Annotated in this window: 47 protein-coding genes; 19 read left to right on the top strand and 28 right to left on the bottom strand. The window is 34.7% G+C overall.

The features are described from left to right. The first annotated feature begins 451 nt into the window (after nucleotides 1-451). The gene (locus ACQKMI_RS24465; RefSeq protein WP_427493124.1) at nucleotides 452-1,051 is read left to right on the top strand and encodes a hypothetical protein; all 600 of its coding nucleotides are present in this window, start codon (nucleotides 452-454) and stop codon (nucleotides 1,049-1,051) included. Nucleotides 1,052-1,659: 608 nt separating this feature from the next. On the opposite strand, the gene ACQKMI_RS24460 is transcribed toward ACQKMI_RS24465, so the two are convergent. The 17 genes from ACQKMI_RS24460 to ACQKMI_RS24380 all read right to left on the bottom strand — a co-directional run bounded on the left by ACQKMI_RS24460 (nucleotide 1,660) and on the right by ACQKMI_RS24380 (nucleotide 24,138). Further along, the gene (locus ACQKMI_RS24460; RefSeq protein WP_427493122.1) at nucleotides 1,660-7,761 is read right to left on the bottom strand and encodes a PKD domain-containing protein; all 6,102 of its coding nucleotides are present in this window, start codon (nucleotides 7,759-7,761) and stop codon (nucleotides 1,660-1,662) included. Nucleotides 7,762-7,782: 21 nt separating this feature from the next. Continuing rightward, on the bottom strand, nucleotides 7,783-9,015 hold the full coding sequence (locus ACQKMI_RS24455) for an S-layer homology domain-containing protein (protein ID WP_427493120.1): 1,233 nt from the start codon (nucleotides 9,013-9,015) through the stop codon (nucleotides 7,783-7,785). Nucleotides 9,016-9,070: 55 nt separating this feature from the next. Next, the gene (locus tag ACQKMI_RS24450) at nucleotides 9,071-9,604 is read right to left on the bottom strand and encodes a hypothetical protein (RefSeq protein WP_427493118.1); all 534 of its coding nucleotides are present in this window, start codon (nucleotides 9,602-9,604) and stop codon (nucleotides 9,071-9,073) included. Then, nucleotides 9,605-10,021: a hypothetical protein gene (locus ACQKMI_RS24445; protein ID WP_427493116.1), complete on the bottom strand. Its 417-nt coding sequence runs from the start codon at nucleotides 10,019-10,021 to the stop codon at nucleotides 9,605-9,607. It abuts the gene before it with no gap. Between the two features lie 90 nt (nucleotides 10,022-10,111). After that, nucleotides 10,112-10,282 (bottom strand): hypothetical protein, encoded by a 171-nt coding sequence (locus ACQKMI_RS24440; protein WP_323650379.1) that lies wholly within the window; start codon nucleotides 10,280-10,282, stop codon nucleotides 10,112-10,114. Between the two features lie 35 nt (nucleotides 10,283-10,317). Continuing rightward, nucleotides 10,318-10,467 (bottom strand): hypothetical protein, encoded by a 150-nt coding sequence (locus ACQKMI_RS24435; protein ID WP_323650378.1) that lies wholly within the window; start codon nucleotides 10,465-10,467, stop codon nucleotides 10,318-10,320. Nucleotides 10,468-10,500: 33 nt separating this feature from the next. Next, entirely contained in the window at nucleotides 10,501-11,367 is an 867-nt protein-coding gene (locus ACQKMI_RS24430) for a hypothetical protein (RefSeq protein WP_427493114.1), read from the bottom strand. 18 nt (nucleotides 11,368-11,385) lie between these two features. Further along, nucleotides 11,386-12,345: a hypothetical protein gene (locus ACQKMI_RS24425; protein WP_427493112.1), complete on the bottom strand. Its 960-nt coding sequence runs from the start codon at nucleotides 12,343-12,345 to the stop codon at nucleotides 11,386-11,388. A gap of 5 nt (nucleotides 12,346-12,350) precedes the next feature. Continuing rightward, nucleotides 12,351-13,823, bottom strand: a complete 1,473-nt coding sequence (locus tag ACQKMI_RS24420) for a hypothetical protein (protein WP_427493110.1) — start codon at nucleotides 13,821-13,823, stop codon at nucleotides 12,351-12,353. Beyond that, nucleotides 13,816-14,955, bottom strand: coding sequence for a hypothetical protein (locus tag ACQKMI_RS24415; RefSeq protein WP_427493108.1), 1,140 nt, complete (start codon nucleotides 14,953-14,955; stop codon nucleotides 13,816-13,818). The genes ACQKMI_RS24420 and ACQKMI_RS24415 overlap by 8 nt, the downstream gene beginning before the upstream one ends. A gap of 11 nt (nucleotides 14,956-14,966) precedes the next feature. Then, nucleotides 14,967-15,725: a hypothetical protein gene (locus ACQKMI_RS24410; protein ID WP_427493106.1), complete on the bottom strand. Its 759-nt coding sequence runs from the start codon at nucleotides 15,723-15,725 to the stop codon at nucleotides 14,967-14,969. Between the two features lie 171 nt (nucleotides 15,726-15,896). Further along, a complete protein-coding gene (locus ACQKMI_RS24405; protein ID WP_427493104.1) occupies nucleotides 15,897-17,390 on the bottom strand; it encodes a hypothetical protein in 1,494 nt (497 codons plus the stop codon). Between the two features lie 4 nt (nucleotides 17,391-17,394). Next, nucleotides 17,395-17,667, bottom strand: a complete 273-nt coding sequence (locus ACQKMI_RS24400) for a hypothetical protein (protein WP_323650358.1) — start codon at nucleotides 17,665-17,667, stop codon at nucleotides 17,395-17,397. 261 nt (nucleotides 17,668-17,928) lie between these two features. Further along, entirely contained in the window at nucleotides 17,929-18,933 is a 1,005-nt protein-coding gene (locus ACQKMI_RS24395) for a hypothetical protein (RefSeq protein ID WP_427493101.1), read from the bottom strand. Beyond that, complete coding sequence (locus tag ACQKMI_RS24390; protein ID WP_323650353.1) at nucleotides 18,920-19,804, bottom strand: hypothetical protein; 885 nt, start codon at nucleotides 19,802-19,804, stop codon at nucleotides 18,920-18,922. Before ACQKMI_RS24390 ends, ACQKMI_RS24395 begins: the two co-directional genes overlap by 14 nt. A gap of 240 nt (nucleotides 19,805-20,044) precedes the next feature. Then, nucleotides 20,045-22,519, bottom strand: a complete 2,475-nt coding sequence (locus ACQKMI_RS24385; protein WP_427493099.1) for a type IV secretory system conjugative DNA transfer family protein — start codon at nucleotides 22,517-22,519, stop codon at nucleotides 20,045-20,047. A gap of 257 nt (nucleotides 22,520-22,776) precedes the next feature. Continuing rightward, a complete protein-coding gene (locus ACQKMI_RS24380; RefSeq protein ID WP_427493097.1) occupies nucleotides 22,777-24,138 on the bottom strand; it encodes a replication-relaxation family protein in 1,362 nt (453 codons plus the stop codon). A 1,350-nt stretch (nucleotides 24,139-25,488) separates the two neighbouring features. Between ACQKMI_RS24380 and ACQKMI_RS24375 the strand changes: the two genes are divergently transcribed. From ACQKMI_RS24375 to ACQKMI_RS24345, 7 genes are all read left to right on the top strand, one after another. Next, nucleotides 25,489-25,809 (top strand): hypothetical protein, encoded by a 321-nt coding sequence (locus ACQKMI_RS24375; RefSeq protein WP_427493095.1) that lies wholly within the window; start codon nucleotides 25,489-25,491, stop codon nucleotides 25,807-25,809. A 33-nt stretch (nucleotides 25,810-25,842) separates the two neighbouring features. Next, the gene (locus tag ACQKMI_RS24370) at nucleotides 25,843-27,138 is read left to right on the top strand and encodes a plasmid replication protein (RefSeq protein ID WP_427493093.1); all 1,296 of its coding nucleotides are present in this window, start codon (nucleotides 25,843-25,845) and stop codon (nucleotides 27,136-27,138) included. A 378-nt stretch (nucleotides 27,139-27,516) separates the two neighbouring features. Then, nucleotides 27,517-28,701 carry a hypothetical protein gene (locus tag ACQKMI_RS24365; protein ID WP_427493091.1) on the top strand — a complete coding sequence of 395 codons (1,185 nt, stop codon included), beginning with the start codon at nucleotides 27,517-27,519 and terminating at the stop codon, nucleotides 28,699-28,701. Nucleotides 28,702-28,830: 129 nt separating this feature from the next. Then, the gene (locus ACQKMI_RS24360) at nucleotides 28,831-29,712 is read left to right on the top strand and encodes a hypothetical protein (protein ID WP_427493089.1); all 882 of its coding nucleotides are present in this window, start codon (nucleotides 28,831-28,833) and stop codon (nucleotides 29,710-29,712) included. A 130-nt stretch (nucleotides 29,713-29,842) separates the two neighbouring features. Next, nucleotides 29,843-30,466 carry a hypothetical protein gene (locus tag ACQKMI_RS24355; RefSeq protein WP_323650342.1) on the top strand — a complete coding sequence of 208 codons (624 nt, stop codon included), beginning with the start codon at nucleotides 29,843-29,845 and terminating at the stop codon, nucleotides 30,464-30,466. Further along, complete coding sequence (locus ACQKMI_RS24350; protein WP_427493087.1) at nucleotides 30,459-31,160, top strand: hypothetical protein; 702 nt, start codon at nucleotides 30,459-30,461, stop codon at nucleotides 31,158-31,160. Before ACQKMI_RS24355 ends, ACQKMI_RS24350 begins: the two co-directional genes overlap by 8 nt. Continuing rightward, nucleotides 31,132-31,980 (top strand): hypothetical protein, encoded by an 849-nt coding sequence (locus ACQKMI_RS24345; RefSeq protein WP_427493085.1) that lies wholly within the window; start codon nucleotides 31,132-31,134, stop codon nucleotides 31,978-31,980. Before ACQKMI_RS24350 ends, ACQKMI_RS24345 begins: the two co-directional genes overlap by 29 nt. Nucleotides 31,981-32,095: 115 nt before the next feature. Here the strand turns inward: ACQKMI_RS24345 and ACQKMI_RS24340 are convergent, their stop codons facing one another. The 8 genes from ACQKMI_RS24340 to ACQKMI_RS24305 all read right to left on the bottom strand — a co-directional run bounded on the left by ACQKMI_RS24340 (nucleotide 32,096) and on the right by ACQKMI_RS24305 (nucleotide 38,067). Continuing rightward, nucleotides 32,096-32,920 (bottom strand): ThiF family adenylyltransferase, encoded by an 825-nt coding sequence (locus ACQKMI_RS24340; RefSeq protein ID WP_427493084.1) that lies wholly within the window; start codon nucleotides 32,918-32,920, stop codon nucleotides 32,096-32,098. Between the two features lies 1 nt (nucleotide 32,921). Further along, nucleotides 32,922-33,989 (bottom strand): hypothetical protein, encoded by a 1,068-nt coding sequence (locus ACQKMI_RS24335; RefSeq protein ID WP_427493082.1) that lies wholly within the window; start codon nucleotides 33,987-33,989, stop codon nucleotides 32,922-32,924. A 28-nt stretch (nucleotides 33,990-34,017) separates the two neighbouring features. After that, nucleotides 34,018-34,707, bottom strand: a complete 690-nt coding sequence (locus ACQKMI_RS24330) for a hypothetical protein (protein WP_427493080.1) — start codon at nucleotides 34,705-34,707, stop codon at nucleotides 34,018-34,020. Beyond that, nucleotides 34,707-35,228 carry a hypothetical protein gene (locus tag ACQKMI_RS24325; protein WP_427493078.1) on the bottom strand — a complete coding sequence of 174 codons (522 nt, stop codon included), beginning with the start codon at nucleotides 35,226-35,228 and terminating at the stop codon, nucleotides 34,707-34,709. The genes ACQKMI_RS24330 and ACQKMI_RS24325 overlap by 1 nt, the downstream gene beginning before the upstream one ends. Continuing rightward, entirely contained in the window at nucleotides 35,215-35,490 is a 276-nt protein-coding gene (locus tag ACQKMI_RS24320) for a hypothetical protein (RefSeq protein WP_427493076.1), read from the bottom strand. Before ACQKMI_RS24320 ends, ACQKMI_RS24325 begins: the two co-directional genes overlap by 14 nt. 92 nt (nucleotides 35,491-35,582) lie before the next feature. Continuing rightward, entirely contained in the window at nucleotides 35,583-35,918 is a 336-nt protein-coding gene (locus tag ACQKMI_RS24315) for a hypothetical protein (RefSeq protein ID WP_427493074.1), read from the bottom strand. 62 nt (nucleotides 35,919-35,980) lie between these two features. Then, nucleotides 35,981-37,075 carry a DNA polymerase III subunit beta gene (gene dnaN, locus ACQKMI_RS24310; RefSeq protein WP_427493072.1) on the bottom strand — a complete coding sequence of 365 codons (1,095 nt, stop codon included), beginning with the start codon at nucleotides 37,073-37,075 and terminating at the stop codon, nucleotides 35,981-35,983. A gap of 68 nt (nucleotides 37,076-37,143) precedes the next feature. After that, the gene (locus ACQKMI_RS24305; protein ID WP_427493070.1) at nucleotides 37,144-38,067 is read right to left on the bottom strand and encodes a Rad52/Rad22 family DNA repair protein; all 924 of its coding nucleotides are present in this window, start codon (nucleotides 38,065-38,067) and stop codon (nucleotides 37,144-37,146) included. 249 nt (nucleotides 38,068-38,316) lie between these two features. Between ACQKMI_RS24305 and ACQKMI_RS24300 the strand changes: the two genes are divergently transcribed. The 10 genes from ACQKMI_RS24300 (at nucleotide 38,317) to ACQKMI_RS24255 (ending at nucleotide 54,614) form a co-directional block, all read left to right on the top strand. Then, nucleotides 38,317-39,681: a hypothetical protein gene (locus ACQKMI_RS24300; RefSeq protein ID WP_427493068.1), complete on the top strand. Its 1,365-nt coding sequence runs from the start codon at nucleotides 38,317-38,319 to the stop codon at nucleotides 39,679-39,681. 172 nt (nucleotides 39,682-39,853) lie between these two features. Next, complete coding sequence (locus tag ACQKMI_RS24295; RefSeq protein WP_427493066.1) at nucleotides 39,854-41,092, top strand: DUF3854 domain-containing protein; 1,239 nt, start codon at nucleotides 39,854-39,856, stop codon at nucleotides 41,090-41,092. 91 nt (nucleotides 41,093-41,183) lie between these two features. After that, nucleotides 41,184-42,500, top strand: a complete 1,317-nt coding sequence (locus ACQKMI_RS24290) for a serine/threonine-protein kinase (protein WP_427493064.1) — start codon at nucleotides 41,184-41,186, stop codon at nucleotides 42,498-42,500. A gap of 260 nt (nucleotides 42,501-42,760) precedes the next feature. Then, nucleotides 42,761-43,162 carry a hypothetical protein gene (locus ACQKMI_RS24285; protein ID WP_427493062.1) on the top strand — a complete coding sequence of 134 codons (402 nt, stop codon included), beginning with the start codon at nucleotides 42,761-42,763 and terminating at the stop codon, nucleotides 43,160-43,162. Between the two features lie 414 nt (nucleotides 43,163-43,576). Continuing rightward, complete coding sequence (locus ACQKMI_RS24280; protein WP_427493060.1) at nucleotides 43,577-44,473, top strand: hypothetical protein; 897 nt, start codon at nucleotides 43,577-43,579, stop codon at nucleotides 44,471-44,473. After that, nucleotides 44,439-46,541, top strand: coding sequence for a VirB4 family type IV secretion system protein (locus tag ACQKMI_RS24275; protein WP_427493058.1), 2,103 nt, complete (start codon nucleotides 44,439-44,441; stop codon nucleotides 46,539-46,541). The genes ACQKMI_RS24280 and ACQKMI_RS24275 overlap by 35 nt, the downstream gene beginning before the upstream one ends. Before the next feature lie 15 nt (nucleotides 46,542-46,556). Next, complete coding sequence (locus tag ACQKMI_RS24270) at nucleotides 46,557-51,038, top strand: hypothetical protein (RefSeq protein WP_427493056.1); 4,482 nt, start codon at nucleotides 46,557-46,559, stop codon at nucleotides 51,036-51,038. A gap of 11 nt (nucleotides 51,039-51,049) precedes the next feature. Next, complete coding sequence (locus ACQKMI_RS24265) at nucleotides 51,050-52,921, top strand: peptidoglycan DD-metalloendopeptidase family protein (protein WP_427493054.1); 1,872 nt, start codon at nucleotides 51,050-51,052, stop codon at nucleotides 52,919-52,921. Between the two features lie 11 nt (nucleotides 52,922-52,932). Next, nucleotides 52,933-53,544, top strand: coding sequence for a hypothetical protein (locus ACQKMI_RS24260; RefSeq protein WP_427493052.1), 612 nt, complete (start codon nucleotides 52,933-52,935; stop codon nucleotides 53,542-53,544). Between the two features lie 584 nt (nucleotides 53,545-54,128). Continuing rightward, entirely contained in the window at nucleotides 54,129-54,614 is a 486-nt protein-coding gene (locus tag ACQKMI_RS24255; RefSeq protein WP_427493050.1) for a hypothetical protein, read from the top strand. A 406-nt stretch (nucleotides 54,615-55,020) separates the two neighbouring features. On the opposite strand, the gene ACQKMI_RS24250 is transcribed toward ACQKMI_RS24255, so the two are convergent. The 3 genes from ACQKMI_RS24250 to ACQKMI_RS24240 are packed head-to-tail and all read right to left on the bottom strand — an operon-like array spanning nucleotide 55,021 to nucleotide 56,963. Next, nucleotides 55,021-55,362, bottom strand: a complete 342-nt coding sequence (locus tag ACQKMI_RS24250; protein WP_427493048.1) for an aconitate hydratase — start codon at nucleotides 55,360-55,362, stop codon at nucleotides 55,021-55,023. Then, entirely contained in the window at nucleotides 55,355-55,693 is a 339-nt protein-coding gene (locus ACQKMI_RS24245; RefSeq protein WP_427493047.1) for a YolD-like family protein, read from the bottom strand. Before ACQKMI_RS24245 ends, ACQKMI_RS24250 begins: the two co-directional genes overlap by 8 nt. Before the next feature lie 10 nt (nucleotides 55,694-55,703). After that, nucleotides 55,704-56,963, bottom strand: coding sequence for a DNA polymerase thumb domain-containing protein (locus ACQKMI_RS24240; RefSeq protein WP_427493045.1), 1,260 nt, complete (start codon nucleotides 56,961-56,963; stop codon nucleotides 55,704-55,706). A gap of 327 nt (nucleotides 56,964-57,290) precedes the next feature. Between ACQKMI_RS24240 and ACQKMI_RS24235 the strand changes: the two genes are divergently transcribed. Then, nucleotides 57,291-57,482 (top strand): hypothetical protein, encoded by a 192-nt coding sequence (locus tag ACQKMI_RS24235; protein WP_427493043.1) that lies wholly within the window; start codon nucleotides 57,291-57,293, stop codon nucleotides 57,480-57,482. Nucleotides 57,483-57,671 lie beyond the last annotated feature (189 nt).

Genomic DNA, 57,671 nt, shown 5'->3' with positions numbered 1-57,671 from the left:
CCTATGGACCTGTAATATTCGTATCGTACTTTTGGTGTGTTCATAGTTCTCCCCAACTTCATATGGATTAATCGATGGCATTTAGTATCAATTTTATCATAAGTAATACTGAACAATTTTTAAATAGAAAAAGAAAAATTCCCACAAAAAAAGTGGGAATTATTTCTTGAAATCATGTAAAAATGGTCTATTTCTTGATATCAGACAAATTGCACAGTGTTTTTCCAATTTCTTTATGTATTTCATTTAATAATTAAATCAAGAATTCAACGTTTTATATATTTTTTGAATTAATTCTAATTGACTTTTTCCCATTATAGCATAACAATCGTTATTACTATCTTTCCTTATATTTACATATAGCTCTTTCAGTTAAGTTATTTTTCTCTAGTTCTCATAATATAAACTTATATCGTGTTTAATGTAAATTATGTTATGGAGGAATGATTTGATGGGGAAAGGGAGAAAACGAACACCATTCACAATTAGAGAAGGAATAGAAGGTAAAGATTGTACAGGCATTCTTTGCAAGGAGAAGGAGGACCCGTGGAAACCACTTACTGAATTTAGATACAGCCAAACACAAAAAACCTTAAAAAATTGTTGTAAACAGTGTGCTACTAAATACAATCAACAACTAAAAGACTCTAAACCCTTCAAAAGAGTGGCTGACAAGATTATGGAAAGGAAAAATAAAGTCGTCGATAGAAGCATCGATTGGGAAAAGGAGATAAAAGAACTATACCGAATTCAAGATGGTAAATGTGCTGCGACAGGATTGATATTAACTCTTCAACAAAATGATCCTTTTGTCCTTTCGGCTGACCGAATCGATAATAATCAGGGTTACATAAAGAATAATGTTCGTCTTACTTGCTGGTGGGTCAATAGATCACGTGGAAAAAGAAATGTTGAAGACTTTGATAGGGAGATTCAAGGAATCCTCGAAGAAGTAAAAAAACAATGGATTCAAGAATTTAAGGATAACGAAGTTAAAGGAACTTGCAGTTGCAAATTGACGGATGACAAAGCTGAGAGAGTGGATTCTTAAAGTAATGTAAATCCTCTTTCATAATCTATATTTCAGACAACAAAAAGTATCATAAAACCTTGATATATATGGGTTTGTCTTTATTTCACTTAACAAAAATGGTATAATAATGGAGTAACTAGATAGAGGTTTCATGGGCGGTTGGCAATCAAGTTTTCACCTATTTTCTTCAAGCGATTGAAGAGGAAGGAGTTGATGCCATGACTGTTTATGAAGGTATGATGATCGCAATAAGCTTGTCCACGCTTATTGTATCTGTACTTGCATTGTCATTTACTTTTACACAAAAAAAGTAAACCGCCTCTGCTGCCTCGCAAGCATGTGAGATGGTTTACTTTATCACTTTGCAATCGCCTTTGAAGCGATTCGTCTTGTTACAAGACCATTTGGTGTGACAGCACTAAATGGTCTTAATTATTTTATATACAACTTATAACTGTATTATACCATCATATAATGATTTTCTCAATTTCGAAATAAAGGTACTGTTAATCGCTGAAGCGGTTTGTTTCGGCCTTATAGCTATTAATATCTAATGTATTTAACAGACTTGTCATTCTTAATATATTGAAAGAGAAACTCCCACTAAATAAGTGAGAGTTTCTTCTTTAATATCTTGTATGCTGTTTCCAATATTGCTCATTACGTATTTTCACACGAACTTCTACAGTATCTACCCAACCATTTTTAAATGTTCCTACAAATTTAAATGTCAATTCCTCGCCATCCGTTAAATCTGATAGCATTTTTTCATTCCATAGTTGCCCTTTCCAATTTCCATCAGCGTTATCTTTATTTAGTTCAGTTTTACCATAACGCTTAATGTAAATGTTTCCTTTTTCTGTAGAGTCCGCTATCATAACTTCAATTTTTGAAACACGATTTTTTAGAGTTTCATCAATAGAATTAAGCATGAATTTTTCACCTGGTATAAATTCAACCAATCCATTTGAAGGATCTAAGTTTATTGCTTTAGATGGATATTTGGCATTGAAAAGTTGTATATTTTCTAGCCATTTATCCGTGTGCTGAACCTGACCTTGAATTGTCTGGTCAATAACAACGGTTTGCGCGATTGCGGTTGCTGTATCTTTTCCATCTGAAACTGTTAATGCAAATGTCCACGTTCCCAAATCTTGAGGGTACGTTTTCGCATCAATATGAATATTTCCATCCTTATCAATAGCGGGATTTCCTTCTTCATATACAGTAATGTCACCTGAAGGAGTTTCGACAATGTAGCTATACACTAACACATCGTCCTTATCTTTATCAGTGGAGCAATTTTCCGCTAAAATTGTATCACCAATAAAATGCGCCGGTGCTAATTTAAGGCAAGCAACAGGCGGTTCATTATTATTTATAACAGTAACAATTCTTTCAGCCGAATCTTTACCTACACCATCAGATACTGTTAGCTTTATGCGATATTTTCCTGCTTCTTTAAAAGAAATCTCAGGGTTCCAATTATTATTAGCTATTCCATTCGTATATTGAGCATTTGGGGCAAACTCTACGCAGTCCCCTGTATTTTGCATATTTTCATCTAGTTTGTAATAACACCATGTTCCTGTCATATCATCTCCGTTAGGATCATATGACTTATTAAGCATCTTTGTAGATTCCCCTACCATTATTTCGTTAGGAATCGGATCAAAATCAGCGATTGGCGGCTTATTAATGCCTGTAGCATCCATTAATTTAATGACGAATGCAGTTGCTCCTTGGAAGTCCTCAACGGTCTGTTTTACTTCATAGACCTTTCTTTGAAGTGGATTAGGTGGTAAGTCGTTATTCCATTCTAATTGGCCTTTTTCTCTCCACGTATAGGACATTTTCTTAATTCCACCACCAAAGCCAATATCGATCGATTGTTTGTCTAAATCATAAGCTTTGTTAGTTATTGTGTAATATCCAGTAGTAGAATAAAACATAAAATCAAAGTTAGCTATAGGTTTTCTATGAACATAGATATACCAATTATTCGCATCTTTTGACCACAAACGATAATTCTCAAATAAAGAAACTGAATCAGTTGAAAACAAAGTATTTAATGGATCATCTTTAGCTGCATAAAATGGTTGATACCTACCTACGTTTTGGAATTTCGTGATAGGTGTTTCTAGGTCTTTACCGTTAAATGAAGCTACTCCCATATTGTTTTCAAAAACATTTGGTTCATGGTCATATCTCCATCGTTCAAGTAGTTTTGGATCATTTTCAGCATCCATATAGGTTGTTTTATAAGTGGCTTCTTCTTCTAAGGTCATATACAATTCATTCATACTGGATTTTCGTTTTATTTCTGCAATGATATAATCTGCATATTGAGTTAATGCTGAATCAAGGTTTGTATTATCTATAAACGTCCCTCTATTCATATTCTTTTGAATGATTTCCTCAAAATGAGATTTATTAGTTGCGGTTTTCCCTAATCCTGATAAATATGCATCATTGGATAAAGCCTGTTTTAGAAAGTCGAATCTATTTTGAGAACTTATCTCTTTATCCTCAATAACAGATGCAAATTGCAATCTATTTGACGAGCTTAACCCAAGATTTGTGTTAATTGATATACTCTCAACTTTTCTATCGATCCTTCTAAAACTCGAATGTTGATTTCGATCCAGCCATACTCTTTTATAAATACTACTATCAATTTCAACGTCGATAGCATTATTATCTTTGGAATAGACACTTTGTACAATTTCTGATTCTCCATTATCCCTTCTCTCACCCATTAAATTATCATAATCTTGAAACCCATATCCTGATACAGGAATCCTATAAATATCATTTGCTGTGGGAAAAGTATATCCAAGCTCGCTATGAGTATAAGCCAGTTCTGGGTAATTATCATGATTGACAGCCTCCCATACTGGCTTAGAATCTCCTGTTCCGGCTATTGCCTTTCTTGTTACGAGGCTAACATAACCATTGTCACTATTACTACCGTTGTCTCTATAAATCTCACTATAAATACTACTGTCAACTGTAAATTCACGATAAGTTGTTAAAGGACTTTGAGATACAACTGATGGAGTAGCTAATTGATCACCTTTTATATATTCAAATTCATTAGAACCTCTCTTTTTCCCATAAATTTCAAACGGTCGTTTATCACTAATAGTACCATATAAAAACTTATAAATATGATTTGATGTTGGAAGTTTGTAGTGGTCTTGAATATTTTTTGCAATATTTACATGAACATCACGTGGATAATTCAAAGACCCGTAAAGGCCATAATAAAACTCCCATACATTTTCCGAAGCTTTGTACTCCGTTGGTCTCAGCGATGAAAATTTCAAAGAAGAAATACTAATACCTTCTGCATTTAATCTTGGTTTCATAAGACTGTTTATTTTACTTTCTAAAGCTGTTTGGTTTGAATGGACAGTATCTCCAATGCCAAAAGTAAGGTCGATTTTTGAATAGTCGGGTTTGATTGATTTCTCATTTACTTGTGAAACAATATATTCACTAGCATTTTGAATTGCAGTATCTAGGTTACTATTATTAATAAACTTACCTTTTCCTAGAGATGAAATTAATTTATTAAATTGCGTCTGATTGTTATTATTCCCCAGTGCAATCAAATGCCCATTTACACTTTTTAAATTTGTTTCAACTAAATTTTGAACTTGAGTAGTTAAATTAACATCCTGTACTAAAATCGAGTATAAAGGTTCATCTGTGTTAGAAAATCCTATTCCAAGATTCTCTGGATTCGTCGGTTTTCTAACAAGACCATTCCAAGGTATACCTACTTCTATACCATTTGTTGCATAATTTATTATTTCACCTGTATAAACACTATCGGGAAGATCAGGTACCTTTTTTATAAAACCAAAATCATGCCATGTCCCATCCCTTTTCTTTGCACTAAAACCGTTTTTATAGGTATCGGGAAACTCTTGGTTATCTAGTAGATATCTATAGGTATACCCTTTATTTCCCCAATCATATCCTGGTTTTTCATATGAACCACCTATTCCATTAGGCGAAGCAAAAGAATCTACTAATTCCCAAACATTATTAGGATTACTTGTAATTCCATTAACTCTAGGTTTTCTGGCTAATCCAACTTGCACAAAATTCCCGATATGTTCTACTCCACGACTATCAAATGTTTCCACATGACCTGTATAAATATCATCAGAGAGTTCAGGGAAGTAATTTAACACACCGAAATCATGCCAAGTTCCGTCCCTTCTTTTTGCTTTAAATCGAATTTGTGTGTCATCAAATTTGAACGTACCGATATACTTATAAATATATCCATTATTTCCCCAATCTTTATCAAGATTAAATTGAGCATTTGTAGATTCGGAGCGATATAAATTTACAGCTTCCCATACATAAGGTTGATCTTTTAGCATTGCATTAACAAAGGTTAAATTATATTCAATTTGTTCTCCTACAAGTACTGGTTTTAATATTTCATTTAACTTTGATTCCACTTGTGCTTTTGTATATGCTGTATCGCCAAGTGCTACTTGTATATCAATTGTTTTCTTTTTTTCTAAATCAAAACTAACAACTGGAGCAAGGTTTTTCACTTCTATTGTTTTTTCAACAATGCCTTTACTTCCTGTATTATGATTACGACGATCCGTTTTGGTTTTATCGTATGATAAGTCTACAAATTCCTCTATTGTAGGCTGCGCGAAATCTTCAAATAATTCTAACTCAATTTGATATTTCCCTACTTTTTCAACGTTCGGAATTTCAACTTGCTCTTTATTTGTATCATCAATTAATATTGATTCTTCATCGTTAAAATTCCCATTATTGTTAGTATCGTATTTATATGTCCAAATACGTTTTCCAATTTTATCATCAGGAGAACTTGATTTATCTGTTATTTTAATGACTGCACTTGAGTGTTCGGGTTGCTCCTTAACATCGTCACGATAAAGAGTTGTCACCGCAGAAAAATCAGCTTTTGGTATCTGATCAGCTTCTATAGTGATAATTTCATCTGTATCATCAGATAGTCCAGCTTTATTCCTCACATAATGGTAAACTTTGTATTCTCCTGTTTCTTTAAACAATAACTCTAAATGATCTTCATTAGAAACTTTTAATGCCTTATCAGTTTTCGATATTTTAGTTGAAAGTGTGTAAATCGAGTCAATACTTTGTCCTTCTAAAGGTTCTATCGTAAAATAAGATTCTGTAATTGGAAAATATTTCGGGCTACTGCTATTAGAATCAATCTTCACTTTTCTGTTTTGCTTTAAAGTCCCACCGACTTTCATATCTGCTCTTGGTGTCGGGGGTATAACTTCAATTACATGATCATCAGTTGCCCAACGGTTATTATTATCTTCTACAGCTACAGTTACGTATTTTTCTCCTTCTTCCAAATAATAAAGACCGTTTAAATTTGCATCCTTTGGCTCTCCTCCATCAGCACCATGAAAATCCCATTCATATCTATCTATCGTTCCACCTTCTACACTCGCACTAGCATACAGCTGAAATTCTTCTCCTGCCTTAACTTTGTTCGGCCCGTATATTGTTACGGTTGGAGGATTAGGATCTTCTACTTCAGGCGGTGTAACAGAACAGTCCGAAACAGTCAGCACTAACACATCGGACATATTTGAACTTGTAGCTTTAATTGTTGTTGAACCAACCTTTTTAAACGTTACTACTCCTTTTGAAACGGTTGCTACTGAAGTGTCTGAACTTGACCAAGTAGCCGTATTTGTTACATCTGATGCTACCCCATCTTTGTACAGTGTCGCTTTTAAAGTAGTTGAACCATCTTTAAAACATGCATTAGCTGGTCCTGTCACAGCTAATCCATTATCGGCAATTACCTTCACAGTGGCATTTGCTTGTAAATGGAAATTAGCATCTTTCCAAGTTGCTGTGATTTTCGCATTACCTGTAGCTTTCGTAGTGACTTCTCCGCTACTAGATACAGTGGCTACGGACGATGCATCGGAAGTCCATTGATAAGCCGAAACGTCCTTCCACGATGACCAGCTGCTATTACCATCTTTTGTACGAACTTGGGCTTTGAATGTCTTTTTCGCCCCCACTGGTAGCGTCGAATCCTCAACAACACGCATCTCAGCTTGTTTATCAATTTCTCCATACCAAATGACATCAATAGGGGTATCATAACGTAATGAGTATTTTGGCTTGCCATCTGGATTTTTACCGTATTGTGTCTTAGTAGTAGGTGTGTTTGGTGAACCTGTTTCAGTTACAAATGTGAATTTTGTATCACTTGCCTTTTTTAGGCTAATTCCTTTGAAAGATTGCGCATTTTTAAATTTAACGCTGTCATCTTTTAAATAAACTTTTGTTAATTCTGACCTATCATGATTTTTTCCGTCAGAACCTTTAAAAGTCGTTGGCATCGCATAATTGGTTAAATCCAATGTATTTTTAACTTCTGTAGCAACAGGCTCATTATTCCCAGAGTTCTTTGCAGGAGTTGTGCCACCATCAGAAACCGCTGTAAAACTTAGATTATCAATTTGTGTCCAATAAACTGATGGGTTGGCATCAATTTTATTCGCTACTGCATCTATTCTATATGAACCACTAGAGCCAGTCGGTTTACTTGGTGCAGCTGCTTGTACATCATTTTCTACACCACCATTCCAAAAGGCGTTATATGGTATATCCATTAATAAAAGGAAAATCGCTATTGTAATAATAGCGACCTTTTTCGAGAGTTCCTTCATTTATTTATCTTTCCCCTCCTATTATTTCAATTGCAAGGTGAATTCTGAATTATCATCAGTTGTAAATCCATCAGAAGTGCCTTTTGAATAATCAAACCAAGATTCCGTCCAAAACTTTACCTTTTGTCCTTTCTTGAAAAACGCACCCCAATTTTCTGCATCTAAAGTAGTCAAACCAAAGTTTTTCGCTACTGATTTATCTTGAATTCCTGTATTTCTAATAAATGAGCTTGTTTGTCCGTTTGTATAAGCATCAATCGTTGTCTTTTCATGATTAGGTGTAAATCCTGTTTCAACAAATATTGAAATTGTATCACTATCAGGAGCTAGTCGTGTATTCTTTCCAACAAACATTTTTGCATAAACACTATTGTCTAAAGCTGATTGAAGTGTTGTTCCTTCAACAAAAATCATGCGTTCTAATGTACCAACACCTGAATTATTTCTAGAAAATGTGTGCTGTTTTCCGACCACATTTGAGAAATTATTAGCTTCGATACCCCAATATGTGTATTTCGTAGCCGATAACATATTCGTTCCAGTTGTCGCTACTTCTATAAGCTCATTTAATCCTTTAAAGTCAGTCGGTTTCTTTTTCATAGCTTCATCAAATCGTATAAGAATTGTAGCAATCTCGGCACGCGTTGTATTCCCAGTTGTCTTAAATGAGCCATCTTCAAAACCGCTCATGATCCCTGTACCTAGCATTAAACCAACATTGCCGTACTCCGATTTATTTAGACCGCCTTTATACATTTCAGCGATTGGTAATAATGTATATTTTCCATTCTGAATTGTTGTAGCAATTTCTCCATATTCAGCATTGGAAGCTATTAAACCATTTGTTAACCATTTTGCAATCTCTTGTCGCGTCATGACTTTGTTTGGTTCAAATTTGTTGTTTTTGTAGTCGCTCTCTAAAATGAATCCTAAAGCCAAACCTTCCTCAATCGCATCCTTAGCCCAGTGGGTTTCTGAAACGTCTGTAAATGCCTCTGGCTTGCGTACTTTGCTATCGAACAAACGAGATAGGAATGTCGCAAATTCTGCTCTTGTAACATGATTAGAAGGTTTAAATGAACCATCTTGATAACCAGTTACTAATCCCTTTTTTGATACTTGTTCCACTGAGTTATACGCCCAATGATTACTTTTCAGATCGCTAAATGTTTGTGCATTTGCTTCGAGATTTGAAATACCAAATGATGTTGTTGTTAAAACTGCCGCTGTTAAGAATAGTTTTTTTAATTTCATGTATAATACCTCCTAATTTTAACGTTATTATAACATTAAAATATTGCGTAAGCAACTATTCTTTAAACGTATGAATACCATGTTCTACAACATCACTAGCTTCATTTTTTAATAGCTTCAAAGCATAATTTGGGACACCTGCATTAATAGAGGAAATTACAGACGGCCCATATAACATTACTGTGTGTGTTTCCCCAAAATGAGAAAAGGTATAACGGTTTGGAAATGGCTCAGTGCTTGTTGCATCGGCTGCTAAGTACAAAGAATATGTATCATAATCAATATACGTTAATGCAACTTTTGTTTTATCTTGCCAATATGCCCCTTGGAGAGGGACGTTTTCTTTAGTTAATCTCATTGACGATTGCAACGTGTAGTTGGCCGCTTTTTCACCTTCATTTTGATTGAAGTTATAAAAACCATCGCCATAAGAAGACAATGAAAAATATTGTGCAGCTGAAGCGGCTACTTCTTCCGCAACCCCCTTCAGATGTTTCCGATGTAATTCATGTGAATCTATATCCATATCTAAAAACATAGAATAAATAAAGGTGAAAAGAAGTGCCATAGACACCATGAATTCTTTCATTTACTCACACACCTTTTCTGACGAAACACTTCCTTTGATAGTGTGCCAATACTGATTATCTTCAGGCAGGATCCCCAGCAATGATAATCCTATTGTTACGTTATCAATTAAGATTCGGACATTATAGGTAATCTGATCATTCTCACTAAATGTATCTTTACGACATTTTTGAGTTGATGTTAGTTCTACTACTTCGATACTTGAGTCTTCTAATTGAGTACGTTCTTTTATCTTCTCAATCATTTCCTTTTTCATAGACTCCGTAAATAACCCTTCCTGGCGTGCTTGTTGAGCATGCATTTGGACGATATTGGTAGATTCAGACTGTTTGTAATCGATAGTATCATATTGAATACCTTGTAAAAACGCCCATATGAGAAATAAAAATGTGCTACTTGCAACAATGAAACTTTTCATGGCACCTTACAAACACAAAAGTGTCTGTCTACCTCCCTTCATATCTAGAAAGGTACATGCACTATTCACACATGTACCTCGGCATTTTAATTACTTGTATTTAATTTCAGCTGCTTTAATGATAGTTTGAGTACCTTGCACTTTATTGTTTCCTTCTGTTGCATAATCCGTTGTAGTCCCTTTGAAAAGACCGAAAACTACTGTTCCTACAATTAAAACACCTAGAACCACTAAACCAATTTGTACTATTGTATCTTTCATTTTTATATTCTCCTTTGTTTTATAATTTTCGTCATTTATTTAATAGGTGCAGTTATGGATTCCATTCTTTGATGTCCGGCTTTTGCTGCGCCTTCAACGTCCTCTTTCATCATTCCAAAAATGAGATTAACTACTATCAAGGCGCCCAGTACAACTAAACCAATCTGCACTAAAGTATCTTTCAATTTTTATCACCCCTTTCAATGAGATCGAAGTAGCTACATAAGGAGGCTACTACTCTGATTTAAGAAATCAACAATTATTGATACAGTTATGAAATTAATAAGTATCACGAACACACTGAGCACAGCTCCTAGAAATACAACACTCGATATGTTTTCATCACGTCTTTGACGATTCGTATCCCTAATTTCACGGTATACATTTATGTGTCCTTCTAATTGATTAATCAATTCATTTGGCTTTAAATCATCTAATTTCACTAATAATTGAGCTAACTTCTTAGACTCAGATGTACCGATTTTACTTGAGAAATAAGCAACTGCCGCTTCTTTATCATTGCTATACCAATACGATATAAATCGGCGCATAACAGGCTTTAGAGTTTCTGTATAACTTAATAATTCTTCAATTATGGCAATAGCACTCGGAGCAGACTCTCCGTACACTTGGAAGCTATTTTTCATTTGATTCATTAATAGATACAACTCATTACCATAACGTTCACGCTGCACCTTCTCTAAAAAACTCATAAAGTAAGCAAAGGGTGTTTTAATTCCTAGTATTTTTTCACGTGGCAAGGACATAAAGAATACTAATACGACGCTTATTAATGGAATCCACTGCACCTCGTGAAATCGAAGTGTACTTGAAATCCCGATCCATAAGACACCTACAACAAGTAGAAATGCATATCGAATAACTTGAAAATAATACATAGAAATCGGGAAGCCAAGTTCTCTTAAACGTTGCTCTGTATTTTGTCGCGCTAACTTCGATTGCCAATTAACTCTGAATCTAGAAAAGCTGTACCATTTTTGCCTCACGTAAAGGCGGTTTCCACTTGAACTAAAAATAAATAATAGAATCCCGATAATAAATACACTAAATCCTATGAGCCCCATAACTACGTTCCCCTCTCTCTAAAAGTCATTTTTGGATTGTGTAAACAACTTATACATCAAAATCGCTCCAGTAAAGGAAACAATCATAAAGAAGAACATTTTAAATCCAATAGGGGATTGAAATTGGTAGCTTATATACTTTTCAAATGTAAAGTCAAAGAGTGTAAATAAAGCAACTGCACTCCCAACTAACAGAAGCGGTGAAAGGACATAAAGCATCATGCGACTTTGGTTATTTTCACGTTTTTTAAATTCGTTTAATTCTTCAAGTCTTGATAAATCATTTGCTACTTCGATTAAACCATCAGTAATGTCTTCACCTTTTATAACAGCAATATTGAAAAGATTGACTAATTGATGCGCCCAACTTGTTTGTACGGTGTACCCCATCATAGCAATGGACTCTCTAATCTCAACTTCGGATTGTGCATCTCGTAACCGGTAGGTCATATTTAAAAATAAAGCTCTCATTAATGGTGCTTTCTCTGTTAATTCATTTGATGTGTATTCAAGTGCTTCAATTAAATTTCGATGTTGTATTCGATAGTTGTTTGTTAATTCATTGATTGCCACAGTACCCTCAAACGAGATTTTCACACGATTCTTATAGATTCGAATCGATAAGTATCCGTATACCATAGCGGGTAGTATAGCTGCAGAAGTTAGTGCTGACAGAATGCTAAAACTATTAATCATCAACGTGACTGCAACAACTACATAGAGCGTAACCATAATGAGTAAAAAGCTGTAGACCATATTAGGTGTCGCTTTTCCATAAGCTGTCTCCAACATATTGGTCACTGTTTTAAAGATTTTACTTTGAGTCGACTGACTTCCACGTTGTTTGCGCATGTGATTTAATTGCCAGCGTTTTAAATATGGCAGGTACACTGGTAAGAAGATCAAGAAGTAACCAGATAACAATAAAATAGCTGTAATTAGTTTTATAAAACCTTCCTTAAATTCAATTTGAAACAAGTTGCTTACCTCCCTTGAATAGGGATTAACCTACTAAACGGTGAAATTTTATATGGATTCGTATTCGGTGACCGCACTTCTAGTTTCTGCAAGGTAGTATACAAATCTTGATAACCAGTAATACTAACCTCTTTCGCACGTTCAATTGTTTCTTTTGATAATGTAGAGTTATATACCCAGCGCTTATTGTGCTGCTCATAACGACAAATGGCGTTACTACGAATCTCAAAGGTTTCACGGTCAAACTGAATCTCGTAAATTCCCATTAATCGTTTTTGTTTTGGATTATCAGGACTACTACGAAACTCAAATAAAAAGTCAAAGTTTATGGCTGTTTGGATCATGTATCCCCATAGGTCTCCACCGAAAACATCAACGATTTCACGTGCTACATCATAGGGAAAATCTTCAGGTGTAGCAGTATGGAATGCTCCCTTTACACGCCTTGTCCCCATCTTTGTAATTTTCAATAAGAGCATCAATGCACGACCATCACGGGCTTCAGGGAAAATGTAATAATCGGCATCCGATCGACGTAAAGCCTTTGAAATCTGTTCTAATTCTTCGTTATCGGCAATCAGTTCCATGAAAGGTGCTTCATATCCCATCAATTCCTGGAAATCAATCTCTGGGTCAGTTTCAATTGATACCCCTTCTAAAAGCTTATTTTCATACCTTTGATAAGCTTTTAGAAAGGTTGTTTTACCTGACTTAACTGGGCCAATGGTACACATGTTAAAACCGCAGTCCACCATTGCAGTTAGTGCCGGAATTAATTCATTATCAAATGTATTGAGTACAGCTAATTCATCCAATGTCGTCTTATCAACTACATTTCTACGAAAAATGATATAACCTTGCCCAGCTGACTTTTTATGATTGTTAAAGATTTCAATACGGATGTCCTTAGTCAAATAAATCTCTTGCCAATTAGACGTTTTTCGTTGACTTGTATCATTTAACAGCAAAGTGTTTTTTATCTTTTCAAAGCGTTCTGCTGTCAAACGTTGCGGTTTTAACACCATCTGCCCATCTTCGAAGAAGAAAATATTTGGCTGTACGATTTTACACTGACCAGAATCACCACGTTTAACCCATTCATAGATTCCCCCAAGACCCCAATTTTCGTGAAATATCCCTTCAACTAAATTGTCATACCATGGAGGAAACTTTAAATGTCCCGCATTGGATTTTTTTAGGTATTGCTTAATTTCTTCCATATAATAGTTCACGTCGTCATCTATTAATAACATGGCGTTTTTTTGGCGAGTGGTCCATTCGTCTTTTTGACGAGAAGTGAGATCCTCTAAGTAAGCTTTTGCTTGACTACATACACGGAAAAAATCATTGTAATTATCCCCATTTTTTTCTGACTGTACAGAATGAATTTGTTTACTTTCAGAATTCTCATTTAATAACTCTTGCAAGTCGAAAGAAGGGTTGGTTAATAATTCAATTCCTTGTGTACCATTAGACATACTCAGTCTCCTCCTTACGGCTAAACCATTTACCTAATAGTGTTCTCTTTGGCGCAACTACTTCTACACGTGAACCTGATTGAACAGCAATTAAGTTCGCTAACACTTCGGCCTCCTTACCAACTCTCTTATCTAATAGATGTAAGGAAACTCGTTGATTTTCTGCTGCGTCTCCCATTGGACTCGGTCCAATTTTCGCTACAGTCATAAGATCATGAGACTTCATGTAATGAACTGGGTGTAGTGTTTCATCAAATTGATTTATCACATATTTAAAGGATGCACGTGTGATATTTAAACGTTCAAATACTTGCTGTACACATTGTTCGAATCGGTTATAGTAGCTTTCTAAGGGACGAAGAACTAAGAATTTCGTATGCACCTGTTGTAAAGCTGCTAGTGTCATTGGGTTATATACATCACAATCAATATCAATTAGTACGTTATACTCGTCTTGCTCACGCAACACATTGATGAAATGGGCCAGTTCGTTCAAACCGTAGCTTTTTGATTGAAGAATGTTTCGACTTCCGGCAATAAACTGATAACCACCTTCTAAGGTTTCAGCTATTTGCAGTACTTCGCTAAAGGTAATAACTTTTGTAGCAATACGTGTGTGCAATTGGTCTATAGATGATTGACTTAAATGCACCAATGTATCGTTTGGATGGCTAGTTAAACTTACAACAAGTGTTTTCCGTGTGCTGTAACTTTTTAAAGCATGTGCGACTGCATGAACGACTGTACTTGTCCCTGCTTTGCGGTCTGCGCCAGCAAAAACAAATAGGCGATTCGTTTTCTCGTGTCTTGGGAATAATGTTACTTTGATTTTTTGATAAATTGCTTCCACATTTGTCTTTACAATAGGCATAATGTGATTGGCTTCGCAAAAGTATTCAATATCCTCATTAGGAGAAGCTATTAAATAAAATACATATTGGTAACCCTTTAAATCGTTTCCTTTTTCGCCTAATTCAAATTTAGAAACAACATCTTCATCTAAAATCAAACATGACTCTTTAATATCTGAAAGCAATTTTAGATTTGGATATTCCTTGATTGAAAATAAACCAGTGTTAACAAATTGCTCTTTTAAAGATTGCTGAGAGCTATGGATAAGTGCTATCTCCATTTGGACACCTCCTATTCTTTATTGCCATACATGATAATTAATTTACCGCCGTTTTTAATTTGTTCTTCAATCTTTTTAATTTCATCTGTTGTTGCTACAAGCTCAACTTTAGAAATAGATGCAGAACCATTTAAACGGTCAGTCGTGGACGTTGTGATTACTTCTTGATTAGCGCTGTCTTTCACATAGGCAACTGTTGTGCTGAATAATTCAACCCACTCATCACTTTTACCAACGGGTAAGATCGGACCACCATTTGTATCAGTTGTAGAATTTTTCTTATCTTGATTAGTACTTGAATTATTTGAAGACGCAACAACCTGTGGCTTATTTAGTTCCGATTCATAAGTCGCTGAATAAATAATAATTTCATCACCGCGGCGTAATGTATCTGGCACTGTTAATATCCAATCCATTGGTATTGGCGCTATATATTCACCTTTACCTAAAACTAAATCGGCCTTATCAAAATAATTGGAATGTAGTTTTTGATATGGTGCTATATAGTGCTTGGCTGATTTCCCAATAACATCATCAGGATTTACAATTGTATCTTCTCTAATGAGTTGCTTATCAATAGACAAGTAAACAAGATCCTCTTTATTGATAATTTTGCCTTCTATTGCTTCTTCAGATAAAACTACGACATTTCCATAATGCAAGGCCTCTCGTCCGCCCCAAAACTCATACCAACTAAAGAACCCTGTCCCTAGAATCATGAGGAAAATTCCCAAAATGGCTAATCCTTTATTCAGTTTTGTCGAACTCATTGAAGATTCACTCCTTTTTTTTGAAAAAAAAAACCCTCATAAAAACAAGCCCACGCATACGCGTTGCTTATCTTTATGAGGGTAGTCCTCTTTTTTCACTATAATATTTACTTTTGCAATTTTTAGTTTATAGAAAACTAATTTGAAAGTCAATAACCTTCCCATTCTTTTTCAAATTAAATATAAATATCCACCTAAACCTGCAATTACCAAACTCGCAGCACTTACCAGCGCCCACCAATGTTTCGATTTCACAGGAGCATCCACAACATAATACGATAATAAATTCTTCACTTGTTCCGCTTCATTTGGTTCCAATGAATAAAGTTGCTGAGGGAACTCATAAAAAGATGCATTTTGTACATTATAGATTTCTTTAAACGAATTAGAAATTTGTTCATTACCTTGAACAAATAAGAAATGATAATCCTCTAAAGCATACGGGTCTTGCTTATTCAAACGATCAACTGTGTACCATTTCCATTCTGCATTAGGGACACAAACATAACGACACGCTGCACGCTTAAATTCTTGTAAATAAGGATGCATATCAGAAAATACACCCATATCCAATACTACATAATCATATCGATTGACTATATCAGCTATTGACCTTCCTACACTGAATTTATAATGATCAATACCTTTAAACTCGAAATGATCTGCATCATGTATAACACCCATACGATGCTCTTTATACGCATGTAAACGTTCGAAACCTAACGTCTGATTTAATTCTATGACCGCTACCTTCTTCTTAGCTGAACTAAAATACATCGCTAGACTAATTGCTACAGAAGTGACTCCACTATTTCCAGTTAACCCAGCTACAGCAAGTACAACAGTTTGTGGTTTGAATTTTACAAGGGGATCGATGTTGTCCTCCACTTGTATCTTTAATTTTTCATCTAATTCGCGCTCATTTGTAGTTTCTGTATTGTTACTATCTGGATTTAATTCTACGGGAGGTACTTCGTTTTCTTTTATCGTTACAGTAGTATACTGCTCTTTTTCTTCTTCTGTAGGCATAGGTGTTTTAATAGGTTCAATATCTTCCGTACCTTCCGATAAATCAGTGATAGCACCCTCTGTGAGTTGTTTCTTCGTCAATTTCTGTATGATTGACCCAATAATAGGTTTTCGTTGTTGCCTATCTTCATCAGGTACTGAAACTACTTGTTCATTATCACGAATTTCCACTGTCGGTAAGTTCAATTCCACAGCACCTACACCGAATTTCGCTACATTCGCAAATTTAATTGGTTCGGATAATTGCCCAATAAATGTAGTTGTACTAAATTGGTGTTGATGAAAGATATCATAAACTCCTAACCCAACTACTTTTCCTAAAAACGGATCTTTTTCAGATCGATTACAAATATAAACGATACGTATATCTATGTCATTCATCCGTAATTCTTTTATTATCGTTAATATTTCTTCATCACGTTCATTAGATATGGCACAATTCGACGGTAAAAACTGATCATGAATAACTAAATAGTCAGGACGGTATTGTAACGTCATTGATTGGATAAATCTACGGTGTAATACCTCATCATACAAAACATCAAATTGCTGCTTTGTACCGCTTGCTTCAGTAAATTCACTGCGTAGTAAGGAACTTAAATTACCCTCACCTACAGCTAACAAGACCTTTTTCATTCGTTCACTCCCTCCTACCTGTAATCCAAAAGTATTTTTTATTTATTGCCCAATTTAAACGATATTGATAATTTGAAAAAAAGCGTTGAATCTCTTGGTATAACAGATTCTCAATATCCTTTTCATTGACATATCGCCTATCTGAATTCAAAATGATACGATACTTTGTATATCCAAAGGAATTTAAGGCATCCTGCTGATAAACTCGGACAGATGGAACTAATGCCCGAAGATAGGCATTTAAAGCTATATAGTCATGTTCAATCAGTTTTGACATACAATTACCTCTCTATTAATCGGCCAGCTAGTTGAGAAGGCTTCTTTTGGAAAACAAAAAACCCTCATAAAGACAGCAAGCCACAGCTTCGCTATCTCTATGAGGGTAATCCTCTTTAATTAATGTTACATATTCATTTTAATGAGAAGCGGCGGGAAACCGCCTCTCTAACTTTGAAAAGAGGAAAAAATACGAATATCTTTTCCTACTATACTCTCTCGAGTACTTTCAAAGTATACCATGAATATTTTACTATTACAATTAGTTGTTAATCGTGAAAACAGGAAACTTAAAGCGTTCAAGTACACTTTCAGTTTGTTGTTGAACTGGTCGAGCAAACGCTCCCGCTAACCCGTAACTATCCTCAAGCCATTCATCCAATACGAACCATATATTAAACGGATATTTGTACAATTCTAGCTGTACATTAAGCCTTTTGGCCATCTCTAAAGTTCCGCAGCTAATAATAATGATTTGAGGAGCGGTACGGTCCATCTGATCAATAATTATCCTTTGATCCTTTTGGAATAATGACCGGTATAATTCAAGCCTCTGTTTTATGTGTCTTACATAATGCTGACTAGATTGTGCTCTTTCAAAAATCATTTGAATATCTCCACTGTGCTGAGTGTTCTTAACTCTTGCTACAGCTAAAGGCACTGCTATATTCGTATGGTTTCCTATATGGGGATGCCAGCACCATTCTAGTAGATTACCTGAATAAGCAGCTTCGCACCTTATCTCATTCATCGCTACGTATCTTTGTACAGTTGCATGGGATTGACGCCATGTTTCAGGCCGTACAAAGTGCATATCGGGGAAATAATGCTGCAAAAACTTCACTCCACCGATTCCTAGTGTAAAAGGAGCGGGACGTTTAGGATAATCGGAACCGTCATCCTCAAGATAAGCTATTCGACAGTCATAACGTTCGACCAGGGCATACTTAGCTAACTTACGTAATATACGGCTTGTGTGTGAGGTGCCAAACTTTTCACTGTACCGCTTCATATAGCGTTTTATCTGTGATTCATTCGCACATAAAGCATCACCTACAACTTTTAAAACACGTAAAGCATCTTCTGTTAATATGTTTTGATTAGATAATTCAATCGCATGTTCTACACGGGTAATTGGTTGGTATTCGTCTGGTATAACTGCACGAGCTAAAAAGTTTGGATGGTCCCAAAATGGAACTGTACCATTCTCAGCATAGAAAATGGTACGTTCATTCATATTGGGTGTTTCACTATTATTCTGCACCATACAGGAATGCACCAAAATCTCGGTTGCGTTTTTTACCATTAGGATATCCAGTAATCACTACTCGGCCTTGTCTTTTCACCAAGTCTAATTTCTGAATACGACAACTAACCACATCTCCAACGATTGGCGCTTCAAGAGAACGTGGAACCATTCCCTTTAACTCTGCTTCATTATCAAAACGAACCCAAATACCATGCACAGGATGAATCGCACTTACTTTCCCCGCTATCGTATCACCGATTTTAAGTTCCTTAATATAGTCAAATGGGTCTGGTAATGCTTCTTTTCGAGATAAACGTATACGACGGTTTTCACGGTCGATTTCTGCAATCTTAACGGAGACGCGTTCCCCATTTTGTACATCTAGAGCGCCTCGCTCTGACCAATTCCAGTCTCTAGGGTACATAAAGCAAATTTGACCCTCTAGGAAAGCATAGATCATACGCTTCTCTGTATTGTAATGAATAATATCTACTTGATAGGTAGCCGCCAATATATCTTCATCTGGCGTATCTCGAATGGATAACCAAAATTCATCAGCCATTTTACGCAACGCTGCTACACAAGATACCACCGCTACTTGATTCTCTTCATCTAAACCCTGTACAATAAACGGCTCCTTGCGCCCAACGTGTTGAGCATAATCTCGAGCATTTAATTGTGTATAACGAAATTCAGAAACAGGACAGTACCCCATAACGTTACCTGGGAGAATCACCTGAAATACATCGACTTCTTTTGAAATGATTTTACCGTCTTCCTGTATAGGCATCATACGTTTTGTTAAACCTCGAACGATACCTTCTACTACAGATTGCATACGATAAGCATCACCTAATTCATTAATAATGTCGTTTTCTATTGTCGTCATAATAGTCCTCCTCTAATTCTTACAAGTATGTCATCACAAAATGTGGTGTTGCTGCTATAGGTACTAGCTTTACAAAACAAAAAAAGAGAGTACACCCTAACAAATAGACATAAATAATGTCTAAATTTTGCTAGGGGTACTCCCTTTTATCGCATAAATATTAATTTGTATTTTACATAAAAGTAAGCTTGTTACAAAATCATAGTATCTAAATCCCTGTTCATTTGCAACCCTTTTTTACTATTTGAATATGGTTCTTATTTCTTCCTCATCCTTATTACTAGGTACAGATTCCTCATACACTACCTGTTCATCCTTTTGTGGTTTAAGGACTGCGAACGGGTCAAAATCACTAGTGAAAGGTGTTTGCGGTTCTCGTTCCAGTGGTTGTGGAACATCATCACTAGAATTTATCGAAGTTACTTCATGAAGCGGTTCAATTGGAATCAATGGATCTTGTGCAGATAAGCTTGTATGACTTTGTTCAATTGGCTGTTCATCCATTTCTAATTGCTCTTTACCTGATACCTCGTTACTCTCAACATTGCCTTCTTCTGTGGTATTTTCAGGTGTTGTATTATATTGAACTGGTTTCGCTTCTTGTAAATATTGTTCTCTCTCAAGAGCTTTTCGGTCTTCCTCAGTTAATAAATCTAATTCACCTAAAATCTCTTTACGTTTTTCTTCCGTTTCCTCGATACTCTCAATATCTTCAAAGTTAGTAGCATACTTAACTCCGAACTCGCTACGCTTTTCAATCCAAAAATTCATTGCATGTTCTGTTGTGAGGATCTTGGCCTTTTCCATTAATGGCTTTGGAACAAAATTTGCTCTTACAATTCGCAGAGGCATAGGATTATTATTATCTACTAACTTAACAGCACACGCAAAAGCCTCTTGATAAATTAGCTTGTTAGCAGACATTACCGCTTCTACTTGTTTTTGATAAGACGCGTTTGTTCTAGATGATGGATCGTCTTGAATCGCACTCGTCTCCATTTCACTTTCACCCTCTTTGTAAACCATTCTTTCTCCAGCTATGTCAGAAAACGCTTTTGCATCCTTACCAGTTGCATCACCATAAAACATTTTTTGTCGCATCGAAGCTAGAATAATATCTTTAAAAGTTTCTCCAAATTCATCCTCTAATTGAGAGATTGTTTGCATTAAAATAGTTAAAATAGCATTATACTTACGTGACTGTGCAGGGAATGATTTAAACTGAGGGTAAAGGTATTCAGGTACCTCATCTGCGAGTATATGGTGATGTGGCGATACATACGGTTCCCGCCTTAAAACAGCATTTTGTATATTCATTAAAAATATTTTTCCTAAAACTTTACTAAGGGCACTTAATTCTCCCTTTGCTGTATTAACCAATAATATTCCACCTATTTCAAAATGCCGGTCAAAATCAAAATCACTTGTCCCTAATAACACTCGACTTAGAAGCGGGTTAGTTCCAATATCATCTAAAGTATTTCTTAGCCCTTTAACATGCTCTTCTTCTGCATCAACGTAAATTGGTTGGCCTTTCTCGTCTAATTCTAATTCTCCCCGTCTGTCCCTCTTTTTGACAATGGTTTTATTAAACCAACTATCCACCGTTTGTATAATGCGCCAATAATTATATTCATCTCTTGTTTCAAAATACCGGCGCTCTATTTTTTCGGGCATTCTACCTTTCAATTTCAAGTGCTTTTCTCTTGCTACCGCTGGATTACTATACATTTCTAAAAGCATATCGAATGTCACATCAACTGTAGGATCATGTTCTTTTAATAAATAAATGTACTGTTTAAGATGTGTTCTTTGTGATTGAGCAAAGAAATCTGTACCGCCATCTTTATTAGATAAACCACTAATAACCTCTGTAAACACCTCAGCAACCTTATGAACAGGTCCCCTCATCGGATTAATCGAGGGTGTATCTGGATTTGTTGGATCAATATAAGTGATTGCTTCATCTGGAATATTATGAGCTTTAGCTATTTGATAGACAGATTTACACAGGTCATTTGAAGGTTCAACCACGGTAATACCATTAAGATATTTGCCACTAATTTCTTTTGACCAATAATTCTCTTTTTGTAAGTTATATTCATATTCATCGACGAATTTAATCATATGGTCGAAATCTGTATAGAGTACCGGGAGTCCTAACGCCGCACTCTTACCTGTACCAATCGCCCCTACAATAATCGTATTAAGTGTTCTATCAAATCCAAAAAGTCGTACATATTCCCCTGTTTCTGCATCTGGACCTAAAATAACATGTGGGTAATATCCCGTTTCCTGCAGCCAATCAAATCGTTGCATCCACTTACCAGTCCACGAGAATTTATAAAAAGCATTTTTTATCTCCAATTCATGAATATGAAATTTTGTTAAAAAGAAAAACAGTATGAAACCTACAAATGCTAACGGAATACACATTATTAAAAAATAAAATATGTCTCTTTGAGATATAGCCAGGTCCACTAGTACAGTTTCAATAACACCATTAATAGCGAGTGTCTGTCCATTGGCTATTAGCATTTCTAGAAGCGGAATAATATACAAATAGGCACGAGACAATCCATACCATGTAACTACCCCTACTACAACTAAAGCTGTAATCCAAAAGGAAAATAATCTAGCTTTTGGTGCTTTCGAATATTTGAGTCTGTTACGGTACTGCTCTACTCTGGACGATAGTAGATAACATATCACCATCGGAATAATAATCAAAAATACACTTATCAGAGATATCGTTCTAACCTTCCCCGTTAAGAAGCTATCCGTCCCATTAAAACTGCTCCATAACATGAAAAAAACATTTCCCCAAACGTAAACGCTTGTGGCCATTCCTAATAGCAACATCGATGTTACAAGTAAAAATGGAACTCTAAATTTTTGCAGTGTCCAAATCAGGTACAGCTTTCCTAGCAAACCGCTTCTCTTTAGAAGTTGACTCCTTAAAACTATCTGCATTAGCCTACAACTCCCTTCCAACTTAATTTAAGTGGTGACTCAACGGATAGTCGGTTACTTTGAAGGTGGCGTTCAGAACTATTCTGATTCATGCTAAAGAGCACTTCTTCATGTGTCTGCAAGTACACATCAATCACTGGCTGAATGCTTGCTACTTCCGATGATAAAACATCATTAGAGATGTGCGGATACGTCACTACCATTTCAATCGGATATACTTCATTCATAAAAATTGCTTCATTCGTTTTGCCGAATAGTTGTGTACAAAGCTGCATTTGTATAAAGGATTGTATATTTGCCAATTCTCCAATCACAAATGACACAGTTTTAAATACACCTCGTGGTTCATAAAAGGTACTTGCTTGAAGCGGCACTTCCTCCAGCTTACTTATGTCCCGCTTCTCCAATAAAAGTTGTTCTTTTGAGGGAATGCGGTAACGCCATCCTTTGGATTGATGATATTGCAGTCGTAGTAATAAGGATGCGTCCATAATTACTTGCTCCTTTAATCCGTTATTCAACGGATACTTACCTTGTAGTAAAAGTTGCATCAGTAAGTAGAACTGATCTACACCCACTACATACATAGGTAAATCTACTATTTCATCTGCTATGGAAAGATGAGCTGTTTTTATATTTTGTACACGTCTTGTGCTTCGCCTATCCTCTCCGTAAACAACTAAGTAAACAACTATTAATTTCTTTTCTTGAAATGCTTCTTGTTCAGCAATGCGAACATACTTTTTAGATTTATTGGTTATTGTTGAAATTACTTCTGTACCCATATCCACTTCAATACAAATCATTAAGTTATCTAGTTCAACAATGTAATCAGGAACAAGCAAGTTCTTAAAATCCTTACGTTGTATTAAAGGGTGCTTACTCCCCCTTAGTATCTCGAACTCGCATTTTGGATTCTCCAACTCATTTTCAACATATAAGTCCACCATCGAATAAATAGCAGCAAGGTTATGATCATTTGGAATTCGCATCTCCTTATTACCAGGAAAGGTTTTATCCGATATATAACCAGCAACCCGCAAAGCTTTAAATGCTCTTTCAGTTACTCCATAGTAATAGACCTTAAAATAAGTATCTCTTGTCCTCGTACTTTCCTTACGTTGCAGTACTTTCATAGTTACTAACCGCTTCAGTCGATTTGATACGGAACTCTTACTCATATTTGAGCGATGCACTCTATACAATTCATGGATACATGAAGCGGGCATCATACGGTGTGAATATATCACTTGAAGAATTTTCATTTCTTCTTGATCTAAGCACACACCCGCAATTCTGTTTGGGATTGTAGAAGTTAAATATACTTCTTCACTCTTCCCTTCGATGAATACATAACTCAATAAAATCTCCCTCCTTTCTGAACAAAAAAAGAGAGCACCTCTAACAGAAGGACAATTGTCCATAGTGTTAGGGGTACTCCCTTTTACTTGTGTATAAAAATATTTATATGTTCGAATTGGATTATATCATTTTGATTTAATAAAGCCAACTTGACTGGGCTAACTAGAAACTCTCTCCAAATGTATTCATAAAAAAATTATTCAAGAATCTTGTTTTGATATATGAACAGCAAATGAAGGTAAATTACATTCCTTTTCATGGTATTAGGTAGGTTATCTAAGGGTATTTAGTCGGGAGATAAAAATAGCGGTCAGTACAATGTTTCCAAGGCTTATAGTGTATTAACCCGTTCATAGCCCTGCGGTTCATATGGCAACCTTTATAAATATATGTCCCATATTTATCCCCCTTTGCAAATATAGTAAATAATAAAAACATCAAATTAAATCCAACATTTAATACACCATTATCGACCCTTACAATGGATAATCCTTTAACAAATTCATTAACAACCAAAATTCAGTTTGTTATATCAATATAGTTAAACTTTCACTGTTATTAACCCATGAATTTGCTATTTGGTTCTTTGAATTATTAAACCTACAGGTAAATTAACTAATTAATCGAATTAACCCAATACCTTGATTAGCCTTAAATTCCAGAACAATAAATTTCCTTACCACTCAATAAAATCAAATAGAAAATACACTTCCAAAACATCTCATTTTGGTTTTTCAATTACTTGTTATTCGATTTATTTTCTATTTCAACTCTCCTTCACTCATCAGTGATCTATCTATTTTGCTTAATAAATCAGTACTTCGATACACAGTTGTTCATTATGTATATCCCTTTTAAATTAATTGGTGACTATTAAGCAATTTCGGCGGTAAAACCAAAGACTACACACTTTATTCTCGTATTTTGCGTGAAAAATGATTGTGCCCCTACTCATACTGAATAATTAAATATTAATCCAATTAATTTATAACCGCCCTTTTCTTTAATTCTTAATTAATTTCTAAATTAAATAAAAAACAATTAATTAAAAAACTCTCAATTCTAAATAAATTAACCTGTAATAGAAAATAATTAGACTCATTAATAAAACATTGAAATCTATTTAAATATTAATTAGCGCAATTATAGATTCATTAATTGCATCATTTATTGACGCAATAATAGAAGCAGTTATTTAATCAATTAAAAAACTTGAAATATAGGCGTTTGTTAGTTATTATAGTCTTATGGAAAATATATTGCGGAAATAATAGATGCAATGACATATGCATAAGTGCGGAAGTAATTGCAGATATAATTGATGCATTTAACAACGGTGGTGAAATAAATTGCAAGAGACTGACTTCTTAGATATTCTTTTGGAGAATTTAAGTATTGAAAGTAAATGGTTCTTATTCATTCTATTACAAGAAGGGAAGCCAATTAATAAAGCGCTTTTAAATGATATGGCCAATGAATCTTACGCGAAAAAGCAATCTGAAAAAGAACAACCCACTAACGAATTACTGATTCCTTCCCGCCATCTATTAGATATTCATACAGCAAGACTAGAGGGTGCCGGTTTAGTTAAAGTTGAAAAGTTAGGAAGAATACGGATGTATTCGATAACTGATCTTGGTGAAAAACTAATAAATTATGCAGCTAAATAAAATATCCAAATAAAATTTACGGAGGTATATAAAATGAATGAAACTATTAACAATACAGCAGTAGTTCAAGATGGAAAGAAATTAAGTATGAAGTTCGGCTTTCTTGGTCTTGGTATGGGAGGCACTTCAATTGCTGCAACATGTGCAGATGTAAGAACAAGTATCAAAAACAATAATCATCCTTATACTGCGTTACTTATTAATTCAAATGAAATTGATTTAACTAAAGTCCAACCTAAAAATGGAAGTACTAAAAAAATAAAAATCGGAAATGGGAAAGGTGCAGGTAGGGACATTTCTATTGGTGAGAATTTATACAAGGAAAAAGCTGCTGAAATCTCAAATGAAGTAAAAACTCAATTCCAAGACGTTGATTATGTTTGGTTAGTAGCTGGTTTAGGTGGGGGTACTGGAACTGGAGCCGTTATTCAGGCTATAGGTACTTTATTAGATTCAGGCTTTGCCGGAAAGTTCGGTATGATTTTAACATTGCCTCGATTAAAAGAAGGTAAGACAGTTCTAGACAATGCATTACAACGTCTTCAAAAAATAGGTAGTGTAATGGACAACTTGGGTCCAATTTTACTTGTTGATAATGAAAAATTATTTAATGAATTTAGCGAATTAAAACCTAACTCTTCCGTTGCGGAATACCTAGAGTTTTCTAATAAATATGTTGCTGAAGCATTACACGAATTAAACACAGTAACAGCAAGCTACTTACCTACAGGCGAGTATCACTTTGATAGCTCAGAGTTTGAAAAGCTATTAAAGACACCAGGTCTTTTACATTTTGCTAGATTTACAGAAAAAGCAACAGCTATTGACGCATCTCAGCAGTTATCCTATGCACAAAAATTAAAAGATCTCATTAATGAAGGTGTTCTTTCAGATGGTCATGATCTTAAAAATGCTAAACGACTTGCAGTAAGCATTTTAACTGATTCACCAACAGCAAAAAGACTATTTACCTTCGAATTTACTAAAACAATGGAAGATTTAATTAGTGAGGTATCACCTACTGCCCTAGAAAAGCCAATTGCTACGTACCAATCTAATGACACAAAAGGAAATAACGTATCATTTTATGCAGTTTTTGCTGGTCTTGACTTACCAAAGGATCGAATTACTGAAATGGTTCAAGAACACAAAAAATTAAAGGACTTAGAGAATGTAGAAAAAGAAAAAGTAGATTTGTTTGCTGGATTCAAGACTGAAACACCCGATACTACTCCTAGCGCTAAATCATTTGATGAACTATTTGGCGATTCTAAACAAAATGAAGAAGTAGAAAAAACTGCTGATTTAAAATCTAAGTTATTCGACTAACAATTAAATAAATTAATTAGATTAAGAGCTATTAACAAGTAATAGCTCTTAATCTTTTTTTAATTCAATTCTAATTTTCATGATTTCGCTAATTAAATTACAATAGATTTTTAATTAGATAGTGAAACAAGACCATTCAATTAATTTCCAACTAATTATTAAATGAATTAATAAAATTACAATTGGTTTAATTAGAGATTAATTTGTTTAATTTAATTAATTATCGTTTAATGTTTTTTCGTTTAATCATTTTTTAATTAAATCTTAATTATCGGTTCAAAAACCTTGTTAAATCTAGATTCCTACGATAATATGACCTTAAAAGTCTTAATTTATTTATAATTTTTTTCTAATTATATAGAAAGGAGAGTTTAAAAAGTGGAAGAGAACCGAACAAAACTTACTGTAGCTGATAAACAAGCTTATGTTTTAGATACTTATAAAGATGATCCTTTATTGCTTTACATTCAAGACAGACAAGCACAAAACATTTTTATGGAATATGCACAAGATTTTTTCGAAAATGTTGAGATTGATAAATACTATACAAATAACACGGCTACCCAATTACTGAACTTTACTTACGCACAAAAAATATTAAATATATTGAATGATAGTAAGTATTCAAACTACTTGAGACCTCACAAGAAGGGGAACCAGTATAGACATAACATCGAGATACTATTTAAGCTACTTTTAATAACATTTCTTTCTGAATCACTTTTGCTAAATGCTCCCGATATTTCTACGATTTTAGGAGAAGATGCTAGTTATACATCTTTAAACAATGACAAAGAACCAAGTATTTCAGGCAAACAGTCTGTAAGTCCGAATTTTATAAATGCATTAATCTCTGAGAAATTACAAGAGAGCCAGCTTCAAATGCAAGAAGGTTTTAAACAGCTTGTATCTGAACTGGAGAAACGGGAACAGCTTAAAGATCAAGGTTACGTAAAGATGCAGCATACACTTCTGGAGCATTTGACTTATAATGACGAGATAAGTCGAAAAGAGATTGAGCTAATTCAAGCCCAAAATGAAGTAAATCATATCCAGACAGAATTAAATTACATTGACTCACATATCAAGACCGAGGAGAGACAACTCTCTGAAAACAAACGTAATATTGCTGTTTTAGTGGATATGGAACAAGAGGCTGTTCAACAAGCTAACCTGAATCAGTCGGAGGAAATGACTGTTAATATACCCGTCGTTTCTGGGAAAAAGTACGTTCCTCGTTTTTTAAAGAACCTATTTTTTATAGAAGAAGGCGAAGATATAACTGAACAGTCGGTGAAAATTACTAAGGAACAAGGTAAAGAGTTAACTGAACGAATTAAAGAAAAACAAACTACCTTATTGAAACATATAGAGGATTTGAGACTTGAACAAGGTAATATTACAGCTTCTATCGAAAACAGTAAAACCAATCAATCCAAATTAAAAAATGATCTGCAGATACGATATGAAGATTTAAAGCTATTAGAAGAACAATTGAATGGTTTAAAATCTACTAAAAGTATCGACTCACTTAAGAAACTAATAATGTCTAGTGATAATTAAAATATTTCAAAGAAGCTACCAGAAATGGTAGCTTTTCGAATAAGAAAATCGATAAATCTATTTTACGTCTTTTGTTTAAGAGCAAATTGACATGGAACGTCATTAATCAGTTAAAGGGTAGGTGGAGATATGGGCTTACAGAAAGTTATAGATGAGTATTGTTCTTTCCGTACAAAAAAGGGGATACATCTTAATACCATAGATATGGAAGTGAAATATATAAAAAAATTCCATGCTAGTGTAAATATCGAAAACAAGCAAGAAATGGCACTTAGAAAGATTTCTTATAAAGATGTAGAAGGTTTTTTTAGAAGAGAATGTGAAGCACTTTCTGAACGGACTGTATACCGAAAAATCACTATCCTTGTCCATTATTTTGATTTCCTATGGCGAAACAATTATATTCCCATGGACTTCATGTCTAAGTTCCGAGTGAGATTTAAAAAATTAAGTTGGGAAGCACCACCCGTTAAAGTTGACTATCACAAATTACTTGAAAGAAAAGAAGCCATTTATGATGATTTAACAATCAAAGTAATTCCTAAATTTATTTATCTGCTTATGACATACGGTATAGAAATGAGAGACATGTTACATCTCTCTAGAGAAAACATTATTATTCATAATGATTACTGTCTAATCTATTTCGAAAATGTAGCATGGGGGACTGAACGTTCAATAAAAATCGATTCTAAAATTGAACAAGCCTTAATCAAGGATATTTTAAAAGAATCAGAAAAGAGAGGAATAAATTTATTGCTTTCTACAAAAAGTGAAAAGGGATACGGCCCCTATAATCCTAGTAATCTGCATGATATGATGAAGCCCGTATCGGAACTTGCTGGCTGCCCGTTGAATAGTACCAAACAGACTATGTATGCGTTCGTTCACTATTTAGTGACTGACATGCAACTCAGTATCGAATCAGTTAGTGATCAGTTAGCAATCCCTTTAACACATTCTGCTAAACTTGTAAAAACCTCGATTGAGCGTATTGAATGTTCCGTTTAAATCCTTTATACTAAACTTTGTAAACAAATTAATTTAATACTCTAATTAAAGGGATTACCCCAGAGAAACCTATCTTAGATAGGATTTTTCTGGGGTTTTTTGTTTTTTTAAAAAGGAAGGAGATGCGTATATGTCCCATGGAGTAGATCATTCACACTTAATTCCATTACAGCATTTATATACAGCTTTGTTTTTAGGTGGTGCGAAAGTGATTGAACAAGGAGGAGTTTACGAAGTAAAACTCTCGAAAGACCGTCATTCAATCATTCAAAATTATTTGAAACGTAACAAGTTACAAGACTATTTCAAGTTTGGAGTTTGTGATAATTATTATATCCATTTTGAGGAGACACTTTTATCAAGGAAGCTTTGGAGGGAATGGTCTAAGAAATCAAACATGATAGAGTATATTTCTCCAATGCAATTAAACGTTAACGTTCTGAATCTTTGGGTTAGTCTTTTCGGTGAACAAAAAAGTAAAAGAATTTATATGCCAAGTAGTCACTTTACTGACTCAGCTAGAGAAACTTTTTCGGTTTTATTTAATGAAATTATGAAATTTGATATTGTCTTTACCTCACTTCATTTTAAAATTGTTCATTTTAAAGAGTGGTTTATTCAACAATATCAATCACGAAGACCGCTTTATGAAATCAAATTAATATTGGACTGCCTTTCCCAAAACGAGATCCTTTTTTTAAGGAATGAGCGAATTCAATATGATTTGTATAAAGGAGGGATAAGTCTTGTATAAAAAAATAGTATTAGTTACTTTAAGTGCTTTTTTGCTATCAGGATGTCTTGATAAATATACAAACGAGCCAATTAAAGATAAAGATACTGTTACAAGCGAAGTAGAAATTTTACCTGAAGAACAAAACAGTGCAATGGAAAATATGCCCGTTATTTCAAAAGAAGAGGCTGCTGAAAATGCATCTAAACTTTATAAAACAAGTGAAATCAAAGAATATAAGCCCAAAATCATAAATAAGGAATTATTAGATGTTAATGACCTAAACTGCGTTTCACAATATAGCTCATATTACTTTGTGGAATTTATGCGAGGTACAATTAATCCTAAGAAATTTGTAGATGCTATGTACGATTTGTTTGATGAGGATTATAAAGCGCAATTAGGTTCTACTAAAGAGGAGATTGCCAACACTTTAAATCTTGTTCAGCTTAATTATTACAGCAATATACCACAAAGAAAAATCGCATCATATTTCATTTCAACACCCGAAATTTATTTTTTAACAAATACAGAAAGTATAAAGTCTGTATACAGACGACATGTATTAGAAGATGGAGAAGAAATATTCTTTGAAATGATATTTGAACAGAAAAAAGATGGTTGGAAGTTGGTAGAGGATAAGCCAACAGGAAGTCCTTATAATTTAGCAGTAGGAGAGGAAAATAATGATCAAACAAACAACTCAGCTTCTTAAACAAAGAATTGAAGAAGATACTGAATTTCGTAAGCATTATAATAATATAATAGAGTTTTATTTATTAAAATTCATGTATATTGAAAATAAAAACACTCATATAGAAGAGATTGAATTGATATTAAATAGGCAATTCTTACAGGGTTATATGGTCATTCACCAATTTATTGAAAGCAATCCTGAACTACCCTTAATAGAGGAAAAAACTACAATTTATGAGGTCCTAAATACAATTCCGAATAGTTTAAGTGAAATATTTAAAGAACAAAATATTGACTTTGTAAAAGTTGATACTGCCGAAGCTTTTGCAATGGATATGTTAAGTGAAATAGGTACAGATTATTATGACCTACTGGAACAGGTATATAAAGAAATCACATATTACGGGATAGCTTATGGACTATTACATCAATATCCAAACTACATTATCGATGAAATTACTTCTGATATTAAAGACATTGTGCATCCTTATTTGATTACACCTCAATTAGCGTTAATACCTTCTACAACCTTAAATGGAACAGCAGATGCTTTAAAGTACGATTTATTTAGTTGTTCATTTAGAGGGGAAAAAACTAATTGGATGGGCCGAATAACTTTTAATCCGTATACGACAGCTGAAAATATTGTAGAAGTAATGTTGTCTGATCAAATAGCTGGATATGAAAAAAGTAATTTACTACTAAATATTAGTGCATTATTATCTTCAGATGAAACTGTATATTTCAATGTATTTCATGTTTCATCTCTTCAAACACTTGTACATTCGCAAAATGAAAATGATACAAATATAAACGATTTCAAATCAAACGTTACATGATGATGAAGGTTTGATTGAATGACATTATGATATTTATAAGAAATATGGTATTGAAATAAATAAAAAAAACACCGATTAATTAATTAATTAATTAATCGGTGTTTTTAATTTTTGATTATATTTCACAAATTGCTTGTGCTCTTCCCCTCATATAGCCTTTACGAGCATGAAAATGGACTATATGGTTAGGTATCGAATTATTTAAAACGTACATTTGAAAGACTCCTAGCACCGCTGTAGCTGCAAAGCGATTAGTAATAAGACGCTGAGGCTCACTTACTGCTAAATCAGCACAACTCATGTCAGAAGGCTTCATATCATCTTTATCAGTTAATATCCCCGGAAACACTTCCGCTACTGGCTGATATGTAACAATGCCGTTCTTTTTTAACCCACAAACAACTTGGCCAGACCAACCTGATTCATTAAATGTATCTTTTTCTTCCTTGGACCATTCAGAATACTGTCGGTGCTGCCAATTAATAGGCACATCACAAGACTCGTTTCCTACATCTATGTACAAAAGATTAGGAACCTTCATAAAGAAGTCATGCATAATTTTTCTAGAGAAATTGTTATCAACACAGCCAATTAAAACACATTTATAGTTATTGCTGTTTAACACATTAAAAAGATCGTGCTGATACATCGATTCTAGTTGCTCTACAGACTCTATATAACCTTTTACATAAGACCAAACGTTAAGTTGATATGCCTGCCCATAACGCTCTGCAAGTACCTCTGCCTTTGAGCGTCCTACATCCTCCATAATGAATAATTGATTAAACAAGTTTTTTTCTTCAACTATGTCAGGATCAGCTAGGACATATACACTATCAGAATGAGCTTGTGTAGATAATACCTGAGAAATTAATTGTGTGAGTGGGCCGCCGTTTCCGCCAGTTCCCACTTGTACCACAAAATATCGCTCCTTTTCCATATTACTCACCCTTTCTGATATGAATTCTCTTCATATCAAATGATGGGAGGGCATAGCTAGGTCTTTTAAAGATCTCATGAGCATCAAATGTAATCCAGCCACATGATTCACTTACAAATATTCGACAAAACACATTCGGAAATAATTTATCTATATTTCCAACGATAATGTATAGCATGTTTGGTACTCGTTCTGCTAGGTCATCTGTTGAAGATGGAAGTGCGTTTAGAGTATGATGTGAATGAACTTCTGCTATTTTGATACTATCCATCCCAATGCGATCAATTATGTTCATTGCGGATTCTGTAGTTTCACAGAAGTACTTATGAACATCTTGCTCCGGTACATCCAAGAATACTTTACCTGAAATTGTATCTTTATAAATATCCGCATGAATCTCCAATTCTTCTTTAGCAAATAATTGGGCTAAAGCAATAAATTGCCCTAATATTTCATAAGGGATACGTGTCTCTACTTTGCTTGCCAGCGGTTCAACTATTTTGCCTTTCTTTTTGGCTATTAATGTTGGAACCACAAATGTATTTCCCTTTTTCTCGATGAACAGCATTTCTGTATGATTTGCTACTAACTCTGGATAATCTTCTTCCATACGTGAGCGTAAATCATTTAATGTAATCTTCTTGCTTTCGATTTCCGCTTCTGATAAATAATTAGTGATAGGAATTGACTCTCCGTAATAACGAATCACTGTCTCTACAGTAGGAGCAAAAGTTTTAGGTTGTTCTACCTTTTTAGCCGTTGAATTTTTGCCTGTTGCCTTTGCAACTGTTTTAGCCTTAGTTGCAGCCTCTGTAAGCTCCTTTTCTTTAATCGCCAATGCTTTTTCCTCTGCAGTTACATCGAATGAATCCTGGTCATTTAAAGAAGCCTTAGATGTTGTTACTTCTTGCTTGTTATCTTCGCCTTCAATGATTTCCTCTTTAGGATTTTCTTTTTCTATAGTTTCATTTATTGGTTCAATTGAAGAAGTATTAGCAGTTTCAGTTTTTCCTTCCTCTACAGTCTTTTCATTTTCCATTTCATTCATAAAATCAAATAAGTCTTTCATAATTTTTCCTCCTCAAAGTTAAATAAAATTACATCAAATCTCTTAGTTTTTTATTCATTGGAATTAGATCATTGTGATTAAATGATTTCTCTTCATTAGCTTGCAAATAGTCTTTAAAAGTACTAAATCCAGATAATAAAGCCATTCCATAATCCTCGCTGAAAGGACTTCTATAAAATAAGTCTTTTAATCGAACACATTCTTTTAAACTTCTAAATGTAGGAAGTGAATTAGTACCCCAACAGATATTCCCTGATTGTTTGGTAACATGCGGGAAAGGAAATTGAAATAAATTTGAATCTTCATTAATTTCCTCAGTATCTACTGCATAGGCAGTTACTTTTTTAACTTGCCATTCCATACTCGTCATCTTAGCCAATTCAACACAAAATATTGTTCTCGGTGTCTCTATAAAAAAACCATCATCTTTTATGTGAGAATGCTGAATAAACGTCATTTCTGGTTCAAATAGTATTAATAATTTTACTTTTGAAACAGCACGATTGTGAGTAAAATGCAATGTATTACTCGGTAATAATGGTAATTGCATATAGCTACTCGTCTGGTCTTTTTTTATTAAAGATTGAAATGCTTCAATCATTTCTTCAGTTGTTAACATGAACGGACCCTGAACACTTCCATTAGAATTAATAAGGGTACCTTCAATAAATCTTTCTAAATCGTTTGGCTCACATGGAATTTTTATATGCCACTCCATTAAGGTGAAACCTCCTTCAATTTCTCTAGAATACTCTTACAGACCCCAACAGATTCAGGCTCACCGTATTCACATGCAACAATAATGTAAGAGTCGTAATAAATAACACTAGTTTCATTTTCATCCCTGTAACCGTGTGCGCTGCCTTCAACATTTGTTTCATGAGACAACGGAAACTTATATGGGGTCTTAAAAATCCATATAAAATCGTAATCCTCAAATGTTATACTTTCATCAAGTTGATTGACTTCTCTTTCTAAATTTTTCAACTCAGTATCCTTAAGTAGAGTAGAATTTCCCTCATTTATAAATAACTTTATACCAAAATTATTTTCTAATAATTTAAATAGGAATGTCTCGGTCGTATACCCATATCCATTATTCCAATCATATTGTAGTGACCAATGTGGTAGGTTAGGTAATTGTTTACGCTCCCTACAATACATGTCGACTAACTTTAAAATTTGTAATGAATAATAAAAATCAAGAATCATAGGAAATTCTTCTTCAATTATCTCCATGTTGTACCTCCATATAGCAATGCAAAATAAAATGAGCTATTAATAAGGGTTGCCACACAGTACCAGTAATCTCTAAACCATCGTCAATAAGCTCTCCCCACATGTATATAGAAGGGGATGGAACTAATCTTTTAGGTTGTTCGGGAATAAAATAAGAAAATCTTTCATATTCTCGTAAATCAAAGTAGATTAAATCGAAACATAAATTCATTAGTTCTTCTAAATACTCTTTATGTTTCCATTCCAAATCTTGAGATTTCATAAAAGGTACTTCCTTTACTCCAGTACATAATCTGTGAAAGCAATGATAAATAAAAAGTTGTTCAGCCCTATATTTGTAAAATGTGTATTTATTCAAATAAAGGTCACCTTCCGCTTTCTTGTTAACAGTTTTGTATTTAGAAAGTTTCTAGCGAGATTAACTTCTAATTTACTAAGATTGGTTGCAATATCTAATTGTTTAATCTTAAATTCAATTAGTCCCTCTGCCTCATTAAAATCACCGTCTGTTTCTAAGAGATCCAATACCTTTGTTATATCTTCTAAGGTGAATTTAGACATATCAATCTCATTCGCATATAAATCTTCTAACATTACTTTGAACAAATACACGATACTGTCTTGTTGCAAATCAACACTAGATGGCTCATGGCCTTTTTGCATTTTTTTAGTGAATAAGTCAAAATCCACTTTCAACACATCCTTAAATTTAATAAAGAAGAGACTGCCTTAAACAGCAATCTCTTGTCATCTCAATATGTTCTTACTGGTAACATTAAAGCCAAATGCGAATCATCTTCACTTTCGCCAACCATAACAAATGGTCTTAAAGGTCCAGTGAACTTAATTCGCACATAATCAGACTTAAAAGAAAGTACCGCTTCGATAAAGAAAACAGCGTTTAAGCTAATTTTTAACCCTTTACCAATAATCTCCTCGTATTCAACGTACGCTTCCCCATTTTTGGTTTCGGCTTTTGTATTGATACCTAAACTATTGTTAGCAATTTCGAAAGTTACAATAGAGGAATCAGTATTTAACATTGAACTGAGGAGTCTCATATTATCAAGTAAGTCCTGCCTAGCCACTACAATTTCTGTAGAATAGCTTTCAGGAATTAATCTAGCAGTGTCCGGATAATTTCCTTCAATGGCACGGATCGTATGAATGATATTGCTATTGAATAAAGCAACATAATTTCGGAAACCGACAACCATAACATCTTTTGATAAATCAAAACTATTTAAAGTCGCCTGCAGCATTTTACCTGGTAACGTTATAGCTAATTCTTCTGTTATCTCACCATCGGTAAAGCATATTTCTCCCATACGGTGAGAGTCAGTACAGACAAATTTTTGACCTGCAACAGAGACATCTATATGGACCCCTTGTAAAACTGGGCGTGTATCAGATGTACTCGCAGCATATGCAGTCGCTGTAACGATATCTGACCATTGCTTGCCAGTGTACTTTAATTGATACATTGGGTTCTCTGCTTGCATATCAGGATATTCATCAGCCGGAAATACAACGGTCTGTAGCTTAGTTTTTCCCTTGCTAACAGTTAATTGATATCCATCTAATGAAAATTCCATTTCTCCTGTTAATTTCGTTATAGTACGTAAAAAATCACGAGGAATAACACAAGCTCCTGTATCATTTACATCTAACTCATCAGTACGTTGTTTAATAGTTTCATCACCGTCTGACGCTGTAATTGTTAAACCTTTTGGTGACAATTCAAATAACACACCATTTAGAATATCTTTAGTCACCTTTGCAGTCATCAGTGCCCCTAAATTTTTTATTATTTCCTTTACCGTCTTCTGTTTAATTATAAAATTCATATTCTTTCCTCCATTAAGCAAAATAAAAGCCCAATAACGTCATTCGTCATTGAACTTACTCATTTCTTTTATTGTGCAATTGATTTACTATAGTCGCCTTTTATAAGCTCTATCGCTTCCTCAGTCCTCTTATAATCCATTAAGAAATAAAGGGCAATAATATCCGCTATTGTCGTCTTACAGACAATTTGAGAATAATAGAGAACTTGCTCAAGGGATAAATTATAGCCTCTACATACATTCAAATACGTGTTTACAGGACTAATTGCATGATAGATTCTTTCTAATTGTTCCATCGATGCATCCTTTAAATCGGAAGAATTACAACCAACTCGTTCTAAAAAGTATGGAATCAGATTAGATGCTATATTTCCATCTTGAATTTGTCCCCATACAGCTTTAATCGCCTTTTCATGATCACTTGAAGCCTTCTGATTTTGATTGGCAGGTTGCTGTGCCTGTTGTGATTGCGGTTGTTTCGGTTGTGATTGCGGTTTCGGTTTACTACCAGTAACAATTTCGAGAACAGAAGGGGGATTAACAAATCCAGTAATCTTTTCTCCACCATTTTTTACTGATACATACACTGAACCACTTTTTTCAATCTTTAACCAAAATTGAGGTAAATCATATAAATATCGACCTATCCCAAATTTCACGCAAGCACGCTTAAATGCACTAGAATAACCACCTTTTACGGATTCAAAATCTGTTGTTTCAGCCCCATCAGTTCGAGTTACCCACTCATCAGCTATTTTGATACTTAATTCACATTGAAAAGCCTGTTTTCCATTCATGGTAATTTCCCGGTATTGATCTTTCCAATTAACACCTAATACCTTATCAAGTCTTTCCATTGCTGCACGAGCATCAATATACGGTAACATCAAAGCATTTCCATATTGGTTGCACGTCTGTGCACGCCATTCAATCTCATGATCCTCAAAAGGTTCAGACAACGCTTTAAGAATATCCCTTCCATCCAATTTCATAGCAATTCCTCTTTTCAAAGTTTTTTTACATTCTTTCAAAAACGCAAAAAAGCCCTTGAACATGTTAGAAGTAGACAAATAAATGTCTTCCAATAAAACATGCCCAAAGGCTTTAACAATACGATTTCCGTCGAATTTCCAAGATGAAAATTGACACATTAAATAAATAGAATGTATGCAAATATTGTATCATACTGCTAAACTATTTACAATGTAAGCAAATATTAACTTTGAAAAGGGGGAAGGGGCATGGAACTGGAACTAGAGATTGTTTACTTATCTAACAACGCCAAGCCCTTAGTGGATAGTGAATTACTATCTAACTATTTTACGATTACTAAAGATGTTAACGAATTAAATAGAATTCATGAGTCAACGGCCATATCATTTATTTATGCAATTATTTCAGATATAACTGAATTTGAAACACTAAGTTTATATTTGAATATGACTGGTATCCAGGCTCGAATTATTGTTACAGATAAAGAATTATTGGGAATCGAATCGCTTTCTAAATACGAAAAATGCACATATACAAAATGGTTAAAACATATTATCCGCGATACTAGTGGTAATCCAGAACCTATACCTGAAGTTGTCTCAGTTGAGCCTTTAAATCAGACTGTAGTTCAAACACCTTCGGAACCAGTGTTTTTCGATGATAATACCATTTTGGTAAGTGACAACAATATAAATACAAATGAAGCGGAACCAATCGATAATGTTACTTCTCAATCTGTACATTATGAAGAAGATCCGCTTCATATTAGGAAAAGAAATATCCAAAAGAAGTTATTTGCAAATCAACAATGGTCAAACCATAAGATTATAGGTTTATGGTCACCTACGGGCAAAACAGGGGTGACATTAACAACCATCAATTTAGCACTATCCTTTGCAGAGCAGCGTATCTATACAACAGTTTTAGAGGCACTGAACCCTCTTCCTGATTTAAAAACACATATTTCTCGCTATAGCGCCGCTCCAAATAATTGGGTAAGTTATGCTAGTTGTATACAGGAAGAGTACGAGCCAAAAAAGGCATCTTGGATATATCAAAATGTTGTTTTCTTACCATCAACGCAAGATGACTTACAGTACACATGGAATCCACCATTAATTGAAGCCTATATGACTACTTCCAAAATAGCAGATGTAACTTTTGTAGATTTTCCTAGTGGCCGTTTAGCTGAGTATTCGTTGGATGCACTTAACTATGTAGATGAATTGTGGATTTTATTTGATGATAATTATCCAGCTTTATTAAAATGGAAAAATTATTTATCAGGGTTAAGTCAAGATTATCAAGTACAACTATACGGTATTATGGGTAGAACCTATGAATTTTCACAACCTGCGAAAATTTCGCAAGAAATCGGTATCCCTTTACTTACTACAATCCCCGCATTGGATCGGGAGATAATGAATCATTACTATGAGAAAGAGCCATTATGGACAAATAATAGTGTGAGAGAGGCTTTGTTGCCCTCATATCAAACCCTATTTCAACATGTCTTTCCAGAACATCCGCCAATGGAAAAGGTCGATAAAGAATCAGCAAAGTTAAATCCTGTAATATCTTTCCTAAAACAATTGCGCTTTAGACCTCAATAAATTAAGATGGTTGTATATTACTTTATTTAATTATTTAGTCAACTTGCATAAGCATGTTAGACGGAGAACGTATTGTTAAGAGTCTTTGGACACAGAAATCGGTATTATTATGCCGTTTTATGCGTCTTAGACTCTTTTTTTATTTGTTTAAATACAGAAAGGGGTTCGTACTATGCAAACATTAAGACGTACAAAAATGGAAGGTTGGTTTGAATACTATAGAGAAGTCTGTCCTATATGTCATAAAACAGGCGGTTGTATTCGAAATGAAGAGGGAGATCTTGTTGGCTGCATCCGTGTAGAATCTAAAAAGGTATTCTCTCAAAGCCCATTAACGTATTTACATTTTTTAAATGATAAGCAGAAAAAAGTAACTGGGCAATGGGTTGAAAAGCAGGTAACTAAAATTGATGATCAATTTCTTGGACTCATGTATAACGGTTTAATCCAGAATCAATTACCGTTATTGAAGGAACACAGTGAACAACTTAAAATGCCAAATAGAGGCTTAATGGACTATCAAATTGTAAGTAGAGGTTATCGAAGCATAACTCGAAGTCTTACAAATAAAGTGGTATCTCCGACTCAATTAAAAGGAGTACCTGGCTTTTATGAAAATAATGGTCAATGGAAGTTAGTTAATGGGATTGAAGGGATGCTTATACCTTATCGAAATGTCTATAACGAAATTGTTGGTTATCAGATTCGTGTAGATAATCCTCGTCCCGAAATTAGCTTTATTGAGAATAATATCCCTAATCTGCAAATGTTTTTAAAAAATGACGGTTACACTGTTCTTGCGTTACTTGAAGGTGGAGAAGTTATTGGGGAAAAACATATGAATATCGGTGATGAGTACATTGTAGAATACAAAGGGCAGAAAACTCACATCCGCTTAAAACAGGGGAATCGTTATTTTTGGCTCTCTTCTGCAAAGAAAAATTTAGGGTGTAGTCCCGATGGACCGGTACACATTTCTATCCCATCAGAAAGATTAAAAAAACTAGAAGAAAATCCTTCGGAATATAGGGAGCCGTTACGTGCAAAATCCGTTTGGTTAACAGAGGGCGGCCTAAAAGCCGACATTGCTGCAGACCATATTTCTAAAGCTTTTACACCTGAACAGATCGCTAAATTAGGAGACACTTTTGTAGCTACTGCAGGTGTACAATCATGGGCTAATATTTTACCTGTTCTAAAGGAATTGGGCGCTGAGCAAGTCAATATTGCTTTTGATATGGATATGTTGACGAATGTATATGTAAAACAAGCTGTTACTCAATTATTGACAGCTTTAAAGGCTGAAAAATATCTCATAAACTATGTGGTATGGAATTCACAAGACGGGAAAGGCATTGATGACTTATTTCTTGCATCAAAAAGACCGCAAGTGAGAAGAATCGGAAACTAATATTTGTAGAACAACAACATATTTGTATACCTATCCGTTAAAATATAATGGGTAGGTATTTTTTTATTATTTTGTTAATCCGGAGGCCAATATGATAGATAATTTAATTTATGAAAATGTAAAAGGACAAGGTTCATTTGCTCTTGTCTCTAGATATAGAGATATACATGGAAACAAATTTGCTGTAAAGAAAATAAAAAAAGAAGTCATGACTAATGAAGGCGATGTTAACCGTTTTAGACGTGAGATTGACATTCTGACGGTTCTAAATGGGGAACCTCATATAGTTCCTTTATTAGAAAGCAATGAAAAAGAACTATGGTATGTCATGCCTTACGCTGAGAAGAATTTATATGAGTATATTTCACAAAACAACCAATTTCTTTCTGAAGCGGATCGAGTAGAAATATTTGAAAAGATATTAGATGGCATATCAATAGCTCACTCAAAAAGCATTCTACATAGAGATATAAGTCCGAATAACATTTTAAAGATAGGTGATGAATGGTATATTTGCGATTTTGGGCTAGGGAAGGATTATAGTAAATATACTAAAGGAGGATATTCTTCCGTTACAGGATATGGGAGCATTCTTTATGCAGCCCCTGAACAAATTGACAAATTAAAAGATGCAAGTGTTCAAAGTGATATCTACTCTTTAGGTAAAATATTCTATTTCATTTTAACAGGTAAAGAACCTAGAGATATTAATGATGCTCCTTCGTATAAGTCTGTTATTAAGGGGGCCGCGTCTGAAAGAGTAGAAGATAGATATGAAAACGTGTCTAAATTGAAAAAAGAAGTAGCAAAATATAAAAATTTATATTCTGTAATGAGCACTACAAACCTTCAAGATATGACTGTAAGGGATTATCTCGCTCAAACTCAAAGAGTTAATTGGAATGAACTTTATGAAGTAGCAATGAAATTCAATGTGACAGACCATGTTTATTATGATTTTGTAGATCCGATTACTACAATTTTAAGCGATACTAAAACCATCGAGAGTTTTTATACGACAATTAATAATAATATGTACGACTTTATTGTCTTATTTAGACAAGCATTAGAAAAATGCTACACGAGTACTGGGTGGCCATTTAGCTCAATGAACTCATTTGGTTACTTTTTGAATAGGCTATATAGAGTAGTATCTACAGATAGTCGTTGTCAAATGGAATGTTTGAAAGAACTTTGGGATATTGCTGCATACCATGATCAATGGGCAGTACAAGACACAATAATAGGGATACTACAAGAAAATTCTATCTTACAAGAGAATGAAAGAGAATTCGCGCTTTATATGCTAGAAATGGATAAGACTTTTGCTAAATTGGGTAATGCTACTACTGGTAGGATTTCTTCAAGCGAAATAGTCAGAGTTATAACCCATTTGAAGGCTAAATAACGAATGAAAAAAACCGATTGCCTTATACGCAAATCGGTTTTTTTATTCTAAGAGTTATCATAGTAAAATAGCTATAAGATGAATTAATTCCAAATAATAGTTGCATATCCATAACTAGCACTATACAATAAGGGTAATTATATAAACGGATTCAATGGGAGTACCCCAAATACAAGAAAGCATAGGCAAACTATGCGTTTCTTCTTGTGTTTGGGGTACTTTTTTTCGTTTATATAAAAATTAAAAGGAGTGATTCTTTAATGAAAAAAGTATTAACGTCAAAGAAGTGGAAGGGAGTATTTATTGCACTCGGTTTTGCTTTTCTTTTATTTGCATTACCAGGTTTTGATCATGCAATGGCAGCAAAAAATAGTGCCTCAGATGCTGCATCATCGGCCGGAATTACCGCACAATCAGATGATGGTAAAGCTCTTATCGACCAAGGTAAATCATGGGTCTACATTCTAATGGGCTTTGGCTTTGTTGTTATAGCCGGCTGTTTAATTATGGCAGGTGTTAAATTAGCAGCTTCGTCTCAAGCTCAAAAACGAGTTGATGCTTTTTGGTGGGTAGGCGGTGCATTTATAGGTGCAATTATCGTATATAACGCTTTCAAACTATTAGGATTCGCTATTGGCGCAGGTGGTACTTCTGGTGCCTAATGTTTAGAACACCTTTTACAGGTGTTCTTTTTAAAAAGGAGCGATGTAAAATGCGGTCAGCACGCTTAGAACAAGATATGGTGAGTGAACAAAAAAACTTATTAGGCTTTATGTCATATCGACAAGGAGGTTACTGTTTTATAGGTATCGTTGCCCTATATAATTTTGCTTCTTTTGTCTTTAAGACTAGTAGCTTATTTATGGGTACAATCCCCAGTCTACTTCTTTGTTTAATTTTCTCTATACCGATACCAATTATCGTTGTGTATTTAGCATTTACTCGGCATTCTTACACAATGTATTTTCGGGATAAACACTTCTTATTAGTGTTCATAAATAGACATGCGTTCGGGCAATGGAGAAAAGGAACTAATCGTAATTTAGTTACACTACAAGATTTGAGGAGTGACCAGATTGATTGATTTATTAGTATACACGGGAATGGGTCTACTATTTTACATTACCTATTGTATAGCAAAAAAAGAGCCTATTATACGAACCAAAAAAAATCTAGAAAAAAGCAGGAATAAAAAACAAGCCAGAATTGAGGATGCTACTAAACAACATCATGCGGATCTTTTAGATGAATTGGAGCCATTGCCTTTCGATCAGTTATTTCCAAATCTTTTAGATATTAAAGATGGTGTAATTATTTGTGAGGATGATTGGTATTCAAAAATAGTTGAAATTACCCCGGTGAATTATTACTTAAAAGATATAGATGAGCAGGACCAAATTGATAAGATAGTTGAAACCTGGACAGCAAAACTAGACGGTTTGTTCGTTCGTACGTATTATCAAAACCGTTTTATCGACCTTACCGAGAATACAGACTTAATTAAGAATACATTCAAGCAACAATCCGATTTGCCACCACAAGCTGTAGAATATGGAAATTACATGTTTGAGGATCTACAGCAATTTCAATCAGAGCGTCCAAGATATGAACTGAAAATCTATTTAATATTTGACTACAAATTAAAAAAACATGAAGTTCGTATAGATGATGGTGATGATATACAAATTGCCATGTTTAACAAAGCTAATGCTGAATTAGATAGATCAATTGAAAAATCTGAAAGTCTTAAAAAATCTGGAGTTCAGATTACAAAGCTTGATAACACTGGAATTACAGAACTCCATTATCATTTATTCCAACGAAGACGAGCTCGAAAGCTACGTTTTAACGATATACAAAATAACGAAATGTTAGCAATGTATGTAACGGCCTCTCAAACACCAGAGCACATGGCAGCAGTAAAGGAGGAAATTGACAATGGTTCAAATTTTAAAGAAGAAGAGGAAATCTAACACCCAACCTCAAAAATCTAAATTTGAGCAAACTTTAAAAATAAAGGATTATGCCACCGATACAATATCAAAATTTTGGGATTTAGTATCGCCCGATGGACTTGGAATAAAAGATAGGAAAGCTGATTATTTTATCATCAATCAAAGTCTTGGTAACACCGTTTACGCAAGACCCTTCCATATTCCTTCTGAAGGTTATCCTATTTTATTAAGTACTGGATGGTTTCAAACGTTGATAAATCAAGGTGAAGTTGATGTCATGCAGGATACGTACAAATTGACTAAACAAGAGGCAGTTAAAACATATGAACGACAAATTAAATCTTTAGAGTCAAGTATGATTGTTCAGCGTGTGCGGGGTAGCCTAGAAACTATTAACGATTTAAAAACTAAAATTGCTGATTTGACTAGAGCGATGGAAGAAGTTCAAATGGACTTAACCGATTCATTCTATGTAGGAATTAATGGTGTCATATATGCTGATTCACTAAAAGAATTAAATGCACTGTCTAATAGATTAGAAGATGAAATGGCTAATAAAATGATTAAAGTTTCTCCAACATTCCAACGTGTCAAAAAAGGGTTTCAGTCCGTGACACCTATATATAGAAATCAAATACCTGAATCTATGAGAAACTTTAACCGACAAGCATTAGCAACTGTAGCTCCTTTTATCAGTGGAGCTGGCTTTTATAATGGCGGTATTCCCATTGGAATTAATAAAATCACAGGACAAAAAGAATTTTTCAATGCCTTTGGTTCAGAAAAATTCAGACCCAAAAACTACAATATGGCCATATTTGGATTAGCTGGTAGTGGGAAATCTTTAGCAATGAAATTACTTATGGCACGTGAAACTGTAGGAATGGGTGTATATACGCGACAAATTGACGTTGAAGGAGAGTTTGTTGATACTACCCGTAAATTAGGAGGAATTAACATTACTCTTTCTGAGGAAGGGGAAATGCGTATAAACCCACTAGATATTAGCGCATCTCTTGTACCAATTGAAGATATGTTAGATGGTAACGATCCAGATGAAGAACTAAAATTGTTAGAAGCCTCAGATGATAGAGAAGTAATAGAAAAAGACGAAAATAAATACGTCCATTTCGTACCCATACGTGAAAAGATTAATGAAGTACTAGACTTTTTTGATATTTTAAAACGGGGGAAAGAACAAGAAAACCCTGGATTGGATGTTTTTGAATTAGCCTATTTAGAAGAAGCAATTACTTTTTTATACCGTGATGATGAGCGATTTAAGTTTACAACTCATCCTGACTCTTTATATAAATTCGGCTCCCAAAAAGTAGGTGACGATATTGTACAAGGTCGTGTAAAAAAAGAAATGCCAACTCTATCAGACGTATATGCTTACTTAGTTGAAAAATTCTCATCAGAACCAGAAGCAAAGAAGATTATTAAAACAATTCGTCCATTTTTACGAGATGCCTCTAAACCAATATTTGACGGTCAAACATACTTTGGTCGTAATATTGATACGGATCTTAAGAAAGCAAGAATTGTTAACTTTAATTTAAAACACATGGAAGAAGGGTTTTTGCGCCCAATTGCATATCACGTAATTCTTTCTCACTTATGGGAGGACTTCGCGAAAGCTCCTGAATTAATGTTTGTTCCTAAAGTTATTAACTGTGATGAATTGGCTCAATTCATCAAGAATAAACAAACAGTGCTTTTCGCAGAAAAGTTGGCTCGTAGAATACGTAAACGTCATGGTGGTTTCCGTATTGCATCTCAGGATTTTGTTGTTGTTGCAAATTCTCCTGAAGCAAGAGCTATTTTACAAAATACAACTACTTTTATGTTCTTCGAACAAAATAAAATTGACTTGAAATTACTACAAGAAACTTTTAATCTCAGTCAAGGCGAAATCGATATTATTAATAATGCTCCAGTTGAAGGTGAATGTATCTTCAAGCAAGGTACTTCGTCAGTTTGGATGCGTACTGATCCATCACCTGGTGAGATGCTATTTGTAGAATCAAACAAAGCAGTATTAGCACAATATAAAAAACAACTGAAACGCAGTAGTATCAGCTGATAGGAGGCCAGTCATATGGGAACTATTAGCGATAAAATAGTTGATATTTTTAGTAAACTTATTGAAGCTATCTTTGATTTTATATTAGAACCATTTTTAGGATTATCTGATTTAAAAGATCTTATTTTTGGTGATAGTGAAGAAAAATTTTTTATTTGGCATACCTTTACGAAAGACGTATATAACTATGCATTAAAACCCCTATACACCAGTATGCAAGTAATGGCCATTATAATTATGGTTGCATTAATTGTTATATTTGGTATCAAAACTGCAATGAATTTTCATAAACCTCAAGGACGTATTGAGTTTATTCAAACGGGGTTCTTAATCTTTTTCGTTATATTATTATTTAATAATTTAGAGTTTTTTTATAATTTAGCCTTTAGTCTAAATCATTTAGTAGTACAGTGGTTTGGCACAAGTTTTGAAGATACAGTAGCTTCTCTGAAAGATGTTGATGAGAAAATTGGTAGTCCGATAGGTCGTATTTTAGTAGAAATCGTACTTGTAGGATTAGCAGTTTGGGGAAATTTTTACTATCAAATGCGAGCAGTAACACTTGTATTACTGTTAGCGCTTGGTCCAATCTTCATTGTATGTATGATTAATCCAAGATTAAGAAGCTTGACTAGTAATTGGTCAAGAGAAACTCTTAGCACCATTCTTGTACAAAGTATTCATGCGTTAGTGTTTTACATTTTATCTATTTTCTCAATGGCTCAAGATAATTTCGTAAGCGCTGTTATTACTCTACTAGTTTTTATTCCAACAACTGTCGCAACACGTGGATTATTTGGTTTAAATTTAGGTATGCAAGATAACCTCTCTAAAGCTGGTGCTGCTTTAGGTATGACTACCCTTTTTGCAATGGGTGGTGCCGTTAAAGGAGCAATGAATGGAAAAGGTATCTCCGAAATCGCCAGAGATGCAATGGATGGGGTAAAGGGACAACTTCATCGCGGTAGTGGAGCTAATCAACCGGGGGCAATGGGAGATATAAAGGATACTGTAGCAGGTAATGAAAATAGCGATTTAGCTGCAGAAAGAAAAGCTGAACGCCTACTCCGTAATGGCGAGGTTTTAAAATCCATCGGAAAAGGAGTATTTGGAGCAGCTGGTGCTCTAGCAGGCGGTGCGACTGGACCTATGGGTGCGTTTGCCGGGGCAGGAATTGCTTCTGCTATAGGCGGAGAAGTTGCTGGGTTTGCAGGTCGCACAGGTACATCAGTGATGGATTCATTGAAAGATCGCCGCGATAAAATGAACAAACTTTTAGATCCTCAATCTTTAGAAGAACCTACATTATCCGATGACATAGAAGCTTCCGCTGACGAAATTGCTGAGGTAGAGGCTCATGAATGGGCTAACCAAAACAGAGAGACTTTATTAAATGACTTAAAAAGTCGGTTCCCAGATGCTACTCAAGAAGATTTAGAATCAATGTTAGAACAAGAAGTAGTTACACGAAAAGCTGAATTAAAGTCACATTATATAGACGAACTGTCACGCGCTGTTAGCTATGGAGATACTCATGCTGCAAGTGGAGAGAGTTTCAAAAATCAAGCCACTGCGAATTTATTGCAAGAGTGGGAAAATGAAAATCGTCCTTCATTTAATAAAGAGTATGAACAGCAACATCCAAGACAAGAAAACGAGTCTTTAGAAGCTTTCGAACAACGTCGTGACGCTGAATTTTCACACAGAAAGGCTGAAGTTGCTAATCGTTTACAAAAAGTTGTAGGTGAAGCGATGGTAGGCGCTACGAATGAATTAGGCGATGTTAATAAAGCTGTATTCCATTCAAAACTGTCTGAAGGACTTCAAGCTCTACCAAAAACGGATTCTTTAGTATCCTTTGTTAATCCAGATGCAACTGCTCTAAAATCAACAAACGATATTAAACCTGCTAGTGGAGAAAGTTTCAAAAATCAAGCTACTGCGAATTTATTGCAAGAGTGGGAAAATGAAAATCGTCCTTCATTTAATAAAGAGTATGAACAGCAACATCCAAGACAAGAAAACGAGTCTTTAGAAGCTTTCGAACAACGTCGTGACGCTGAATTTTCACACAGAAAGGCTGGCGTTGCTAATCGTTTACAAAAAGTTGTAGGTGAAGCGATGGCAGGCGCTACGAATGAATTGGGCTATGTTAATAAAGCTGCATTCCATTCAAAACTGTCCTCCGGACTTCAAGATTTAGCACAGACTGATTCAGTATCCTTTGTTAATCCAGATGCAACAGCTCTGAAATCAACAAACGATATTAAACCTAAAAGCGGAGAAAGTTTCAAAAATCAAGCAACTACCAATTTAATGCAAGAGTGGGAAAATGAAAATCGTCCTTCATTTAATAGAGAATATGAACAGCAACATCCAAGACAAAAAAACGAGTCTGCAGAAGTTTTCAAACAACGTCGTGACGCTAGATTTTCACAGATAAAGGTTGGAGTAGCTGATCGTATACAAAAAGTTGTAGGTGAAGCGATGACAGGCGCTACGAATGAATTAGGCGATGTTAATAAAGCTGTATTCCATTCAAAACTATCCTCTGGACTTCATGATTTAGCACAAACTGGATCAGTATCCTTTGATAATCCAGATGCGATAGCTCTGAAATCAACAAACGGTATTCAAACTGCAAGTATCGTATCTCCTAACCACAGACTAATGTCTGGAAATGTAGGACAAATACTTGCACAAAAAGCTACTATGCAAGAACGTGCTAAATATATTGATAATGCTATTGCACGTGGAAACACTGCTGAAGAAGCAGTCACAACATGGAATAACGATCATGCAGAAAAGTCATTAGCAAACAATGTTGAAAAATATAAACATGTAAATACAGCTGTAGAAAAAGCAGTTTCTATTAATAAATCAGCTGTACAAGCTTTCCAAAATCCGAATTTCACTGATAAGGTTCGAGCATTCGCAGTATCAACTACCGCAGATGCATCAACAGCATTATCTAATGTTGCTAGTGTTGTAAACAGCGGTGCTAATGCAACTGTTGATAAATGGGTATCGAATAAAGCCGATGGAATCGGTGTATTACAAAATGTAGTTAGTTCTGTAAAATCCGGTACTAGCGGTGCTATTGGAGAATTCTCAAATCAAGCAGTTAAAACACATGGAAGTTATGTCCAAGCACAAGATAACTTAACACGTACTGCAGGTTATGTAGGTGGCATATTCCTTGGTCAAACAGGACATATGTTAGCCCGAAAAGTAACAAATAAATTATCGCCGTTGAATGAAGGGGTACAAAGTGAAATTAACAGTGCCCAAGAGGTTATTCAAATGGCTCAAACAACTACTGACTCTTTCGGAAATGTACAAGCAGTTCCAGGGGCTATCCGACAAGTGGTAACACCTGATTCCTCATATGTTGAGGTGTTAACAAAAGCAGGCGACAGAAAAGTTGTTTCTCGTTTGTCAGGTGGTCATGCAAAATTAAAACCAAACGAGAAAGTTTACCAAGATTTAAGTATCCAAGACGGTATGTTAGTACCAACTAAAAGAGGTTCTTCTTCAACTTACCGTTTATCCGAAGATGGTTCAGCAATTCCATCTGATATTACAATTCAGCAAAATCCGAACAAATTACTAAGACAAAGACCTAATATTGACGGTATCGGTTCACCTTCAAATACAACTATTGTACAACCAGAAGCATACTCACCAAGTGAAGTTGCACAAATTGCCGCTACAACTTCTGAAGGTACAACTGTTAAGGGTGCAATTAGACAAGTTGTTACTCCAAATGAGAGTTTCATAGAGGTACAAACGCAACAAGGTTTGAGACATCGTATCTCTCACAAAGGAGAAGGTAATCAATCTTTACAACAAGGAGAAGTGGTATATCAGGATTTAGCTATCGAAGATAATTCGTATGTTCCTGAGATGTCTAGAGTAGGTAGCACATTAACATCTAGTTATATGGTAGATTCTGCAGGTGCACGTATTGCACGCAAAATCCCACTCAACGATCCTAATTTATTACACAGTTCAAATGCTGGCCTTCAGTCACAAAAAAGACCAACGTTTATTAAAGGAAAAGAATATCCAGCTTACAATCAACAAGTAGATACTGGTCAATTCTTCACGGAAGATCTTGCAGCTAACGATTTCGATAATCTAAAAGTTATTGTTGAAAATAATCGTAAATTTGTGGTTGGAGAAAAGAATGGTTCTACCTACCGTGTATCTCCAGTTCAAATTGGTGACACTCGATTAGGCCACAATGAAGTACATGAAGTGGGAGTTTCTTTAATCGGACAATCATTAAAACCAGATCAATCAATCGCTGATAATGTAATGGGAAGTACATTACATACACTTGATTCTTCTAAAGGTGTCTTAACTGAACAGGCAAACTATTCATCATCACATATGGATGACTTAATTATCTCTAGAGTATTGGCGAATGCAATGCGTGCTAAACAAATAAGAACTGAGTTAAATAAAGTCCGCCAAAAACAAGGTATTGTTTAGGGGGAATTAGGATGGTCAATCATACTCAGAATCAACAACAATCTTCGCCTGCAGCAGATGTAGCAAAGCGACTTGGAAAAAAACAGCTTAAAAAGTTACTGAAAAAAGGTGCGAAAATAGCTGTCCAATTTCTAAAAAAACTAATCTTAGCACTTATTAAAACTGTAGTAGGATGGGTTTTAGCTTTAGGCTCTCCAGTTCTGTTAGTAATTGCGGGTATTGGCGTTGCTCTTTTAATTGTTTATATGATTATTTCAATGGCATTTTCACTTTTCCCTGAGATATTGTCCGATGATGAATTAGCAGAAAGGGAAAGGTACATTAGTATAGCCAATGAATATGATATACCTTTTGAATTATTAATTGCAGGTGTTCAAATTCAAGGGTCTCTAAGTGATTATAATGATGCCCAATTGCAAGAAATTGCTTCTAAGTTACAACCGCATTCCACCTATAAGAACATAACATTACATTCTGAATCTTACTCGGTTAGATGCGTTAATGGAAATTGTACAGATAGCTCAGTATCAAAAAGTTCGAAAGAGGTTCCAGTTGTTGATTACACGGAAAAATGGGATCGGATCGTACATTATGATTATGAAATTGAATACGGTGCTTGGAACCGCACCAATAGTTATTCAGAGACTAAGTGTACACAAAATAAAGATGGGACTGAAATATGTAATGAGACTAGTGGTTACACAATGTCGCGTGATGAATCTTATACACAAATTCCCACTGAGACATTGGATTACACTAAATTTGAAACTGCCTTTCAGTCTCCACCATTTAACTATTCAACAGATGACCTATACGCTGTAGAAGTGTTCTATGCGCTCACTGATAATTGGATTGAATATAAAGAATGGAAAAATGGGACTATTTCTGTTCCTGGCTCTGGTTCTGGCTCTTATGATGGTACTGTAATTCCAGGTTCAAGTATTCCATCTGAGTTTTTCAAAGTATATATGGCGGCTCAAGCTAAATATGGCGTTGACTGGTACTATCTAGCCGCTATTCATTTCGTCGAAACCAGATTCTCCACCATAGATCCTATGGTTAGTTACGTAGGTGCAGAAGGCCACACTCAGTTCATGCCTTGTACTTGGCATGGATGGGGGTATCCAGGATGTAAAGGTACAATTGGTTACGTTAATATTCCTGAGAAAGATAAATACAAACCTGAAACTGTTAAAAAGTACAACGGGTACGGAGTCGATGGAAATAACAACGGTATTGTAAGTCCATGGGAAATTGAGGATGCTATCTTCGCAACTGCAAATAATTTAGCAAAGAACGGTTACTCGAAAAATATAGATAATGCGATTTTTGCATACAATCACTCTCAAACATATATCAAACAAGTAAAAGCGTATGCTAAACAGTTTAAGGAAGAGGCTTCATATATAAATGATGCCACCCCCAATTCATTAGGATTTGTTCAAGCAACAACAGGAAAAATAAGTTCACGATTTGAAAACCGTACAATTGGTGGCAACACTGCATTTCATTTAGGCCTCGATATAGCAAACAATAGTGGTACACCTATTAGAGCAGTTGCTAGTGGTACTGTACGTTCTACAAATAATACATGCCCTCAAATAGGAGGTTATGGTAGCCTTTGTGGTGGCGGATGGGGAAATTATATTATTATTACCCATAATATCAATGGCCAAGTTTATGAAACAGTATACGCACATCTATCCTCATTAAATGTAAAAAAAGGACAGACAGTACAACAAAGTGCTGTCATTGGTGGTATGGGTACATCAGGTTCAAGTACAGGGAACCATTTGCATTTAGAACTCCATAAGGGTATTCGTAAAAGCGGTACTGCCGCTGTACAAACTGCATTAAATCCAGAGCTTTATGTACCTATATAAGAGGTGATTTTATGAAAAAGTGGTTTCTTAGATGGCTTTTTTTAGCCATCTTTCTTCTTTGTGTATTTGGCTGGTATTCTTGGAAGGACTACCAGAAGCGGTTAGTAGGAAAGGAAGAAGCTATTTTACTGTTTCAGAACAATGAAAAGTTAGAGACTACAAAAAAACAAGAAGCAGCTAAAATTGAAGAATTAGCAATAAACTATATCTATTCACATGCGATAGAGCCTCTTGAGTTTTTTCACATGTCTTCCGCTCATGAAGCAGAGTCTGAAAATCCATATGCAGAATGGGTAATTGAACTAAATCGAATTCTCAAGCAAAAAGAAATTCATAGTTGGATGGCATTGTTTAAGCCTGACCTGTTTCAGGAATGGTTTAGTAATCAGGATATTAAGAATTCGCCGGAAACTTTCCTATCTGAGTTCTTGGTGAATGAGTATTCTAACATTAAACGATTCGACTACTTTACTTGGAGAAATGAGCACTATTTCCGCATTAGCTACACGGATGGTCAAATTTTAGAGAAGAAATTGCCACTCATTAAACGTGATAACAGTCTACTAATTAATATGAGCGTAGAAGAGTGGGAAAATTACATTAAAAGCACCGACAGTGATTAATGAGACTGTCGGTTCTTTTTCATTATATGAATTTTAAAAGCAAAGGTAATTAAAATCTAAATCTGATATTATAGTATGTTCACGTGACGTTTTAAATGATTAGTATCTTACATATGGCTCAATGCGTTGCATAAAGATAATTACATTTCTTTCGTTTTCAGGGAAATTACTTTGCATGAATTTTAAAATTGTTAAAGTGAGCATAGCTCTAGTATGAATGAAATGGTATTCGTCTTTATTTGAATTAAAAGGTCTACGAACTGGATTGATAGATAAACCTCCATCTTTTTCATCAATAGAATCTAATGCCAGATAATTATGGGCGCTTATTAATAAAAAACTATATAATTTTGCAACTTGTTCTCGATCATAGAATGAACATTAGTAAAATCTATTATTTTCTCTCTAAAAGAAGTATAAATTAACAGTTTTAAACATATATTGATATAAAAGGATGGGGGGCGATGCTATTAAAATAGAATTCGTTAATAAAATATCAGTACTAGTGAGGATAGTCTGTCTGTGAGAGCACTAGATTTACATTTAATAAGTAAAATAAAATTATTAATTAGGAGGTAATTCAAATGTCAAAATTGAAAAAACTTTTCCCATTATTAATGGTATTTTCGCTTATTTGTATGGGTCTGTCTCCAGTATCGGCATCTGCAGAAACGATGGATAATAATAAATCAAGTTTAACAAATGCAGAAATCCAAGAATTAGCAGATGAGTTAGAATATATTTTCACAAATATACTTATAAAAGATGAAAATACAGGGATCTATAATGTGAACGTAGAAGCGCTAAATAATTCTCATTATACACAAGAAGAGCGCCAACAATTTCTTGAGTACGCTGCGCAAATTAACAGTAGAGGAACTTTCGATAGATGTATGCAAGATTTATTAGGAATCAGTGCTGCTGCATGGAATGAAGTAAAGGGCTTAATCGATGCTGGAAATTATTTTTCAGCGGCCGCTACTCTTGCCTTTATCTTAGGTGTATACGTTAACCCAGTTGCAATTGCAATATTTGTAGTTACATGTGGTCCATCATCAGCTGGTAGATAAACAGCTGTCTTATTATAAGGAATCTCATATTTTACGTTCGTTAAAATATGAGATTCTTTTTAACATTTACTCATGTAATGTATATAACAGATAATGATTGAGTAATCACAAAGGAGCCGATTATATGATTACCTTTTTAGAAAACGTAATGAATTTAGCATTTATAATAATTGTTATTTCTAGTGCTATTTATTGTAGGAAACTTAAACTTACGAAGTGGAAAAGAAAACTTTCTAAAGGCGAATTCACAATGTATATTCTGACTGCAACCGCACTACCTATTTATGGAATTCTCTATTTAGTCTTTCTTTTTGAAAAATAAAAAGAGTTTTTCATTAAGTTTTATGATTACCTATTTGTCAGAAATACATAGTGATAAACCGAATGGGTAGAACGACACTCCTGGTTATTTGTTTATCTTTTCAATCAGCAACTTTTCCACTTGTGTTTTTAATGCCTGATTAGCGTAACGAAGTACTACATCATCACCAGCCGTTGCAACTTGGACGTCACTAAAGTAATCATCCACTGTCTGCCATCCTACTACTCGGATACGAAGCTGTGTAAGTTGCCGTTTGAGTTTAAATAATTCTTGTCGTAGATCCTTTAACAAAGTATCCATTAATGGCAGAAAAACAGATTTCATTTTAAATTTTTCTACCTTTTTATAATCACTCTGTAATGATTTAACTGCTAATTCTAATAAAAGATATTTGTGAAGTAACTGTCTTTCATCGGCTTTAATCATAATAATCAGCATCCAGTTGCGCTGAGCATATATTTTGTAACGGAATACGTTTTGTTTTAAGAAGAGTCTCAAATATAAGTTCGTTTGTATTAGTATTTATAGCATTTATTTTTCCTATCCATTGAGTGGTTTTACCATCTGACCAGACATCTAATTTAACGTCTTGTCGTTGACCGTAGGCTAGATTTATCGTTTGTTGTAATTCTTCTAGTTCCCATTCGGTCAACTCTCTTTGTTGTTCCATACAGCCCTGTTTGAACTCCCGAAGCAACTCGAGATGCTCTGGCATCATCATTGCAGTAAATTTAATACTTCCTCTGTCTTTTATCATCAAATCACTCCTATGCTAAATGACCACCAACTAGGCGATCACGATTGATAGCTGTACCAGCAGCAGTATATGAAACAGCTCGTAATAAAGAAGTTGCTCCAAACTTGTTCCTGATAGCATCCATTGTTGGTCCTATGAGCTGCCGTTGCGGTTTTCCTTCATCAAATAAGTCCAATTGAATACTATGCTCTCTCTCTAAGTTAGATATCCGGACAGATAACTGACGAGCAGGCTCGCCCGCAAAGTATTCATCAAGCAATTCAATGCACGTTTTATACATAACTAGTGTTTCATTGGTTGGTACATCAATCGTTTTAGAGCGATGAAACCCTTTGGTCATAGCATGACGACTATATGAAAGTCCTAAGGTGATTGTACGGCCTACAAAACCTGCTTGCCGTACACGTTTCATAACGTCCTCACAAGCCTCTAAAAGCACACATGATATTTCTTTACGTGTGTGATAATCCCTCATTAACATTTGGCCTTTACCAAAGCTAAGTGATGGATTTTTGACTAAAGGCTCTCCTAAATTGGATAAATCAATACCCCAGGCATGATGATACAGCTGATTCCCCATTAAACCAAATCGTTGTTCTAATTCCGCTAAATTAGCATTTGCTAATCCACCAACGGTTTGAATACCCATTGCATTTAAATTAGCCTCCATCTTTTTTCCGATTCCCCACATTTCAGATAGGGGGCGAACCGGCCATAATTTCTTTGGAATATCCTCATACGTCCATTTGGCAAAGCCTGTTTTTTTTGCATCTAGGTCTAAAGCTAATTTGGCTATCAACATATTCGGTCCCATACCTACTGCACTAGGAATATTAAACTGTTCAAGAATCGCTCGTTGGATTTCCTTTGCAACTTCTTCTGGGGAACCCCATAGCTTTTCTGTACCTGTAAGGTCAATAAAGCTTTCATCGATACTATATACATGTATAGCCTCTACAGGAACATAACTTGAAATCAATTTTGTAATATTCATGGACATTTGAATAAAGAAATTCATTTTCGGCTCAAACAATTTAATATCAGGATCCTTAGGTATCTCATAGCGCCTATTGGTTGTTTTTATTTTGAATTTTTCTTTCATAACAGGTGAAGCGGCAAGAACTACGCTACCTGGTTGCTGCAGGTTACCAACGACTGCAATAGGCTCCTTTAAAACATCTAAGCCTTCTAGCATTGCAATGGCGCTGCAATAGAAGCATTTCATATCGATACACATTATATTGCGATTAGGCATGTTTGAGTAATCCATAAAAAACTCCCCTAACTGATTTACGAACATTTGTTTGCTTATATTTTACGCACAAACATTCGTTTTAACAAGTAGGAATATTAAGATGGGTAGTTTCCCCAGTGTAGTGGAGTAATCTTTTGCAGTTGTAAAATTAAAATAAAGGGCATAATCCGCAGTGAATATAGATAGAGTTCGACTTTATTACCTATTTAATCACAACATAATATGCAATATTACAACCATATTAGTAAAATACTTCCTATTTTAGATGTAATAAGGTAATATCCTAATGGCTATCAAGTTGCTTTGGAAGTTCCTGACGGATACAATTATGGAGTATTTGTAATGGAAAAAATCGATGGAAAATATGTTGAAGTAGCAAGGGACAATGGAGACTTCGGCAAAAATGCTTATGTAAACATTCCTGGCTTAAAAAGTGATAATACTGTGCCACAATATATTATAGGGATATTCTCGCCATACAACGTTATTTATACGCCGGATGAATACTATCAACTTGTGGTTTCTCCTCTTTAATAGTTAAACGATGAATTTAAGTAGATACGTTTCTTCAACTAACGGGTCTTTAATTGAAGATTCGTATCCAGAAATAATCAAACTTTATGATAAAAACCAAACGAGATAAATAAAGAACCAACTGTTTTGATCAAACTTTGTTTCAAAACAGTTGGTTTCTTTCTGTATAAAATCAGCGTTTGCAACTTA

It is taken from the genome of Lysinibacillus sp. NPDC097214 (assembly GCF_050277945.1).
GTDB classification, from domain to species: Bacteria; Bacillota; Bacilli; order Bacillales_A; family Planococcaceae; genus Lysinibacillus; species Lysinibacillus xylanilyticus_B.
Note: the sequence above shows the minus strand (reverse complement) of the source record. Positions and strands in the feature narration are given on the sequence as shown.

Bases quoted from the DNA above. Each gene is read 5' to 3' on its own strand.
- ACQKMI_RS24465 (WP_427493124.1), top strand. From the start codon at position 452: ATGGGGAAAGGGAGAAAACGAACACCATTCACAATTAGAGAAGGAATA.
- ACQKMI_RS24460 (WP_427493122.1), bottom strand. From the start codon at position 7,761: ATGAAGGAACTCTCGAAAAAGGTCGCTATTATTACAATAGCGATTTTC.
- ACQKMI_RS24455 (WP_427493120.1), bottom strand. From the start codon at position 9,015: ATGAAATTAAAAAAACTATTCTTAACAGCGGCAGTTTTAACAACAACA.
- ACQKMI_RS24450 (WP_427493118.1), bottom strand. From the start codon at position 9,604: ATGAAAGAATTCATGGTGTCTATGGCACTTCTTTTCACCTTTATTTAT.
- ACQKMI_RS24445 (WP_427493116.1), bottom strand. From the start codon at position 10,021: ATGAAAAGTTTCATTGTTGCAAGTAGCACATTTTTATTTCTCATATGG.
- ACQKMI_RS24440 (WP_323650379.1), bottom strand. From the start codon at position 10,282: ATGAAAGATACAATAGTACAAATTGGTTTAGTGGTTCTAGGTGTTTTA.
- ACQKMI_RS24430 (WP_427493114.1), bottom strand. From the start codon at position 11,367: ATGGGGCTCATAGGATTTAGTGTATTTATTATCGGGATTCTATTATTT.
- ACQKMI_RS24420 (WP_427493110.1), bottom strand. From the start codon at position 13,823: ATGTCTAATGGTACACAAGGAATTGAATTATTAACCAACCCTTCTTTC.
- ACQKMI_RS24415 (WP_427493108.1), bottom strand. From the start codon at position 14,955: ATGGAGATAGCACTTATCCATAGCTCTCAGCAATCTTTAAAAGAGCAA.
- ACQKMI_RS24410 (WP_427493106.1), bottom strand. From the start codon at position 15,725: ATGAGTTCGACAAAACTGAATAAAGGATTAGCCATTTTGGGAATTTTC.
- ACQKMI_RS24405 (WP_427493104.1), bottom strand. From the start codon at position 17,390: ATGAAAAAGGTCTTGTTAGCTGTAGGTGAGGGTAATTTAAGTTCCTTA.
- ACQKMI_RS24400 (WP_323650358.1), bottom strand. From the start codon at position 17,667: ATGTCAAAACTGATTGAACATGACTATATAGCTTTAAATGCCTATCTT.
- ACQKMI_RS24395 (WP_427493101.1), bottom strand. From the start codon at position 18,933: ATGGTGCAGAATAATAGTGAAACACCCAATATGAATGAACGTACCATT.
- ACQKMI_RS24390 (WP_323650353.1), bottom strand. From the start codon at position 19,804: ATGACGACAATAGAAAACGACATTATTAATGAATTAGGTGATGCTTAT.
- ACQKMI_RS24385 (WP_427493099.1), bottom strand. From the start codon at position 22,519: ATGGTGATATGTTATCTACTATCGTCCAGAGTAGAGCAGTACCGTAAC.
- ACQKMI_RS24370 (WP_427493093.1), top strand. From the start codon at position 25,843: ATGAATGAAACTATTAACAATACAGCAGTAGTTCAAGATGGAAAGAAA.
- ACQKMI_RS24360 (WP_427493089.1), top strand. From the start codon at position 28,831: ATGGGCTTACAGAAAGTTATAGATGAGTATTGTTCTTTCCGTACAAAA.
- ACQKMI_RS24355 (WP_323650342.1), top strand. From the start codon at position 29,843: ATGTCCCATGGAGTAGATCATTCACACTTAATTCCATTACAGCATTTA.
- ACQKMI_RS24345 (WP_427493085.1), top strand. From the start codon at position 31,132: ATGATCAAACAAACAACTCAGCTTCTTAAACAAAGAATTGAAGAAGAT.
- ACQKMI_RS24340 (WP_427493084.1), bottom strand. From the start codon at position 32,920: ATGGAAAAGGAGCGATATTTTGTGGTACAAGTGGGAACTGGCGGAAAC.
- ACQKMI_RS24335 (WP_427493082.1), bottom strand. From the start codon at position 33,989: ATGAAAGACTTATTTGATTTTATGAATGAAATGGAAAATGAAAAGACT.
- ACQKMI_RS24330 (WP_427493080.1), bottom strand. From the start codon at position 34,707: ATGGAGTGGCATATAAAAATTCCATGTGAGCCAAACGATTTAGAAAGA.
- ACQKMI_RS24325 (WP_427493078.1), bottom strand. From the start codon at position 35,228: ATGGAGATAATTGAAGAAGAATTTCCTATGATTCTTGATTTTTATTAT.
- ACQKMI_RS24320 (WP_427493076.1), bottom strand. From the start codon at position 35,490: ATGAAATCTCAAGATTTGGAATGGAAACATAAAGAGTATTTAGAAGAA.
- dnaN (WP_427493072.1), bottom strand. From the start codon at position 37,075: ATGAATTTTATAATTAAACAGAAGACGGTAAAGGAAATAATAAAAAAT.
- ACQKMI_RS24305 (WP_427493070.1), bottom strand. From the start codon at position 38,067: ATGAAATTGGATGGAAGGGATATTCTTAAAGCGTTGTCTGAACCTTTT.
- ACQKMI_RS24300 (WP_427493068.1), top strand. From the start codon at position 38,317: ATGGAACTGGAACTAGAGATTGTTTACTTATCTAACAACGCCAAGCCC.
- ACQKMI_RS24295 (WP_427493066.1), top strand. From the start codon at position 39,854: ATGCAAACATTAAGACGTACAAAAATGGAAGGTTGGTTTGAATACTAT.
- ACQKMI_RS24290 (WP_427493064.1), top strand. From the start codon at position 41,184: ATGATAGATAATTTAATTTATGAAAATGTAAAAGGACAAGGTTCATTT.
- ACQKMI_RS24285 (WP_427493062.1), top strand. From the start codon at position 42,761: ATGAAAAAAGTATTAACGTCAAAGAAGTGGAAGGGAGTATTTATTGCA.
- ACQKMI_RS24275 (WP_427493058.1), top strand. From the start codon at position 44,439: ATGGTTCAAATTTTAAAGAAGAAGAGGAAATCTAACACCCAACCTCAA.
- ACQKMI_RS24270 (WP_427493056.1), top strand. From the start codon at position 46,557: ATGGGAACTATTAGCGATAAAATAGTTGATATTTTTAGTAAACTTATT.
- ACQKMI_RS24265 (WP_427493054.1), top strand. From the start codon at position 51,050: ATGGTCAATCATACTCAGAATCAACAACAATCTTCGCCTGCAGCAGAT.
- ACQKMI_RS24260 (WP_427493052.1), top strand. From the start codon at position 52,933: ATGAAAAAGTGGTTTCTTAGATGGCTTTTTTTAGCCATCTTTCTTCTT.
- ACQKMI_RS24255 (WP_427493050.1), top strand. From the start codon at position 54,129: ATGTCAAAATTGAAAAAACTTTTCCCATTATTAATGGTATTTTCGCTT.
- ACQKMI_RS24250 (WP_427493048.1), bottom strand. From the start codon at position 55,362: ATGATTAAAGCCGATGAAAGACAGTTACTTCACAAATATCTTTTATTA.
- ACQKMI_RS24245 (WP_427493047.1), bottom strand. From the start codon at position 55,693: ATGATAAAAGACAGAGGAAGTATTAAATTTACTGCAATGATGATGCCA.
- ACQKMI_RS24240 (WP_427493045.1), bottom strand. From the start codon at position 56,963: ATGGATTACTCAAACATGCCTAATCGCAATATAATGTGTATCGATATG.
- ACQKMI_RS24235 (WP_427493043.1), top strand. From the start codon at position 57,291: ATGGAAAAAATCGATGGAAAATATGTTGAAGTAGCAAGGGACAATGGA.